Below are 57,671 nucleotides of genomic sequence, written 5' to 3'. Positions count from 1 at the left end.
CGACAAAGACCGTTATGTTTCCTATGAGGACAACGTGCGTTTTCCGATGCTGCGCATGACCTATGCCGCCCCAGAAACAGGGCACAAAGACGAGCCGGCGCTGGATGTGCTGGCAGAAGTACTTGGGCAGGGCAAGAACTCGATTTTTTACAAGAACTTCGTAAAGGCACAGAAAGCGCTGTCGGCCTCTACCTATAACTCCAGTTCTGAGTTGGCCGGCGAGTTTGCCATCACCATCATGACGTACCCGACTGCTAACCTGGCGGATATGGAAACGTTGGTGCGCAGCTCTGTTGCTGAGTTTGAGCAGCGGGGTATCACCGAAGACGACCTGACACGCTTCAAGGCGTCCGCCGAGAGCAACCTGATCAACCGAATGGCCAGCGTAAGCGGGAAAGTGTCGCAGCTTGCGTCTTATGAGACGTTCCGTAACAACCCGAACTACATCCAGGAAGAGCTGAAGCGCATTAACAGCGTGACGAAAGAGGATGTGATGCGGGTATACAACCAGTACATCAAAGGCAAGCACGCCGTGATCCTGAGCGTGGTGCCAAAAGGCAAGCAGGACATGGTGGCCAGGGCAGATAATTACACCATCTCGAAGGAGGGGTATGGAGCCAGTGCAGATACCTATGGCAACCTGAAGTACACCAAGGCCATCGACACGTTCGACCGTACCAAGCGGCCGGAGATTGGGGCAAACCCGGTGGTGCAGGTGCCAGCCTATTATACCAAGAAGTTTAAGAATGGCCTGAAGGTGATCGGCACCAAGTCTGATGAGATCCCGACGGTAACCATGCAGTTAACCATCAAAGGCGGCCACCGCCTCTCGGCCAGTGATATGAGCAAGGCGGGCATCAGCTCGATCACAGCGGCTATGCTGAACGAGGACACCGAAAACTATACCTCCGAGGAGTTCAGCAACGAGCTGGACAAACTGGGTAGCGCTATCCGCGTGTACTCCGGCACCGATGAAACCGTCGTGTCGGTGCAATCGCTTAAAAAGAACCTCGACAAGACTTTGGCGCTGGTGGAGGAGAAACTCTTCCGGCCGAAGTTTAACCAGGATGACTTTGACCGTTTGAAGAAGCAGCAGCTGGAGGGTATAGCCAACCAGGCCACGCAGCCCACGGCCATCGCCAACCAGGTATACAGCAAACTGCTTTACGGCGAGGGAAGCATCGGGGCAATGCCAGCATCCGGCACCGCAGAGACAGTGGAAAACATCTCGCTGGAAGACGTGAAGCAGTTCTACTCCAGAAACTACTCTCCATCTGTGGCCAACCTGGTGGTGGTAGGCTACATAACCGAGAAGGAGATATTGGGCAAGCTGAAGTTCCTGAAAAACTGGAAGAAGAAAGACGTGCAACTGCTTGCGGACGCTAAGGCGCCAGCCATCGAGAAAACGCGCATTTACTTTGTCGATAAGCCCGATGCCGCGCAGTCAGAGATCCGGATTGGGTATGTAGCCCTGCCGTTTGACGCGACAGGACAGTTTTACAAACTTGGCCTGATGAACTATGTGCTTGGTGGCGCCTTTAACAGCCGTATCAACCTGAACCTGCGCGAGGACAAAGGCTATACCTACGGTGCCCGCTCCGGCTTTAGCGGCAGCGACTACGCCGGTCCGTTCACGGCTTCTGCCGGTGTGCGCGCCGATGCTTCTGCGGAGTCGGTGGTGGAGTTCATGAAAGAGCTCACAGCCTTTAGCCAGACAGGTATAACCGAGGACGAGGTGAAGTTCATGAAGAGCTCAGTGGGCCAGGCCGATGCCCGCAAGTATGAAACGCCGGGCCAGAAAGCCGGTTTCCTGGGTCGCATCATCGATTATGACCTGAAGAAGGACTATGTGAAGCAGCAGACTGAGATTCTGAACAACCTCACCAAAAAGGACATTGACGCCCTGGCAGCTGAAAACCTGCCGGTGCAGAACATGCATATCGTGGTGGTGGGCGACAAGAAAGCAGTGCTTGCTAAGTTGCAAAACCTGCCTTACGAAGTAGTGGAGCTCGACCTGAACGGCAACCCGGTAGGGAGTTCGTCTGCGAAGTAAACATTAGCGCAATAAGCCAAAAAGAGTCCCTGGGTAATTCCAGGACTCTTTTTCTATTTCTATACCTGCTTATCTCAGTTCAAGTTGTGGTACATTGCCAATGCCACTTTTGAGGGAAGGGCCGCTTACTATGGCTGCCTATTGCAAAGGCGGTATAGACTGGTATGATGATTTACAAGTAACAACTCTTGAGCAAATCCGATCCAGGCAACCCCGGCCTGCCGCTCCGGGTGAACGGGGAGGCGGTGCTCAGGCCCAACAAGACAGGCAAGCTCATCGCGCTTTTTTTTCGCCTTAAGGCCAAGGGCTGCAAGCTCAACCGCAACGCCGAGAAACTGCACGGCCTCTACGAGTGGTTTCTAAGCGAGCTGGAGGTGGCCCGCACTACCTTCCCAAATTGGCCGAAATCATGGAGGAGACCTGCCATCAGCTTAATTAGGAGACTAAGGGAGAGGGGAAACGGCTGCAAAAAAAGTTGAAGGAACTCAAAAAGAAGTGCGAGCGGAGGTACGCCTACGGGGAAATAGAGTGGGAGCTCTTCCAAAAGTTCATCGCAGAATTTAAGGCCTAGATGCGGGAAACTGAGGTGAATCTGGGAAAACTCTCCGGTCTTTTATCGAACCACAAAGTGCTGCTGGAAAATGGTCTGAAAATGGAAGTAAGTGTCTCACAGTAATGATCTAACGCGGATGTGCAGGGCAGGAAGGCGCTGCAGGCGATGGTGTTTCCAGAAGGGGTGTGGTATGAGCGAGAAAATGAGGTTCATCGAACCCCGCGGCTGAACGGCTTATTCGCCCTTTCCAGCGAGATACAGCGGTTTTTGGGGGAAAAAGAAAAAGGGAAAAGCGATCAAAAAATCACTTTTCCCTTTCAGTAGCCCGTAGGGGACTAAAACGATATAGTATTAACTATATTCAATTAATCTGAAATTTACTCTTAATAGGCCTTTAGGCTTGTTTTAACTGGGTTATTTGTAAAGCTGGTTTTAGGGAAAATAGGTTAAATTAAATATTAGTGTCCGAAATGTGTCCGCATTTCCGGACAATCCGTATCTTTGCCATACTCGGTGTTTAAACTCTAAGCAAAGACAATCCATGACCCTCAACTACTACCTCGACAAGCCTAGCCTCGATGCCGAAACCTCCATCTACCTCTTCGCCCGCCTAGGCAAGCAGACCATCAAGGTGAAGACCGGCAGGCAGATTCACCCCGCCTACTGGAACACCAAGCCCAACCGGCAGGGCAACCATGTGAAGGGCAACTACAGGGGAGCCCCCGAGCTCAACGACAGCCTCGAGGAGGTGAGGGGCAAGGTACGAAAGGCCTACAACAGGCGCATGGAGGAGAACCCCTCGTTCCGCTTCATGGACTTCAAGCAGGACATTCTCGCCGTGCTTTTCCCATCCGAGCCGGAGGAGGAGCAGGGCTTTGTCGAGTGCTTCGAGGAGTACATCCGAGTGCACGGCGCCCACCGCAGCCACTCCACGCTGCTAAAGTACCGCGGCATCCTGAACCACCTGCTCAGCTTCAGCGGGAAGACGGGCTACGTGCTCTCCTTCCAGGGCATGGACCTGCGCTTCTTTGAGGACCTGCGCGACTACCTGGTGACGGACTTAAGGCACAGGGACAACACCGTCTGGAAGACCTTCGCCACATTGAAGGCCTTCCTGGGCTGGGCGTTGGAGAGGGGCTACCACAAGAGCCTGGCCTTTAGGAAGTTCAGGGCCCCGCAGAAGGACGTGGACATCATCTACCTCACAAGAGCAGAGCTGGACAAGCTGTGTGACGCTGACTTGTCCAAGCACCCGCGACTGGACAGGGTCAGAGACGTGTTCTGCTTCGCCTGCGCCACGGGGCAGCGCTACTCAGACGTGGCCGCCCTGCGCCGCCCCGACATCAAGGGCAGCAGATGGGTGCTGCGCCAGGTGAAGACCGACAGCGCCAACAGCGTCCCGCTCTCCCCCAGGGCACTTGCGATACTGGAGAAATACAAAGAGGAGCCGCTGCCGTTGCCGGTGCTCTCCAACCAGAAGACCAACGACTACCTAAAGGAGCTGGGGGAACTGGTGGGCATCGACGAGCCGACGAGCATGACCACTCGTAGGGGAGGGGAGCGCCTGGTGGACACAAAACCCAAGTTCGAGTTCATCACCATGCACACGGCACGCAGGACGTTCATCACCCTCTCGCTGGAGGGGGGCATGCGGGCAGAGGTGGTGATGAAAGTCTCCGGCCACACCAATTACCAGACCTTCAAAAAGTACATCAAGATCACTGACAACATCAAGGAACTGGAGATGGAGCGGGTGTGGGGTTAGCTCAAACAAATGGAACAAAAGAGATATCTAACACCTATCTGGTTAAGACATAAATCAACACATATCCTCTAGTTCTTGTCTTCTATTTTCAGGAGATATTCCCCCTAGTGTTTTCTGAGGAGTGAGGTTGTATGCCTTGAGCCATTGCTGGGTTATATCATGTGCCTCTTTGATACTGAGGGCATACATATGATCCAGAATATCGCGCTTGTAAGGGGCATGAAGGTTTTCAATGAATGAGGCCTGCGTCTCTTCTCCCCCCTGTGTAAGCAGAACTTTTACTTGATTGTTAACTCCCCATGCCTTCACATGTGGTACTTTTATTTCTTGGTCAAGCGTAATCTCAATCAAGTGGGGCTTTCCCCTGTCTTTCATCAGGCTCTCGAGGATGCCCGTTACGCTTTCACTGCTTAACTGAAAACACACCTCCATATGAAGCGCTTCGCGGCTGCACGCATCCATGATGTGGAAGGAGCGGAAATGGGGTTGGCCCCTCACATAGCCTCGTCCGAAGTCAACCGTCCAGGTGTCGTTCAGCCTTAGGGGAAGCATGCCCAAATCCTGTCTGCGAAGCACGCCTCTGCCCTTGGCCTTTCCCGTGATCTCCAGCCCCAGCGCCTTGTAGACGCGATAGACTTTCTTGTGGTTCCATGGGTGGCCCTCGATCCGCAGGCGTTTATAGATGCCCCAAAAGCCATCCATGGGAAACCTGCTAACTGTCTCCTGAAGAGCGTCTTTCACTGCTGTGTCTTCCTTTTTGGAAGTATAATGGAAAACGGATTTATGCAATCCCACTATGCTGCACGCCCTGCTGATGCTGATTTTTCCGTCTCGGCACAGCTCCTGTGCCATGGCCTTTTTCTGGCAGGGCTTTAAGGCTTTTTTGCAATGATCTCCTTGGCTAGCTCCAGTTCCTGTGCTAGCTGAGCGTTCTTCGCTTTGAGTTTCAGAATTTCCCGCTTCAGCTCATGAACCCCCTCCCTATGCATGAGGGAGTTGGCAGTGCCCTGTCTCTGCCAACTGTAAACAGCCGACTGACTGACGCCATGCTCGCGGCTTATCTCAGCCACACTTTTGCCGCCTTCAAGCTCCTTGAGTATTGCGGCGATTTGCTCTTTGGGTAATCTTTTCCTTTCCATCGGGTGAGGGTAAATATAATACAGCTTTACACTAATTCACAATCCTAAATTTGGGGGATAAAACTTGTTTTAAAACACCTTAACACACCTTAACGCGCCCGAACCGTCTCCAAAGCGCCCGAACAGGATTTCGATAAAAACGGGGTAATTACATTTGCTCTATAACCAATAAAACAAAGAGCACATGAAGAACGATCTTCTGATTTACAAGACAGCGCCTGAGTTCATCGAGGCTGTAGCCCAGCGCACGGCGGAGCTTCTGAGGGAAGGTGCCTCGACACAACCCACTGTTAACCCAGAGGCTGAGGAGCCCATCTCCATCCAGGAGGTGTGCTCGCTGCTGCGCGTTTCCCGACCCACGCTGCACAGCTGGATGGCGCAGGGTAAGATCCCATTCCACCGCAAGGGGCGCCGCGTGTACCTGTTCAAAACCGAGGTGCTTCAGTCGCTGGAGGCGCCCAGGCGGCTGGGGAGGAAGGCGGCATGAGGGAGATAGTCACACGGCCTAGCTGTCGCAACAGGGGGAGCAAGGCTCCCCCTCTGCCGCAAACCCAGAGTGCAACTAGCTTAAGCATTATCGGCATTTACCAGCTTGAGGGGGAAAGGAGGGGTTGCCATGCCGATTGAGAGAAAATACCCGCCCGAGTTCTACGAGGCCGGCTCACTGGCGTCCTGGGAGACATCGCAGTCCATGGCGCTCCTGGCCAAGAGGCTCGCCGAGGTGGTGCCCCGGGAGGAACTTTTCCTGGTCAAGCCGGCTAGTGTGTGGAGCGAGGAGGCCCGCGTTAAGCCCACCCCCAGGATGCTCTTGGATGTCTTCTGGCACGAGGGGGAGGTATGCATCCTGTTTGCCGACACCAACCTGGGAAAGTCGATCCTGGCCGTGCAGATCGCCGTGAGCGTGGCCCTGGGCCGTTGCGTGCCGGGCTTCGCACTGGAGGCTACGGCCCAGCAGGTGCTCTACTTTGACTTCGAGCTCACCGACAAGCAGTTCGAGGCCCGCTACTCCGACAACTACCGGGACCATTTCTTTGCCCCAGGGGTATGCGACAACCTGCTGCGTGCCGAGATCAACCCTGAGGCGGACTTGCCCCCGGAGTATCCCGACTTTGAGAGCTACCTGTGCGCCTCGATGGAGCGGGAGATAGAGCGAACCGGGGCCCGGGTGCTCATCGTCGACAACATCACCTACCTGGGCACCGATACGGAAAAGGCAAAGGGGGCGCTGCCGCTGATGAAGCACCTGCAGCGGCTCAAGAAGCAATACGGCCTCTCGATCCTGGTGCTGGCCCACACGCCAAAGCGGGACATGGCAAAGCCCCTGACCAAGAACGACATCCAGGGCTCGAAGATGCTCTCCAATTTCTGCGACAGCTCCTTTGCCATCGGGGCCAGCGCCCAGGACGCGCAGGTGCGCTACCTCAAGCAGGTCAAGCAGCGTCAGACTGAGGAGCGCTACGGCGCGGAGAACGTGGTGATATGCCAGATCAGCAAGCCGCACAACTTCCTGCAGTTCGAGTTCATTGGCCTTGGCACCGAGCGAGAGCACCTGCGCCAGCCCACGGAGGGGGACCGGGAGGAGCGGGTGCGGAAGGCGCTGGAGCTGCGCGGGCAGGGCAAATCCAACGTGGCCATCGCCGCGCAGCTGGGCGTCTCGGAGGCGGCGGTGCGCAAGTGGCTGCGCAAGGCAGAGGATAAGGGGGCGCCCTTCTAGCCTCGAACCGCTCGAACCTCTCGAACCTGGTACGAGGGGTTCGAATGGTTCGAGACCTCGCACTAATGTCTAACACTAAACCAAAACATATGAACTTACAGTTGCCGAGCATTGCGGCAGGCATGTTGCGCCGCCGTTGCGCTCCGTTGTGCCGTGGCTCACCCAGGCGGAAAAGCCATACTCAGAAACTTTAACTCGGGCAAGGGAGGTCAAGAAGGTGCTTAAGCGGCATTCCCATAGGCATAACCATCTTCAAACACCTCCCTAATGCTATATTCGCTGCTGTCCGAGGGGCATTGCAACTGTTGCGCAACAGCTGCGGCTTTTGTTGCAACACAGCCCGTGCGCCATAAGGGCACACATATCCAATCAAATCATTCAACAATTAACAATCAACACCCTAATTATAATGAGTTTATATAATGTGGACGCGTCGCTGACGCCAATTTTTGAGAGAAACGGGTTCCTGAACCTGACTGAGACATACTTCCCCGGGCATGGGGTAAAGCCTGATGGCAAGCGCCTCTTCAAGGCATCCCCGAAGGCAAGACGCAGCATCGTGCTGGACTACCACACGCTCAAGTCAGACCTTCTTCCCCATCGGGAGCACAAAATATCTGAGCAGGACCTGGAGGCCTATATCCTTTACTTCCGGCTTGTCTCGCGCTTGAGAAGCTATAATTTGCAGCGAGGGACTCGGGAGAGTAGGTTGGCGATGATGCGGGACACGCTTAGTCGCCTCAAAGCAGGCGATACTCGCATTTGGTGGGTGAATCCCGAGAGTGATAACATCCTGCAAGAGGTGTTCGCCTCGATCGTCATGTAATCCTCCGTTTATCATTTAAACGGGAGTTAAAATTAACCCATTCACCGTGTTGCAACAGTTGCAACACGGTGATGTTGCCCCCTTTGCAACGAGTCAGCCCCATCTTTATTCCTTATAAGGAAAAAGAGTGGGGCTTAGGGTACTGGTCATAGTTGCCATAGCCAAAGCTGAATGCAGTTACCAGAAGTTTCATTTGGTTTTTGTTGTTTTAACCAGGTACATCCTTCTGCCAAGCTTCTTGCTGGAGAGCTTATCTGGGCACATGCATAAATTATTGCCTAGAATAGCCAGGTCATTTTTAGAGGCCGTACTTGGAGGATGTAACTTACTTTGATGAACTAACAAGTGCTCGTTTCGTTTCATGAAATAACTAAGTATTTGCCCTCTTTCCTCTGTAGATAGGTTTATTAAATGTTTAAGGCTAAGTTTATCAACGATGCCCTTGGCTTGGCCTGCGCTTGGATTGCCGTCAGGATGAATAATAGCTTTATACGTAATGGTTTTTTCGTTTGGCTGCTCAGGAGCTTTCCAACTTTTTGAATTTGCGTTGAGCGTTGAGCGCTTGGGTTGTGCCTCTTCTACCCATTCCCATCTATTTTCTTTCAGTTCAGAGGGGTGTTTCAGCTTAACCCCGCTTAGAAGTCCCTCTACCGAAATACTGGCCCAATAGGCAAATTGCTTTAGGTTCTCAGGCTTTATCTGCTTAAAATTACTGCTGTGAAACGGGAAAAAGTTATCCGTCCGAATGGCGTAAAACTGGGAGCTAAACTCCAGGGAGTAGGAACTGGGGTTGCTTTTCACAATTTTGCCCGTGTTTAATACGGAGGCTTTTAACCATATCTTTTTCTTCTCGTTTTTTTCCAAGTCAAAGGCTTGTATAATTATCTTTCGGTTTACCTTGCCTAATCCCAAGTTCTGCAAATCGTCCACGTCATCACCCAGTAGTATGAGGGTTTTTTTGCGGAGCTGCTCTGTATCTATACCAATGATTGGGATGAGATAGGTGGCTTCATCATCTATTCTATTGCAGTCATCCTGAATTGAGCGGTAAATCTCTAACAATTTGGGATCATAAGGACTACAGTTCTTTTTTATATCTTTTAGATATGCATTCACTTGGTTATAGAAGTCAGAGTGCTTTGCGCATTTAATCACTGTGCTTGCTTCGTGATTGATTCCGTTGAGGGCGCGCTTCGTGAGGTTGTGGCTGCCTATCCAAATTTCAGCCTGTCCGCCCGGCAGGTCAAACAGCATGATCTTCGCATGCAGCAAGTGCTTTGGGAGTTTAAGCTCCTCCTTGGTTCTGCCGGCCTTGCGCAAATGCAGGAACAGTTTTTTAGCTCCCAACTTGTGAAAAGCATCGATGTTGTCAATGTTAGTTGGGTAGTGTATGTCGATGCAGTAGAAGGATTCTTTCCTACTAAGCAAGTCCGTGAAATCTGCGCCCAGATAATCAGGTTTTATCACCCAAAAGGCCACGCACCCCCGAAGTGCATCTGCCTCCTGTATTGTCTTTTGAAGTCTATGCCTCACGCAGGCATCATTTAATGTGCCCGGCACTAAGCTTATTTCCATGTATGGTTAGTTGAAATCTGTATAGATGAATATTGAACAGCTTAAATATATATTAATTATAATATATTAAGCAAGGTGCTTACTTATGGACATAGGAATGTTCAATTCAGAGTGGTTGCAACAATTGTTTATACAGTTATTAATATGTTTTTCAGAATAAAAGCGCGGTTGCTAGGGAATTAGGTAGTTATGGCGAAGTAATCAAGAATGCTGCATTTTTGTTTGCAGATACATTACTACATAACTATATTGTTATGTGATATGGACTAAGCTAGGACATTGCTAGATAAGACTAACTTATTTACCTATCAGCATAACTTCTCTGTTGTGAGACGCAATAAACCAAAATTCTAAAGCTGATACATCGCTACAAAAATGGTAAGCTTTGGTTTCGAAGTGTTCTGAGGTTAAAGCTGGTTAACGGGGGAAGTTTAGAGAAATAGAAATCGCTGCAACATAGTTAGAGGAGTCTTTTTGGCTCTGGTATTCCTAATTTGACATTCGCTTTATAATAACACATAACTAAATACTATTATATGAAACCAAACATTTTTAATGTGGCGACCAAAGAGCTATCTCAGGACGCCTTTTTTACCTGGCTGCTGCAATGGGCTGATGACTCTAACTTAGTCCATGATAATGAACTCAACTTAGCGGCCCAAAATTTTGTCAGCCTGTTGATTTCAAAGCAACTTGATTACAGCAAAGATGTGATGAAAGTCATAGCAGGAAGGCAGTGGAATAATATAGATATTTGGGCTAAAGTGAATGATGAAGTGCTCATCATCATTGAAGATAAGACATTCACGGGAGCTAGTTCAAAGCAATTAGAAACTTATAAAAAGTTTGCCTCTGAGTGGTGCGCTAAAAACAACTATCAGTTAGTTTGTGTCTACCTAAAGACAGGGAGTGAGGCCATCGTTTCGTTGGATGAAATTGAAAAGAGAGGCTATGCAGTTGTTACAAGGACAGAACTTGAGAAATTTTTCAACGACCATTGTTCGGTAAAAAGCGATATCTTCAATGATTTCAAAGAAAGAGTAACCGCTTTGGAAAAGCTCAATAACTCCTTCGAAACTTTACCGATTAATGATTGGAGCTGGAACAGTTGGGAAGGTTTTTACCAGTACCTACAATCGCAGATAAATGTGAACGGCTGGCGATATGTGGCAAACCCCTCTGGTGGGTTTCTAGGGCTTTGGTGGCACTTTAAAAATTGGAAAGAGCACAGCGTTTACTTACAAATTGAGCAGGGAAATCTATGCTTTAAAATCGGCGAGGTGTTTGAAAAAAGAAACGTTGCCCGCAATGAGTGGTACTCCAAGATCATGGCTCATGCAAAACAAAATGGGAGGCATGAGATAGTTAGGCCTAAGCGTTTCGGAAGTGGCACTTACATGACTGTAGCGGTGATTGAAAGGAAAAATTGGCTAGGCAATGATGACAGTGTAATTGAATTGACAGAAGTGGTTAAAACATTGAAGGGATATGAGTTATTCTTGGATAACCTGTTAGTTCAGGAAAGTACAACTGCTCAGCCTATGCAATAGAATAATTTAAGAAGGTGTCTGTGTAAGGCATCTTCTTTGTTCTTTCTTCATACGTACGATGTATAATTATGTGCTTTATTTTTCCTCGCAGTTATAAGTCAGGAATAAAGTATAGATTAGAAATTATAATGAAAAAGTATTCTAAAGTAGCATTACGCCGTTTCAACAAAAAAACTGTTGCCGGTATGTATGGTATTACCTTGAAAGTTCTAAATGCTTGGCTTGATGATGATAAGCTTTTAGAGGAGTTAGGCCCATATGAAGGAAGGGTGTTTACACCTAGTCAGCTGCATATAATTGAAAAATACATCGGGAAGTTTCCTAACTATGAAAGCTGATAAATAAATAGCGAATCGTTCCTGATATTATTACCTTAGTATTAACTCTAAATGTGAAATGTTTTTGATTTAATATACCGTTGTTATCAAAACTACCTACCTTTTAATTCAGAATTTATCATATAAGTAAATTGTGCTATTTCCTTTATTAAATTGGGCGTCTACTAAGTGTTTTATTTCTCCATAGGGATCACGCGTAATAAAACATCCTGCAATTGAAATTCTATAGCAGACATCCCTAACTCTGAATAACTAGCTATTTTGAAAATAAAATCCTTTCGCATTTATTAAGTCCTACGCCCAGTTCTTATTTAGTATTTAATCAATATTGATTGAGAGTAATGTACCGCCCATTTTAAAGTTTGTTGGAGATTAGTTTTAAAGAGTTTTTATGGTGTCGACAGTTAATGTTTTAAGATTATCGATGCTCCTAAATTCATTTATTTGTAGGTCATACCTTTTGGTTCTAGAAGGACATTTCTTTCTCATATCTCTTCCTGCTTCAACAAAAGCCAGCTTTTCGGCATAGTCAGATACCTGACAATATAAAACTTCTTTAAGGTCTAAAATTGCGGTAAGGACTGATATCGCAATGATAACAACATCTTGGTTTTTAGGTGCACAGGGATCAAAACCAGGGAGCATTTTAGTTTTATTTCCTTCAACAAAGGTTTTAATTTAAATAAGGTCTCCTTGGGCATTCCTTGCGTCTGTACCTTTATGGTTAACAGTAGTTGCCAATTCCCAGCCCATAAAATGGCAAGCTTCTACTTCGCCTAGGTTTCTTGTGCTTATGATCTTCTTGCTTAAATAGGGAGGTAATAGTAAAGATGATTTTTTGATTTCTTGAACCTGATCGTATAACTCTGGAGATATTTTCTCAAACATAAGATTTGTTTTACAGCTTAAAGGGTAGTGGCCGAATACGTATCAAATACTAGCTTCCTCTCTTTTCTCAGATGTTACCCATTCAAAGTATAGCCTTATAAATTTCTTTACTTTTTCTTCTCTTACTGCTTCTGGCAGGTCATAGAAATTTAGAACAGTAGCGAAGTGTGGTTCGTCTATGAACCATTCGTAACCAGTTGGGCTATCAAAGTGATCAACAACTCTTTTAATAGCATTACTATAGCCTTTGCCTTTAGAGGTAGTTAGATAAACTCCTTTAAAGTATACTTTTTCCTGCTTAAGCTTATCAAAAATATATCTTCCTGGCATACCTATTTCTTTGCTACAGTCACCGGGGTTTACATAGTCTGTACATATGCGAACTTCAAGTTTTGTATTTGAGAGTTCATCTGGCTCTGAAGGCAGAGGCTGTGCTTTTTTTAAGGAATATCTCTTTCTCTGACCAGGAGTAAGCTCAGAAATATAAAGAGTATCATAATTGTCAAGGTACTCTCTTCCTATAGCGTCTACTATAGCTTTAATTTGTTTTAGCTTCACAATAACACTTGTTGTTTTAGGATGTAAGTTGATTTGATGAGAAATGGCTATATAAGTTGGCATATTATGATGTGTCTGTATCATTGCGTCTATCAATGCTGTGACAGGCACTATGTTTCAAAATCAATTAATCTACCACAGAACTAAATTCTTGTTTAAGAAGGATATGCCATATCTATTTATCACTATAATAGCTTCACATTTCGGGGATCAAAACCACCCGCATACTTATAACTTATCACATGGCTACTCTATACTTTTATCAAAGTATAGAGTAGCCATGTGGTCCCTATGTGATGCGTATAGCACACTATTTTTTTGAGTACTATAATCATAGCTATCTACCAAATATGAAGTCCAAGATTTATAAACCTCATTGCTTACCTTTAAATGAATATATAATGGTATGAACTCTGCAGGATCCTCATCTACATTACGACAACGGAAGTTTATATTTTCGTAAAATAAAATGTAGCCTCGTATTGCTAATCCAGGATGATAAATAGAAACAACTATGTCTGTTGCATCTGGAACTACCTGTGCTAGTATACCTTTCTTATTTAAATAGTTTATTGCCTCATTGACGCCCATCTCTTTGTACACAGGCTTTATAAATGACTTACTTAACTTCTTATAGAAATCTTCAAATGTTCTATGGGATGAGTTCATTGGTTAGGGTGAAATTATTCTAAGATTAGTTTTTCATGATCAGGTAGGTATTTTACTAGTATACCATGGTGTGCTTAATTAAATTGAGCGTCTGCTAAGTACTCGATTTCTCCATAGGGCTTTCCTGTAATGAAAACATCCTTTAATTGAAATTCTTTAGTAGACATTCCTAACTCTGAATAAACAGTTACTTTGACAGTTGAATTAAGTGCTTTGTGGTAATTGTGACTGGTTACTTTTATAGTAAATCTGTCGGTATGTTTTGTCTGATTAGAAAAGAATTTGCTTGACGAATCGGTTATAATAGTGCAGAACTCTCCATCGTTTACAAATTCATATGGATTTTCAACTAAATAGCAGGGAAATATTATCTCAACGCTGAAACCATCTGTTGTTTTACCGCTAATATTTCGTATTTCTATAGAACACTCATTTTCAACAGCATCATATTTACTTGCACTTAGACTTGCATTGCCTGGTGTGGCAATAAACTTTACAATCTCGAAAGGATTACTTGGTGTAACTGATAGAGAAAATTCTGCAGGTTTTATTGACTCTAATATAGGTAAATTTGGTGCTACTTCTTCAAAGTCATATAGTGGCTTATCTAGCAACTTATGAAAAAGGTCTTGTTGTTTTTCCACCTTCGTTAAGTCTATAATTTCTCTTCCTTTGATGCCAATTGGTGTGATGTTATTTGATACACCTTCAAAGGAAACTAAAATGTACTTCTTAGGGCTATCATTTATATCATTAATAAGCATAGTATACTCATTACCTACCCCTCCTTTGAAGTGGTCGGCCTTCTGTTTATATCCTGTCGAAAGAATAATAATAACCTTGTCATAGTCTGTGAAGGCTTGATGCATCATTTTGCCGAAATTAATTGCAGACTGCTCTTGGATAAGCTTTTTATCAAGTTCAGCATCAAAACCCTTAGTTCGTAGAAAATTAGTAAAATCAAAAACCTTTTTCTCGTGTTCTGGTCCATCCCATGAGTAAGTAACGAACACTCTTGGAGGTGGTACTTTTGCTGATCCTTTAAAATCGCTATCGGATGTAATATTAGTTGCTAATTCGGTTGTAGTTCCTACTGAAAGACTTGATTCTTTAAGATTCACCTCTTGTTCCTGCTGAGTATTCGCTTCAACAGGTGAGATGGTTCCATTATCATACACCAAGCCATCTTTTCTAAGGTTTTTAATCAATAGCTCAATTTGCTTAGCGTAGGGGTTGTCAAAGGACCCAAACCCATAGGTCTGGCTTTTCTTCTCAAGATCTTCAATGATATCTGCGAAAACCTGAAGCATATTTTTTAAATCAGTTGAATTATTCCAGTCTATGCTTCTGTAATACTGCTTCGTAAGCGCTCTTCTGACACCTCCTACAGGCAACTCCTCTTCGATGACATTTTCAATGTCATTGTTTTCAAACAAGTTTTCGATCTCCCTTACAGTAAAATTTTGTGAAAGAGTATCTTCAATGCTGTTCTTCAGCCTTTTACTTATTTTCATGTGTTATTAAGAGTGCTAAATATCTTTGTAATGTTTACTTTATCTGCCTTACTGCTATCTCTTCAGAAACATCTTCTACTTTCATGTAATAGGTACCTCTTTTCTTATAGATCATAACCCTTGGCATATAGGTGTAATGATAGGTATAACTGTAGGATGCTTGTTGCCAAATGGTGCCATTCATCATTTTAAAAATGGTTTCTCCTTCCCATCCTTCAAATTCACCATCTATTGTGGTCTCAATAACGGAACCTGTAAATGATACACTATTTGAATTTTGGTTAGGTACACCGACTCCTGGATTCAAATCTTCACCGTAATGCTCTACTTGCGAAAGCTGGTATTCTAAATCAGACTTCGCACTTGACAAATCAGCATTTTCAGACTTTAATTGAGCCAGCTCAGACCTAAGATTAACATTTTCAGATGCTAACTCTTCACATTGGTTCTGAAAAACCTGATCGGATTGGGACTCGCAACTAACTAGCGTAAGGGCTGCAATAAGTAATTGATAAAAGTTTATTCTCATTTAACTGTGTTGAGGGTTAGACTACAATTATTACCAATGTTTTACAACACCAACTCTCCCTGCTTACCACCCTCGGCCTTTTTGCCTTTAGCTGGCTTAAGTGCTGCAGCCTTCGCGGCTTTTATCTTCTCCAGCAGCACGGTGGCGGGTTCGTCGGTGGGGCTTTGGGGCACTAGCTCGCCTCGGAAGGCTTTGGCAAGTATGGCCTGCGATAATACAGCTAATGATGGTTCGATAGTTTTGCGCCACTTGCTTAAGGCAGATGAGTACCAAGCGAGAACTTGTTCAGCCTGTTCCTGGATGCGTAGCGGAGCTATAGGGTAGTTGATGTTAACTAAATTTTTGAAGTAAAGTCTAGAACGCACACTTCCTTTTGTGTTTGCATTGATCTCCAAAAATCCCATTTCTGATTTTAAGAAGCCCAATAGCAGTTTTGGAGACAAGTCTTTTTTTACTCTGAAAACTATGTAATCAGGACTAGTTATACCTATTTCATCTCCCTCGTAGATAGCAATAGATCCGATATTAACCCTCATTGCATTATACACAAAGCCCCCAGGACGAACTATCTTATACTTTTCGAAAGTCTCCTTTTGGCCTGTTTCTAACTCTATGATGCCTTTCTGTGCAGACACACCTACTTTAGTTTTATTTTGCCAATCTACGCCGATCCTCTCTGTACTTTCCTCTAAATATTCGGCTAGCTTTTCTCTAGCATAAAAGGCATCTTCTTCTTTATCGACTAAGCAAGCTTTTATGTATTTAGAATGAAGAGAGATAATTCCTTCCCACCTACTCTTGATGCTATCGAGGTGCTGAAAGGCTTCATCCAGTTTGGCTACAATGCGCTTTTGCTCGGCAAGGGGTGGGAGGGGGAATTCATGTAGTTTTATTACCTTTTGAGAAATATTGGGTTGTGCTCCTCCTTTACCTTTTTCTATAAACTTATCCTTTTCTGATTTAAGGAAGTAATGTAGAAACTTGTTAACTATTCCCTCATGTGCTTGTGCGACTGCACAAGCCTGATTAGTTGCTGCCTCTATACCTAATATAGCTGTTTTACCAATTGTGGCCCCATACATTGCTATACATATAGAACCTTTTGGGAATAATTTAGCGCTTGATTTTTGTAAACCTAGTTCTGTTATAAATTCACTTGCTTCTTTAATTACTCCGTCATTTAAATCTCCGGTTTTAATCCATGGTATATCACCCTCATAATATGAAGCAATTGCTCTATTAGGTGTGCCACCCGAACCCCAGTTTGCTATTTCATCTAGTGTAACTAATTCCCAATCCTCTGGTAATTCTCTCTCCATTATCCCAACAATTCAATTATCTGGTTCAACTCTGCTTGTATGGCTTTCAGCTCGTCGGCGGCCTGGCGAGCGAGGTCTATCGGCTCGTCGGTGTGGGCGCTGCTGCTATAGTTGGCATCAGCAATCAGGCCGAGGTCCAGGGAGTCATTCTTCTTGGCGATCTCTTCGCGTGTCAGGCAGCTCCAGCGCTCGTCCTGCACTTCGGCGCGGAGGGCGTAGTTTATACTTCCGTTGTAGCTTTCCTTTAGCTCGCTAAGGGCAATGCCTCCGGTATAGGCTTTCACAAAATCGGAGAAGGCGTTGCGGGTAAAGGGCGTGCGCTTGCCGTAGCTGGGGGCGTTGGTGCGCATGTCGTAAAACCATACCTTGTTAGTGTTGCCGGTCTCGGTTTGGCCGCGCTCAAAAAACAGCACGTTGGTTTTAACACCTGCCGCATAAAATATACCTGTTGGCAATCGCAAAATGGTGTGCAGCTTGCATTTGTCCATCAGGTCTTGGCGTATTTTGCGTCCGTCGCCGTCCTCGAACAGCACGTTGTCGGGCAGCACCACGGCAGCCCGAGCCCCACCACGCTTGTGCAGCGAGCGGTAAATGTGCTGCAAAAAGTTAAGCTGCTTGTTACCCGACAGGTATACCAGATCGTCGCGGGTAGGCCGCTCGCCACCCTGCTTCGTACCGAAAGGCGGGTTAGCCAGCACGCCGTCAAATCCTTTAAATGTTTTGCCCAGCTCCGATAGCGTATCACCCATCTCGATGCGGCTCTCCAGGCCATGCAGTTTGGCGTTCATGAGGGCCAGGCGATGGGCATCTTGCACCAGCTCGCAACCGCTAAAAGCCTCGTTTACCTGAAATGCGCGGTCTTCGGCGTTCAATTCGTAGTAGTTGTCGGATTTGTCGCGCAGGTACTGGTCGGCAGCAATCATAAACCCAAAAGTGCCAGCTGCAGGGTCATTCCAGCGCTCTTTCAGTTTCGGGGCCATCAGCTCCACCATGATATTGATGAGTGGGCGAGGGGTAAAGTACTGGCCTGCACCGCTTTTCTTCTCACCGGCGTTGCGTTCCAGCAGTTCCTCGTAAATGGTAGCAATCTTGTCCTGCTCCACATCGTCGTACCAATCGATGGCATCAATGCTCGTAATCAGCGTTTTCAGGTTTACGGGCTTGCGCAGCGTAGTGCTGGCATTGGTATAAATCTCCTTTACCGCAGCATTCTCAGACTTAGTGCTGATGGTAGCCAGCAGCTCGCGGTAAGTATCGAACAGGTCTTTGTTATCAGTTATGCTTTTGAGTTTGCCCCAGCGGTAATCTTCCGGTATAGCCTCCTCAAAATCCTTCACCTCCGATAGTCTCAGGAAAAGTATATAGGTAAGTTCGTTCAGGTACTGGTGGTAAGTAACTCCGTCGTCGCGCAACACATTACACAGGTTCCAGAGTTTATTCGCTATTTCTTCGGCACTCATATTGGTGGTTGGTAAGCTATAATAGTAAAGTTTTCGATTGTCTTTTTAAGTCCCCCTTTAAAGGGGGTAGGGGGATGACTTACATCTGCGAAGTACATCCCATTTATATTCTATTTTTGCAATAATTCCATTTGGTTAAGCTACAGTTAATCTATGTGTTTTGTAATCCCCCCTTATCACCTTTAAAGCGGGCCTTTTTTCATCCCACCTATTATTAGAAGGAGGTGTATTAAGCTGATTGGATGTACAGATTGTCGTTTATGGTTTCTATGACTTCTGCCAGGTGGTTTTCGAATACCTTGTCGAGCCTCGTAAATCCGCCAGCATCTTTAAAAGGATCTTTATTTAGGTCTTCTACCTGTAGTACTGTTTCAGCCATTAGCTGGCTTTCAAAGCGGTCTAGCCAGTTGAGCTGCGTTTTATTCCATTGGCGCATGTCCCGCACTTTGTCCACGGCACGCTTAATGCGCTCGTCGCGGTTTTCCAGCGTGCTGCCTATGGCCATTGCCCTGATAAAGGAAACGATATCTGCTGCAATATCCTGCTTTTTCGCCTCTTTCCATGCCTCTTTCAGCGAGCTTGTAAAGAAGTTGTTCAGGCTCAGTTCAATATAAAGATCCTTCAACGACTGGCGGTTAAGTTCCTTTGGATTGGTGCAGATAATGTTGAGGGCTGCAATCTTGTTCTGGTTCTCTTTGATAAAGCGCCCAAAGCTTTCTAGGTAATCCTCTGGCTTCTGACTCTTGCCATACCCCCGGTTGGTTTTGATAAACTTGTCCTGGTGCTCCGAAACATACTGGGCCGTAGGGTCGGGCTTTAGCTCATCCAAAAACATCCACAACCCGGACAGCTGAATAATATCGTATATGCTCTGCTGCAACGGCTGGTTAAGCAGCTTTGTGATCAGTTCATCAGGATCGGTGCCGCCAGCTTTATACTTAAACTGCTCTTCGTGGTGGCTGTTCATTTTCTGTTTTTTTCGCTGCAGCTTGGCCACCATCTCTTCCAGTTGTTTCTGCGCGCGCTCGTTCGTGTCGATGTCGTGCAACTCCTCAGCAAGCTGCAGGAAGGTAGCGGAGGGGTTAGCCACCACCGGTTTCATTTGGGTATAGTCCTGGAGTGTTTCATATAGCCTGACGGCATCAAATATCCGGAAGCTCTCTTTCTTTATCTCATCGCAACGGCGGGTGGCACGGCCCATCATCTGCTCATACAAAATCCGGGACTTTACCTTTCGCAGAAACACGATATTGCAGATCGCAGGCACGTCTATTCCGGTTGTGAGCAGATCAACGGTAACGGCAATGTTCGGGTATTTCTCGTTCTTGTATTTCTTTACCTGCTCCGCCGGGTCATACGATTTGCCGGTTATCTTCTCAATGGCGTTATCCGGAACCTCTATGCCCGCTTTGTTAAATTCTTCCTTCAGAAGGGCTACCACCGTATCGGCGTGGCTATCTGTGGCGGCAAAAACAAGTGTTTTCTCCTCGCTGTCCGGGTCCAGGTTTCTAACCAGTTGTTGAATCACGGTGCGGTTAAAGCTCTCGTTCAGCACCAATTTGTTAAAACCGGCTACATCAATTTTCAGCTCGTCCTCCAGTTCTTCCAACTCCACAATCGCGTTGTTCTCCTTGTTGTAAGCTTTCGGTTTTTCTCCTTTTTGCCAGATAATACCCTGCTTGTTAAGCTCCGTCTCGAATAGGTAGGGCGGATCATAGTCGATGAGGAAGCCGTCTATAACCGCCTCTCTGTAGGAGTAGGTATAAACAGCAGGCCCAAATATTTCTTTTGTGTGCAGGGCAGGGGTGGCCGTAAGTCCAATTGCATAGGCATCAAAGTAATCAAGCACCATCCGGTACTTACTGATATAATCGCGTTGGTCCTTGAAAACCAAATCTTCCTCATTCAATTGCTTATCCAGCAGATAACCACGGTGTGCTTCGTCTATGATAATGCAGTCATATTGGTCTACAGAGGGTAATTTCTCATCTGATTCGTTGTAGAACAGCCGTTTTACCATACCCTGCACCGTTGCAAAATGCAGGCGGGTATTAATATCTGGGGCTATGTGTTTCAGCTCCTTTACCTCGTAAATCTCAGCAAAGGTATTCAGGTCCACTACCTTGTTATCCTTAAAAGAATTAATAGCCTGCGTGCCCAGCAGCGTGCGGTCTACGAGAAAAAGAATCCTTTTAAAGCGGTTAGTCTGTATGAGGTGGTAACTTAGGCCAATAACGGTTCTTGTTTTGCCTGTGCCTGTGGCCATGGCAATCAAAGCCCTGCGGTCATCGGGTTGCTCCATCAGCTTTTTCTCAACCGCTTGTATGGCCTTGATCTGGTACTCGCGCAAACCCAAACCGCTCTTGTTTTCCAGAAAGTCGAGTGGGGTAGTGCTTAGCTTCTGGTTTGCTGCGGCAATATCCCTTTCGCGTAGGTCTACTAACCCTTCAGGAGAGTACCATCCCTGCAGGGGTTTGGCATTGTTGTGCTGCTCGCGTACATCCAGAAACCACACGCCGCTTTTAGTTTTGATCTGCTCCAGGTAAGGCCTGCCATTGGTAGAGAACAGGAAAGGCACTTTATACTTGTCCCATTGTCCCAGCAACACCGCCTCGTTTTTGGCCTCTACAAGTTCGGCATATGCTTTAGACTGGCCCAGGTCCGTCGAGATATCCTGTGCATATTTTTTGGCCTCCACAATGGCATAAAGGTCTAACCCGATGAAGAGTGCATAATCTGCCCATTTAGGACCACAAGGCCATTCAGCAATCGCTAAGTTTTTGCCGCGTTGTGGCAGGGTTTTATGTTTCTTGAAATTAAGTGTAGGGGTATTGGCATCCCATCCGGCCTTGCGCAGCTGTGTATCTATCAGCTCCCGTGTCTCAGCCTCCGACATTTCTATTTTGCTGGCTGCCTTCTCAGAGCGCTGCTGTATAGCCTGCTGTTTCTCTTCTGGCAGGCCTTGGGTACTTCTTTCGTCAAGCAGTTTTTGGAAACGCGCTTCCAGCTCTTTGTACTCATCTTCCAGCAGTTTCAACGCGTGCCGGGCATCCAGGTTAGCCGGAACCTGAAACCTTATTCCTGTAATATCATGGGGCTGGCTGCTGTACGTTTCATAGTACCACTTTGCAAGCTTAAAAGCTAAAAGTAGGTTATGCTTCGCCTCGTCGGTTTCGGTCTCACCTGTATGGGAGGCTGTATTACCTGATTTTCGGATTTGGTGCAGTATATCCCTGATACTGTAAGGCAGAACGTGCTCGTACTCCAGGGTTTTGAGACGCTGAAACTGCGAGTTCTCCCCCGGAAACTCCAATGCGTGTTCTTCAAACAGCTTTACCGTCAGGCGTTCGGCAAATAGTCTGAGTTTCATTAGGCTGGCTGCAGGGTCCGTGTGCAAATGATATTCCGCAGAATGACCTATATTGAACAGAATAGGGAATTCCTCTTCTAGGAAGGAGAAGTTAGATGCAGCCATATCAAGTTTGTTTTCAGAAAGTAGACCTAGTAGAATATTTTGTATAAATATAGTACATTAAGTAACAATAGTGAATCCGGTATATAAAATTCACTTTCATTACAGAGATTTGCCTTACCTGTGAATAAGCAGGCAGCTTATATACTTTTCATGTTTTGTAGCTCTATTTCATAAGCTATTGCTGTGGGGTATTGAGGGTTTGTTGTTGATAATAGATTATAGTGAGGTATAGAAGCTTTGAGAGGAGGAGCAGGCTATGAAGCTATATTCGGTTCCTAACACATCTTCTTAGAGTATGAGGAGTACATATTTTGACGTATAGTTGAAGCTGAAAGTGAAACTAAATACTTGATTCATTGAAATTTATCCACAAGGATTTAGCGGCTTTAGAGGAGTTTCTGAATTTGAAGCACCTATTCTTGCCTGATCTGTTGAACATAACGAGTGTTAAGTGACAAGGATTAGCAGTGGTGCTAATGTATCAAGTACAGAGGCCTATGCTGCGCCTTACGCTTTCTTGTCCAGAAGGTACGGTAATTCCTCAACGAGCCGGCTCCACTCTGTATCATTGTCATTTATCTGGACCAATAGCCTATCCCTGTTGGCTCGCTGATGGCTTATAGGTTATTCCTTGCATATTTTACACATGCAAATTTTAAGTTAAACCCATGTAACCCTACGACCAGCTCACGCCCCACTAGCAAAGGAACCGTAAGAATGCCTCCAGGGTGTTATCCTATGCTGTGTTCGGCTGAGTGTCGCTATGGTCACTGTGGCAGGCCCCCAGCTTCAGGAGGAGGCTAACGCCGATATCAGAAAAGTAGAGAACGCTATCTTAGAGTACTAATGAACTCCTCTCTCGGGCCAATAAGACTGGAGTAAAACAGTTCTATTATTATTTCACTCGGCTCTCTGTACAAAACAAGAGGGACACTACTCTGGCTAAAAAATCATGTGTAGTTGCTTATCTCTTAACTTGTATTAAGCAAAGGGAAAAAAGTGGACGGAAAAGTATATGTACCCCCTACAGGCGACCGTAAAGGCAATTTCCTCTATTGCGCGTAGTTGTATATTTTAAGTTGCTCCTGTCTATCATGAATGGGCTTATAGGTTATAAACAAGAAGGGCTCCTCATCACAAGGTGCCCTTCTTGTTCTATAACGAAAGTTATGTTCTATAGAGGTTGCCGCATACTCACCATGACCTGTTCTATAACAAGGGGTGGCCGAGAGGCTGACTAGGGAATCCTAAAATTAGAAGATGGCTCTTAAGTCTTTAGCAGCTTAAAGTGGCTACTCAATAGTTTTTATTATTCACCTTAATATTAATAGCTTCTAAACCTTTTTGTAAAGGTAATGTATAATTTAATAGACACATAATTATATATAAAGCGTAAACTAAGAGTCTAATTTCTTTACTCTTACCTTTATGAGCCGATATATAAAAACTCTGCGCATTTCAGTACTTGTTATGGTAGCCTTATTTAGCATACCAGCTTGTGAATTCTTTGAAGAAATAGACAAAAATCCGCCACCTAAACCTGTAAAATATAAAGGAGCAATCTTCACCAATGCAAATGATCCAAGATTTGCCGAAGTTGTAACAGATGATGGACAAAAAACAACTTTCTTCGGAACAAGGAATCCCGACGGTTCCCCAAAAAGCTTAATAGGGTACAGAATACAGGCTTTAAATGAACCAGACCCTGAGAAAGCTGATGTTGTGACTTTCGACTCTGAAGGCAGATATTCTAACATCATCCTAAAAACAGGTGAAGCCTTACACTTAGATTATCTGCCGAATGATTCTATTGCTCTTACTCTTTCTGGTCCTGAAGGATTAAGTGATATAATCATGGTGAAAGGTGCCAAAATAAATGATAAACAAGAACCAAGCTTAGGCGATGGTGGAAGATTAGCAGGAGTTACAGGTGCTGATGGCTACATCAACATAAAAGTAATGTCAAGAAATAAGTTTACTCAATCAGAGAAGAATGTAAAGGATGGAGAGACTACCGTAATGGTACGCATATTTGCTAACTCTCAAGACTATATGGTTCCGGCACATTATGACAAAGAAAAGCAATTATATTCTGTAAACTATAGATGGCTAGGTATAGTTGGGGAGCCAGAAGTTCCAAATCAGACCTTTGAAGATGCAAATGCAATAAGGAAAATAATTATGGAGGCAATTGCGAAAGCTTGCTCCTACACTGAAACACCTGGTAAAGAGATATCAATTCCGCAGCTTATCGCAGAGGCTACTTGCCCCCTTGCACCTTACAATCCATATGCCGCCGCATTTTGCTCTATTGGAATTGGAGGAGTTTTCTTTTGTGCAACCCCTGACGCAGCAAAGCTTGGAGAATTATTAGGTGGAATTATAGATAAAGTCAACTCAAAACTTAACCCACCACTCCCTACAGATGCGGCTGTATCTATCTCTTCACAGCATAAAAAATATGGAACAGAAAACGCCAAACAACTTACTATTGGTCAAATTAGGAGTAATGAGAATAGACCAGATGCTACAATCATTCATGAATACACTCCTAAGTTAAAGTTAACAAAGGTTTCAGGAGATAATCAGCCAGGTGAACCAAATGAAGAATTAGCCAGTCCACTGGTAGTAAAAATTGAAGACGAAGACAATCAACCGGTAGAGGGAATAGATGTCCAGTGGACTGCTACATCAGGATCCGGTAGTGTGTCACCTACGACTTCTAAGACAGGCGAAAATGGCGAGGCACGAGCAAGTTGGACTCTTGGAGAAAAAGAAGAAGGTCAAACTGTACTAGCGAGAGCTTTTGATACTCCGGAGAAGGAAGTCACAGGAAGTCCCATTGAGTTCAAAGCAATTATACAGAGAATAATTTTTATAGAGGTTACACCTTCAAGTACTACAGTTCCACTTGGGGGGACATATCAACTTAAGGCAAGAGCGATTGGAGTTGATGGTACAGATTTGACAGACAATAGTAACATACAGTGGGCATCTAGCAATGAATCTATTGCAACAGTTTCTCAATCGGGAATAGTGTCTGGTATAACTGGTGGAAATGTAGACATTACTGCTGCTACTCAAGGAGTGGTAGGTAGAGCACGAGTACAGATTATTCCACCTTGCGACAACCAAGAAGAAATCACTATAACTTATGATGTTATTGGAACACTCTATAAATTCAAAGCTCACGGTGGGTTCCCGCCATTTAAGTTAGTTAGAGTAATAATACAGCCAGAGTATGATGTGAATAGCATATCTACAGATGACGATCTTGGGTGTAATTTTGAATGGGAACTTGCAACTATCCCCAAGGAAAACGATCCTAAAGCTGGAGGAACAATTAAATCAACTGTAACAGATGCTACTGGTAAATCTGCTACTCTTACGGTTAGCTTTCCGCCTGAATAAGTTAAATTATTATGGATTATGTAGAATAAGCAGCTATAGCTGTTTCTACCTTAAAGTAACTGAGCCCGCAGGCTCTAAGCAATATTTGATTCCGAAGGTTGTGGCGATAGCGTCTTAATTTGTCTTTGACAATGCGGCATACTTTCACTTGCCCGATAGCATACTCGGCGACTACCCGCACCGAGGCCTTTGCTGGTTTTCCTGCTTTTCTTCCTGGCTAAGCTCCTTTCCCATCGGCTTCTTCAGAGGCTGCACCACAGTCTTCTCCTGTCTAGTCCTGAAATAGGTTAACAAAAGTTATCCCTTAAAACGCCCGTTTTCTGGATATGAAAAGAGGCGCTTTGTCTGTATCGGATAAGCCTATATTATGTCTAGTCCTGAAATAGGTTGATAAAAGTCATCCCGTAAAACGCCGGAATAATGAAATGAGGAAGTAGATTAAGCAAATGGTACCTTGGGTGTACCGAATTGCCGTCTCACTAATCATAAGGAAGATCTGATTCTTGAGATGAGTTAGTGAGAAGAGGAGAATCAATGATTGGAGATGATATGGCTATAGCTATCTACACATTTGGACATGAAGATTAGGGAGGGGTGGCTACCGCCAAAGCTATACTGTTACTGCTGCTTAAATCTACTAAAGCAGCCTAAGTAAAAACTGGAGCCAGCATGGAGTAAATCGATGATGAACTTATTTAGTGTCCGAATAGTGTCCGAAGCATAATAAAAAAGGCCTTCAGCGTTAACTGAAGGCCTTTCATGTAGCCCGTAGGGGAATCGAACCCCTGTTACTAGAATGAAAATCTAGCGTCCTAACCCCTAGACGAACGGGCCGTTCTGTCTAATTGTGGTGCAAATATACGGCTCTTTATCAACCTGCAAAACTTACCACGAAAATTTTTTCTGCAGGATCCGTAAAGTATTATAAATCAGTTTATAAAAAAATATTGGTTTTACAATATGGTATATTGTAACTTCGCATCCATCAAAAACTCTCAAAAAACTAGATACTATGTCTAAGATTAAAGTTGCAATCAACGGCTTTGGCCGTATCGGCAGACTTACATTCCGAGCTCTGCTTGAGAAAGACAACGTAGAGGTAGTTGCTATCAACGACCTGACAGATACTAAAACACTGGCACACCTGCTGAAATATGATTCCGTGCACGGACGTTTCAATGGCACTGTGGAAGCTACTGCCTCGGGCATCGTAGTGAATGGCCAGGAAATCCAGATCACAGCAGAGCGCGAGCCGAAAAACCTGCCTTGGGGCAAGTTGGGTGTAGACGTTGTGCTGGAGTCTACAGGTCGTTTCGTGGATGACGTAAGCGCAGGTGGCCATATCGAGGCTGGCGCACGCAAAGTGGTTATCTCGGCTCCTGCCAAAGGTGATATCAAAACCGTGGTATTAGGTGTGAATGATGATGTGCTGACAGGCGATGAGAAGATCGTTTCTAACGCATCTTGTACGACAAACTGCCTTGCGCCTATGGCCAAGGTATTGGACGACAAGTTCGGTATCGAAAAAGGCTACATCACAACGGTACACGCTTACACTGCTGACCAGAGCCTGCAGGATGGACCTCACAAAGACCTGCGCAGAGCCCGTGCTGCTGCCCTTTCTATCGTGCCAACCTCTACGGGGGCTGCGAAGGCGGTAGGACTTGTGCTGCCACACCTGAAAGGTAAACTGGATGGCGTAGCCATGCGCGTTCCTATTCCGGATGGCTCCCTGACTGACCTGACAGTTGTTCTGAAGAAGGCTGTTACAAAAGAAGAAATCAACGCTGCCATGAAAGAGGCTGCAGAAGGTGCGATGAAAGGTATTCTGGAGTATACAGAGGATCCGATCGTGTCTATCGATATCGTAGGCAACACGCACTCTTGTATCTTCGATGCTGAGATGACGTCTGCAAACGAGACGCTGGTGAAAGTTGTTGGCTGGTACGACAACGAAGCTGGTTACTCTAACCGCGCGGCCGACCTGATCGCTAAAATTGGCTAAGCTCTAGCTAAAAGCTACTTTTCTGAAGGCCTCTCCAGCTAAATGGGAGAGGCCTTTTTTTGTAATGAGCGTGCTTGTTTTGTGCAAATAAATCATTGTAACTCATCATTTATAGGTAAAAAACAGTATACGTAGGGTATACTATACTCCCAACCCATAAATACTCTTTTATTATGCTGAGAAGAATATTAGTACCGACCGATTTTTCTGAAGAGGCGCACCATGCTTTTGAGGTAGCTGTTGTGCTGGCCCGCAAAACGGGAGCGGGCATTAAGTTGCTGCACGTTTTAGAGGCTCCTTATATGACCGACTTCCGGACAACAGGCGAAATAGTGGCCCCAGACGGTATGCAGCAGATGTATGTGATGCAGATGTTGGGGGCAACGAAAGAACGAATGAGGAAACTACTGCACGCGGTTCCACACCAGGGGATTGATGTAGTAGAGGAAGTCGACGTAAGTAGGGTGATCAGCAAAATAAAGCGCACGATACAGGAAGACAACGTGGACCTGGTGGTGATGGGGTCGAAGGGAAGCAGTGGGTTGGATGAATTTCTGGTGGGGTCAAACACAGAGAAAGTAGTGCGCTCTGCCGATTGCCCTGTGCTCACGATTAAGGACCGCAACCCGCATTTCAATGTGAAGAACATTGTGCTGGCCTCCGACTTCAAACGCGAAGTCAGTCAGGCGATGGAGCACTTTAAAAATTTTCAGAGGCTGTTTGAGGCGAAGCTGCACTTGGTGTACATCAACACCCCGGGTGCTTTTGAGTCGAGTGGCAACCTGCGCCGCAAATTGGAGGAAACGGCACAGCGATATGGCCTGCAGCATTATACCGTGAATGTATACAACGACACGCTGGAAGAGGACGGTATCCTGCATTTTGCCCAGGATATCCGCGCAGACCTGATCATGATGGCAACGCACGGGCGCACCGGTTTGTCGCACCTGCTCAGCGGCAGTATTGCCGAGGACCTGGTAAACCATACTACCATCCCTGTCCTGACGATGCACCTGAAATAAGGCTGCTTATACTATTGGAGCGGGAGACTGAAGTGCCTGAACAGGTATGGCTTTCCAGCTGGCGCGATGGCATTGTAGCCTATCAGTTACCAAAAAAATGGCGAAAGCCCGTGGCAGAGATGTCAGGGGCTTTTTCGTATTTAAGTAGGAAAAGGGTAATTTTGCACAAAGCCCTAACCTGTACATATGAGCAAACGCCCCCACATCCGGTTTATCATCAATCCTAAATCAGGACCGAAGCGAAAGGCGGATGTGGCCGAGCAGATTAACCTGCACCTGGACTATGCAAAGTTTGCCCACGACATCGTGTATACCCAACATGCCGGCCATGCCCCGGAGCTTGCGCGGGAAGCAGCCGATGCAGGGTGCGCGGTGGTGGTGGCAGTGGGCGGAGACGGTACCGTGAACGAGGTTGCCCGGGGGCTGTTCCAGACGAATACGGCACTGGGCATTTTGCCGAGGGGGTCAGGCAATGGCCTGGCACGCCACCTGCAGGTGCCCCTGACGGCCGCTGGTTCTTTGGCTGTGCTGAACACGGGTACCGTAGATGCCATCGATAGCGGGAGCATTAACGGCCACCCTTTCTTTACCACGGCCGGTATCGGATTCGATGCCTACATCAGCTCGGTGTTTGCTGGGAGCAAAAAGCGCGGGCTGCAAAGCTATGTGGAGCTGGTGATGAAAGAAGTGCGCAATTACCGCCACCTGCCCGTAAAAGCGAGTATAAACGGCAATGTGATCGACACAGACTGCTTTGTGATGGCTTTTGCCAATGCTGCCCAGTATGGAAACAACGCCTATATTGCCCCGCAAGCCGACATACAAGATGGCTTGCTGGATGTTTGTCTGGTGCGTAAACTGGATATCATCCGGGCACTGAATATAAGCTATTGCATGCTGACCAACCAGTTGGCCCACGCCGACAGTGCCGAGTACTTTAAAACCGAACACATTAAAGTAGAAACCGAGGAGCCCATGATGTTTCATGCGGATGGCGAATACTTGGGCAAGACAACGGATTTTGATGTAAAGCTGAACCCGCTGTCGTTAAAGGTAATGATGCCAAAAAAATAGACAATCATGAAAGACAAAAATAAGAAGGGCCGCCAGGGCGTGGTGTACTCCACCAACTCTGATTTCAGCTACGATTACGAATCTGACCAAACCGAGGACACGCTGCCACCGCAGCAGCAAAACCTAAAGGTAATGATCGATAAAAAGTCCAGAGGGGGCAAGCAGGTCACGTTAGTGGCCGGCTTTGTGGGAACGGATGATGATCTGAAAGAGCTCGGCAAAATGCTGAAAAGCAAGTGTGGCGTAGGCGGCACAGCCAAAGATGGCGAGATCCTGATCCAGGGCGACTTCCGTGACAAGATTGTGCAGGTACTCCAGGCGGCTAACTACAAAGCCAAGAAGGCAGGGGGCTGAGGTAGTTCCGAGTTCCGAATGATGAGTTCCGAGTTTAAAACATAGCATTCGTCAAATCTTAACTCGTAATTCGGAACTACAGAAGGTGCGGCAGCACCTTCTGCAAGTCTTCGGGGGTATCGATGCCGATGGTTTCGAACTTGGTGAGGGCGGTGCTGATGCGGAAGCCGTTTTCGAGCCAACGCAGCTGCTCCAGCGATTCGGCTAGTTCCAGGGAAGAGGGCGGCAGCTGAGTGATTTGCTCCAGTATGTCGGCGCGGTAGCCGTAAATCCCGATATGCTTGAAATAGGTATGCTGCAGGTGCCAGATATCCTGGGGCACGTTCCGGCAATAGGGGATGGGCTGCCTGCTGAAATAAAGGGCTTCTTTTGCCTGGTTCAGCACGACCTTGGGCGCGTTCGCGTTAAATAACTCCTCTTCTGATTCCACCTTCTTAACAAGGGTTGCCAACTGTGTCTGCGGCTGCCGGAAACAAGCCGCTACCAGGTTTATCTGCTCGGGTTTGATAAAAGGCTCGTCGCCCTGTATGTTGATGATGTACTCGTAAGGCTTGTCGAGTAACGTATAGGCTTCAAAACAACGGTCTGTGCCGCTTTGGTGGTGAGAGGCAGTCATCACCACATTCCCCCCAAAAGCAGTTACATGCTCCCGTATCCGCTCATCGTCCGTGGCAACCACCACTTCGGCCAGGTCAGCTTGCTGCGCTTGCTCGTAAACCCTTCGGATCATGCTCTTACCATGGATGTCGACAAGGGGTTTGCCCGGGAAACGCGTACTGGCAAAACGGGCAGGAATGATTCCGAGGATGTCCATGCTATAAGTCTTTGAAAGGATAAAGCTTGATCAAGGGGCTAATTTACACAAGAGAAAATTGTTTTTAGCACGTCAGCGCAGCATAATTCTTAAAGCCTGCGCAATTCCACCACTTTAATGCTCTTCATCTCCTCACCAGCCTGACATGTCCGAACTGTTGTATTGTAATCTATGATCTTTGCCTCTACAGCTGTGGGAGGGTAGGTTTTATAACTGTCCGGGATATCGTCTTCATTTTCGGGCTTATGGTCTACATCACCGATTTTAAGGATATAACCGCATCCGTCTATGGCATAATCACCGGTCCAGTGGAGCGTGGCTTCAACTGTTCTTAGATCTAATTCACAGCCTTCCTCATCATCGCAAGAGGTAAGCGAGAGCAGGGCGGCTAAAAGTGCGAGGCTATAGAGGTATAACTTTCTCATGGCTACTTTTTGATGTATATAAGGGGGAGCCATCTGAGCAGGAAAGGGTTGCAAGCCAGGGGAAAGTTTTATGGGCGCTCTATTGAAATTATTCTGATGGCCTCCATGACCCTGGGTTGTGGCAACATACCGCAGCGGCGGTCGATTGGCTCATGCAAGGGCGCATACGTCAACTGCACGGTAGTGTTGGGGCTTTCCTTATACATGGCTGCAATAGCTTCCTCGTTCTCGGGGAGGTACTTTTTTCCGTCTATCAATACCTCAAACCCGCAGCCGTCGGCGGCAATCTCACCAGTCCATAAAAGTGTGGCTGTAGTAGTTTTAGTAGGAAATTCGTTTTCGTTGCGCTGCTGACAGCCGAGCAGCAGCAAGAAAAATAAACTACAGCAGGAGAAGATTCGCTTGCTCATAGGATCATGGAATTTGCGTTGGGTTATAACCAATTATAAGAAATCGCTCAGGCACCTAAATCTATTCCTGATGGGTATGCTTAACACGCAGGCAAGGCGTATGCTGTGACCTTATTTTTTTGCAGATTACCAAAAACGCTCAAGAAGGAGACGAACCCACTTTTTTCACCCGAAGCGAGAAGGTACTCTGGTCTACCACCTGCACAGCATCGCCCTTTTCAATAAACCCGTCACGGGCCTGGGCGTCATATAGTATATTGTCAATTAAAATGCGCCCTGTAGGGGTCATGCGGGTATGGGCCATACCGGTCTTGCCTACCAGGTGTATGGCGGTGTTGGCCGAGCGGTAGCCCTCCTTGCTATCAAAGGTATTGCGCAGCACTACCCGGTCCATGGCTTTACTGCTGACCAGGCGGTTCCAGGTGAGGGCAATTAATGCGCCGGCACCCACCATCCCCACCACGACCGAGATCAGGCTTTTCATCAGGTTTTCAGAAGGCACGAAAGTAAAGTCCAGGTTGTCGTTGTTGACCATGATCAGGACAAGGGAACTCACCACCAGCAGGATGCCGCTGATGCCGGTAATGCCAAAGCCCGGGATAACAAACACTTCCAGCAGAATCAGGATAAACCCAGCCAGGAACAGCAGGATTTCCCAGTTCTCGGCCAGGCCGGTCAGGTAATAAGGAACCAGGTAAAAGATGCCAGCCACCACTGCGGCCAGCAAGGGGAAGCCAATGCCCGGTGTCTGCAGTTCAAAGTACAGGCCCCCGATAATCAGCAACAGCAGGATACCGCTGATAAATGGGTTTAGGAAGAAATTAATGACGTTATCGGTTGTGCCGGGCTGGTAGCGGATAATTTCGGCCTGCTGCAAGTGCAGTTGCGCGAGCACGCCCTCCACATTCTCTGCCACGCCGTCGCAAAAGCCGTACTTCACAGCCTCGGTAGTCGTCAGGGTTAAAACCTGTCCAGCGGAGAGGGTGCTGTCTACGCTGGCCTCCACCATGGCTTCAGCCAAATGGGGATTGCGGCCGTTCGCCTCAGCGGTAGAGCGCATGATGGAGCGCATATAACTTTGGTATTTTCCGGGGGCGGCTTCACCCGTAGCCCCCACCACTGTGGCGGCCCCAATGTTAGACCCCGGCGACATGTAGATGCTGTCGCAGGCCAGTGAGATGAGGGCACCGGCAGACGCGGCGTTGTTATCGATGAACACATACACCGGCTTGGGGTAGTTTAGAAGCCGCTTCCGGATCTCGTCGGCATCGTTCAGCGCACCGCCGAAGGTATCCAGCACGAGCAGTATATGATCGGCTTCCGCCTCCGTGGCGGCATCCAGGGCCACCTTGGTATAGCGGTTGGTGCGCGGGTCTATCTCCGACTTTATTTCCATGATAAAAACCTTTGGCTTGTTTTGTGCTACGGAAACGAAGGGAAGCAGCAGGGCGAGCAGCAGATAGATCGCCTGCACATACTGTTGCTTTGGATAGGTTTTCATAAATTTGTGCGCTGGTTATGCGTTTTAACTGGCAATAAGATACTAAAATTTAGCAGCATATACTCCCGTTAATCTATACATACGATTTTGGTGCCCCCGTGTGGCGCATCTGCCTGGACACTTCCGCCAGAAGACTGGCCCTGGAGGTGCGTGACGGCGACCTGCTGCTGGCACATTTCTATACCTACGCCGCTGAAACCAGAAACTTACGCCAGCTAACCCTGCCGCAAAAGCAGGCCTGGTGGCTGGGGCTGGAGGATGCCCAGGACGGCAACGTATACCTGCACGGCTACGGCGACCGTAAACTGGGCCAGCATAAAGGCGTTTATGCGCTGGAGGCAAGCACTGACACCCTGGTATGGCAGCAGGAGGAGCAGGCTTTTTACGGGATAACTGCGGAAGGCATCATAACATATGACGTCGCAGCCCCGGAAGCTGATTTCCGGGTACTGGAGCCTGGGAGTGGGGCAGTGCTTCCTGCAGGTGTGTCGCAGCAGCAGGCCGCCAGGCAAATGGCCACGTACAGTGCGCACCGTTACAGTCAAACGGTCTACCCAACCTTGTACCTGGAAGGCGAGGCCTACTTTAATCAGGTACAGAGGTTTCTGGAGACACTGGGTATACGTGACACTACGCAGGCCATCGAGTACGCCGAGACCGAAACCCATATCGTGATTGGCTGCTATGTCCGCGAACCAGGCGCCAAACTCAAACAAACGCTACTGGTGCTAGACTTGAATGGTGCAATTTGCCTGAAAGAACCCATGGCACACAGTTTAACTGGGGTTGGTTCAGATAGTTTTTTTATCTTTATGAATGATCTATACTATATACAGGATAAACGCATCCTGCAGGTATATCAACTTTTAGCTTCGTAAATATTATAAGCCATGCTTAAACCCTTTCTCCTCACGCTTGTTGTAGTCCCCGCGCTTTCACTCACTGCCCACGCTGCTGACTTTTCGGCTGCGCGCGACTCGGTGGGTGTGGAGCGAAAGAATGGGAAGCTTTTTGTACAGCACAAAGTGGATCCGAAAGAGACTTTATACGCCCTGTCCAGAAAGTACAGTGTGCCGGTTGCACAAATCGTAGAGGCTAATCCATCGGTCGAAACCACCATCAAAATAGGGGAGATTGTGCTGATACCGCGCAAGGGCTCCGCCTCCGGTGCCATCGCGTCTACAGCCAAAACGGTTGCCGTCCGCCCTGCAGCCAGCACCCGCACCTACACCATCAGCGCGTCCGGTGAGAAATTCCATACTGTTGAGCCCCGCCAAACGCTTTATGCCATCTCCAACATGTATGGCGTAGCGGTGGACGAGCTTCGGCGCTGGAATAACCTGCCGGATAATAGCATCAGCATCGGCTCTACCCTGATTGTAGGGAAAGGGGCAGCGCAGCCAACCAAGAAGCCTGTCTACGTGCCGGAGGCGGACGATGAGATGGCAAAGCCGCGGGAAAGCGTGGCTACGGCATCGGGCACTGCTCCTGTAGAGGCTGCCCCCGTAGAAACGCCGACCACTACCGTTTCTTCGGAGAGCAGCAGCGAAAGCGCGGGCAAGATATTAGAAAGCGGAATAGCCGAAATGATCGACCCGAAGGCAGATACCAATAAATACCTGGCCCTGCACCGCTCGGCTCCGGTTGGCACTATCATGCAGGTGAGAAACAGCATGAACGGCCAGATTGTGTATGTGCGGGTAATTGGCAAGCTTCCGGCCACCGGCGATAACGAGAAGGTAATTGTCCGGATATCCAAAAAAGCCTGCCAGAAGTTGGGCGCCGTAGATCAGAAATTCAGGGTGGATCTTTCCTATATGCCTTAAGCATCAGGTATAAACCACAGTAAACAACAAGGCCTCCTGTTCATGTAAGTGGGAGGCCTTGTTGTTTTTGCTTGTATGAAAAAAAGGCAGCCTTCGCAAGGCTGCCTTTCGGTATTTATGTTTTGTTGCTGCGGCTATTTCGGATCGTAAGCCCACTTCAGGTAGATAGAGCCCCACGTAAAGCCACCGCCGAAAGCAGCCAGAATCACGTTGTCGCCTTTCTTCAGCTGGTCTTCATACTCCCACAGGCAAAGCGGAATGGTGCCGCTGGTGGTGTTGCCGTACTTGTGGATGTTGAGCATCACCTTGTCGTTGCTTAGGCCCATGCGGTTCGCGGTTGCCTCGATGATACGCTTGTTCGCCTGGTGGGGCACCAGCCAGGCAATGTCCTCGCCCTTCAGGTTGTTGCGCTCCATCACCTCCGCCGACACGTCAGCCATACCCTTCACGGCGAACTTAAACACTTGCTGCCCCTCCTGAAAGGCATAATGCTCACGTGCCTGTACAGTTTCGATGGTCGCGGGTCTGCGGCTGCCGCCTGCTTTCATGTGCAGGAAAGGAGCGCCGGTACCATCAGACTTTAGTACCTGGTCCTGGATGCCAAGGCCCTCAGTGTTGGGCTCCAGCATAACGGCTCCGCCGCCATCCCCGAAAATGATGCACGTCGCACGGTCGGTATAATCAACGATAGAGGACATTTTGTCGGCCCCAACAATGATCACTTTTTTGTACTGACCAGACTCCACAAACTTAGCACCAGTTGCCAGGGCGAACAGAAAGCCTGAGCAGGCAGCCTGCAAATCATACCCAAACGCATTCACGGCGCCTACTTCCGCGGTGATCAGGTTGGCTGTGGCCGGAAACACCATGTCCGGGGTAGTAGTGGCGCAAATTAGCATGTCCACCTCTTCAGGCTTGGTGTTTGTTTTTCTTAGAAGCTCCTTTACTGCTGGGATAGCGATCTGAGAAGTACCCATGTTCTCGCCTTTTAAGATACGCCTTTCCTTAATGCCGGTGCGAGAGGTAATCCATTCGTCATTCGTTTCAACCATGGTCTCCAGCTCCTTGTTCGTCATCACGTATTCCGGAACATAGCCACTCACGCCTGTTATGGCAGCAGTAATTTTACTCATCTTGATACTTCTTAGATTGGTTAGTTTTGTGGTGGGCAATTTAATAAAAAAAACTTGGCATAACCTGTCCGGCTTCTAAAAAGAATAGCCTATACAGATTATGCCAAGAATTATTGATGCAATTTGAGCGGGCTTATTGTAACCCCCTAAGCGCTATAGTTTTTCTTAAAGCGCTCTGAAAGGTTAGAGGCTGCCATCTTCTGGGCCTGCAGCACCATGTTGCATACTGCCCGTGGGCTGGATACACCGTGGCCGATCACGGCATTGCCGTTAATGCCCAGGATCGGGCTGCCGCCTGCCGCCTCGTAATTGAATTTGTCGAAAAAAGGATCCTTGATGTTTTTTTCGTTTAGGATATCATAGAGCGATTCAGCGAGCTTCAGAATGATGTTGCCGGTATAACCGTCGCACACAATCACATCGGCTTTGTCGTTGAAGAGATCGCGCCCTTCGATGTTGCCGATAAAGTTGATGTGCTTGTTCACTTTTAGCCGCTGATGGGCCGCCTGCGTATGCATTGTTCCTTTGCCCTCTTCCTCGCCCAGGTTCATCAGGCCTACCTTCGGGTTCTGGATGCCCAGCACGTTTTCCGCATAAATAGAGCCTAGTTCACCAAACTGCTCCAGCACTTCAGGCTTGCAGTCGGCGTTGGCGCCTACATCCAGGATCACACCGAAGCCTCCACTGAGTTTGGGCACAAAGCTGGCAATAGAAGGGCGCAAAACGCCTTCTACCGCTTTAATGCTAAACATAGCGCCTACCAGCATCGCACCAGTGTTGCCGGCGCTGCAAAAAGCATCGGCTTTCTGAGCCTTCAGCAAACCATAGCCAACGGCAATGGTCGAATCAGGCTTTTGGGTGAGCGCCTTTGTGGGGTGCTCACCCATTTCAATTACCTGGGAGGCATGCATCACAGCAATGTTCTTGCCAGTGAAGCCGTACTCTTTGAGCAGCGAATGAATGACGTCCTCCTTGCCGATCAGCAGGATTTCTTCATCATTGTTGAGCTCCTGAGCAGCCAGCACAGCACCCTTCACAATAGCCTCAGGTGCAAAATCGCCGCCCATGGCGTCTAAAGCGATTCTCATTTACAGGGGGTGTTTTGGGATATACAGAACTAAAACTATAGCAGGCTAAGCCTTACTGCGCGTTAGCTGTATAATTTTTGATTGCGAGTTTGCCTTTGTGGAACAGGTCACCTTCTACCACATATGCATGGTGATACAGGTGAGGGGTGTCTGTAGTAGGGCAAAGAGCAATGGCTTTCTCAGAGAGTTTCTGGTGAGTTCTTCTCTTATCTCTTCTGGTCTTCGAAATCTTACGTTTAGGATGTGCCATTTTTAGTTAGAAATTTACTTTGGTTTATGCTTTATTAATTTCTTGATTCACTAATTCAAATTGCGGAGCGCGTCCCACCGGGGATCCACCTCATCGTCATCGTCGTCATCATTCCCCTCGTCGTCGTCCGCTTTAATACGGGAAGAGTAGATCAGGATATCCTTGTCGTTGTCTTCCGCTTCTTCGTCCTCGCTTACAAAACGCGGATGAAGCTTTTTCATGGGTACTGCCAACCCAATGTAATCATACAGGTGCTGGGCAATGTTAATGGACTGCGTGTTGGCTGTTATCTGCCACAGATCGTCGTCTAGTTCAGTGTTCTCATCGCCATACTTGATCCGGAACGCGCCTTCTGTCTCGATCGGGTAGTCAAACTCGTCCAGACTTCTATCGCACACCAGGCGAACATGGCCGTTGATGGCTAGCTCAAATGTTAACAGCGCCTCTGTTTTATCCAGCTTCACTTGTGCAACAAGGTTACCGCCTAAGATGAACTCTTTCCCGAACAGGTCAAAGAAAGAATCATCCAGTTCGAACTCGTACAAGTGCTCCTTGTTAGCGAGTTTCGCGATGCCGATTTCATAGTCTCTTAACTTCTTCACAACCGACTTTTTATTGCAAGATGCAAAATTAGAATATATTTCTGATAAATAAAATATTCTGTCCTAATTAAACCGTGGGCATAGCCGCCTCCTGGCGCTTCCGGACCACATCACAGGCCAGGAACAAAGCCTCGCGGAAAGAGGTTTCGCTGGCTATGTGTTTGGCTGCTATGTCATAAGCCGTGCCATGGTCTGGTGAGGTGCGCACCACTGGTAGGCCCGCGGTATAATTCACGCCGTTCTCGAAGGCCAATGTTTTAAACGGAATCAGGCCCTGGTCATGGTACATGGCTAAAACGGCGTCCACCTGCTGGAACTGGCGCATCCCGAAAAAGCCATCGGCAGGGTATGGCCCAAACACCAGGTGCCCGCGCTCTTTCATCTGTACCACGGCAGGGCGGATGATCTCCACTTCCTCTTTGCCTAACAATCCTTTCTCACCGGCGTGCGGGTTAAGGCCCAGCACCGCGATGCGTGGCTTCAGGATACCGAAGTCGTTGTGGAGCGTGTCCAGCAGAATGGTCATCTTCCGGATCAAGAGTTCCTCTGTTATGCGGGATGACACCTCCTTCAGGGGCATATGGCCCGTTACGGTGGCCACCCGTAACCCGCCGCTCACTAACAGCATCAGGCTCTCGGCAGCGTCGAAGTACGAAGTCAGGAACTCGGTATGGCCCGGAAAACGGAAGTCCTCTGCCTGTATGTTGTCTTTGTCAATGGGGGCTGTCACGAGTCCGTCGAGTAAACCCGCTTTCAGGTCGCGGCTGGCAGCCAGCAGCGAGTCGAGCGATGCTTTGCCTGAGGCAGGTGTCGGGTGGCCCGGGTTCGATTCAAGCTCATCGTCCCAGCAGGTAATGACGTTGATCTTCCGGTGCGTCAGCGCCTGCGCCGAGGCGGATTCCTGGAAATTGAAGTGTTCGGCGTTCAACGCTTTTTTAACCTGCTTTAGCAAGCTGGCCGAGGCGTATATAACCGGGGTGCAGAAATTAAGGATGCGCTGATCCGAAAGCGTTTTGACCACTACCTCCGGCCCGATGCCGTTGGTGTCGCCGATGCTGATACCGAGTCTCGGTTTTATCTTTTTGTCCATGTTAGATTATCGTGCCAATGCGCTAAAGTAGTTATATACTAGCCGAACCCCGGAGCCGGTGGCCATCTTGCCGCGGTAGCTGTCTTCGCTATGGAGGTAGGCGGTGCCTGCAATATCAAAGTGCACCCAAGGGTAATCGGTAAAAGCCTCCAGGAACTTGCCAGCCGTGATGTGCCCGGCATTGGCGCCGCCTAAGTTTTTCAGGTCGGCGATGTCAGACTCGAGTTGCTTTTTGTACTCATCCCAGAGCGGAAACTCCACCGTGCGCTCGTGCACGTTGTCTCCTGCCTGCTTTAACCCGGCCATTACCTCTTCGCCAGCAGTGCCCATCACCACCAGGCCTTCCTGGCCTACGGCACGCATGGCGGAGCCGGTCAGGGTGGCAAAGTCGATCACCAGCTCCGGGTTGTACTTTTTAGCAAAGCTCAGCGCATCTGCCAGGATCAGGCGGCCTTCCGCGTCTGTGTTCAGCACCTCCACCGTCAGGCCGCTGTACATGGTGATCACATCACCTGGTGCAACAGCATTAGGGCCTGGGCGATTATCGGTGGCCGGAATAAGGGCGATGATATGCAGCGGCAGCTTGTTTTTGGCAGCGGCATACACAATCCCCGTCACCGCGGCAGCCCCAGCCATATCCGATTTCATGTAGTCCATCGACTGCGGCGTAGGCTTGAGGCTCAGTCCGCCGGTATCGTACACCACGCCTTTGCCCACCAGCACATAAGGCTTCTGGTTTTTAGCGTTCTCCGGTTTCCACTCTAATATATTAAAGGTAGCAGGCTCTGCACTACCCTGGTTTACGGCCACCAGGCCCCCCATCTTTAAAGACTGTATCTTGATCAGGTCTAGCACTTCGGTCTTGAAGCCCGCCTGCTGACCCAACTCAACCAGTTGCTCGCTGAGTTGCTCGGCCGTCTGGTGGCTGTGGGGCTCATTCACTAAGTCACGCACCTGGTATACCGCCTCCAACACGTTAGCCAGTTCCTCTACTGCTTCGCCGCTAACCTGCTCGTCGGCAACCGTGATGGTTTGCAGGGGGCTGGGCTTGGCGTCTTTGGTCTTGTGCTTCTGGTATTGGTAGTTGCTCAGGTAAAGGCCTTCCGCCACGTATAAACCCGCCTGAGCGCCGGTCTGGTCCAGTACCGTGATGTTGGCCACCTTATCGGCTTTTAGCTGCTTCAGTAAGGTATGGCCCGCCTGGCGCAAGGCTTCCTGCTTCAGGGCCTCCGTCTTTGCTTCCGGCGATACCAGCAGGTAGAGGTGGTGCGAGTACCGGTTCAGCGAGATAAGCTTGGCTTCCTGCTTCACTTGCTGGGCCACATAGGACTGTTCTTCCGGCTGCAGTTCCGGCGCCTGGGCCGCTTTGTCGGCGGCGACTACCAGCACGAGGTCTGCATTTTTCGTTAAGCTTGTATTGTATTTAAGTTGCGTTGGCATTTGTCGTTCGTATCTTTGGTGCTGCAATATAGTAAGTATAAAATGGAATGCGAAAAGCGAGTGGCAGCGAATGCCAGGCCGCTTCAGCGCTTAAACATATAACGGGTTTGCGCCAGAAAGTATACCTTTTTGCCCGGAAACCATAAAAAGCACCGTGTGAGCAACGTAAAACCAAAAAAGCACCTGGGCCAGCACTTCCTGACGGACCAGAACATTGCCCGGAAGATTGTGGACCAACTGACGCTGCCCGATGGGGTAAGCGACGTGCTGGAGATAGGGCCGGGCATGGGCGTGCTGACCAAGTACCTGTTGCAGCACCATGCCTACCGCACCACCGTAGTGGATATTGACCGTGAGTCGATTGCTTTCCTGAAAGAGCATTTCCCGGAACTGGGCGATCGCATCATCTCCGCGGACTTTCTGAAAACGGACCTGACCACGCTGTTCCCGGGCAAGTTCGCCATCATCGGGAACTTCCCTTACAACATTTCGAGCCAGATCTTCTTTAAGGTGCTGGAGCAGCGGGACGCGGTGCCGGAGGTTGTCTGTATGATCCAGAAAGAGGTGGCCGAGCGCCTGGCATCGCCGCCGGGGTCTAAGGCTTACGGTATCCTGAGTGTGCTGCTGCAGGCGTTTTATACCATCGACTACAAGTTCACAGTGCACGAAAACGTGTTCAACCCGCCGCCAAAGGTTAAATCTGCCGTTATCAGCCTGGTGCGTAACAAGGTGGAGCGGCTGGAGTGCAACGAGGTGCTGTTCAAGCAGGTGGTAAAGCTGAGCTTTGGCACGCGCCGCAAAACGCTGCGCAACTCGCTGCGTAGTTTTAACCTGCCTCCGGAAGTTACCACGCAGCCTGTGTTCGACAAGCGCGCCGAGCAGCTTTCGGTGCAGGATTTCGTGGCCCTGACCAACATGGTGGCGCAGAACATTTGATAAGACAAGGATGCAGCAGGTAGAGATAACCCGGGAGTACATTGAGCAGGTAGAGGAAGCCATCGAGCGGAAGGATAACGCCTTTATACTGGAGACCATGGCCGACATGCACCCGGCCGATGTGACGACCGTGCTCTACGAGCTGGATACCAACGAGTCGAAGTACGTGATGGACCTGTTGCCCCCCGACACAGGTGCGCAGATCCTCAGCGACCTGGACTACGACATCCGCAACGACTTCCTGGACTATTTTACCAGCGCTGAGATTGCCCGCTACGTCAACCTGATGGATTCAGACGACGCGGTGGACATCCTAAACGAGCTGTCGGTGCAGACGCGTGAGGAAGTGATTGCCCTGCTCGATAACGAGGAGAAGGCCGCCCACATCCTGGACCTGCTCCATTACGAGGAGGACTGCGCCGGCGGTTTGATGGGGAAAGAGCTTATCAAGGTGAACCTGAACTGGCGGGTGCGGCACTGCATCGAGGAGATCCGTCGGCAGGCTGAGGACGTGGAACGGATTTATACCGTGTACGTGACCGATAACAAGGATATTCTGGTGGGCCGCGTCAGCGTGAAGAAACTGCTGCTCTCCCGCGACGATACGCCGGTAAAGGAGATATATAACCCCGATGTGATCGCGATTGAGTCGTTTCGGGATGAAAACGAGGTCGTGAGTGTGATGCAGCGCTATGACTTGGAAGCCATACCCGTTGTGAACATACAGGGGCGCCTGCTTGGCCGGATCACCATCGATGACGTGGTAGACGTGATGCAGGAGCAGGCCGAGTTAAGCCGGCAGCTCATGACCGGTATTACTGAGAATGTGGAGGAGGATGACAGCGTGTTCCGGATCTCGCGTTCCCGTTTGCCCTGGCTCATCATCGGGATGGTGGGTGGCTTGTTGGCTGCCCAGTTTATGGGTTTGTTTGAGGCCGATATCGCGATGTTACCGGCGGTGGCGCTTTTTGTGCCGCTCATTACGGCAACGGGCGGGAACGTAGGCATCCAGTCTTCCTCCATCATCATCCAGACGCTTTCGTCCAACTCGGTGATGTTTGATAATTTTGCCCAGCGTATTCTCAAACTGATCATGGTGGCTTTGCTGAATGCCCTCATCATATCCATTCTGGTGTTTGCATTCACCTACCTCTTCCGGCACGAGTTGAAGCTCTCGGTGGTGGTGTCGGTAGCGCTTTTCTCAGTTGTTATCCTGGCTTCGCTCATGGGCACCATCACCCCCATGATCCTGGATAAGTTCGGCATCAACCCCGCTGTGGCGGCCGGGCCCTTCATCACCACAGCCAACGACCTGCTCGGCTTAGCCATTTACTTTGGTATAGCACACATGCTGTATAACCTGTAATTACGCAGCAAACCTAGCTTATAAAGCATGCCTCATTCACCCAATAAACCAAACCTCATACCCGTATGCGCATCCTGATTATCGACGAAATTTACCCAAGCATTTTCCCGATGCTCGCGCGTATCGGGGCCACTGCAGACTACCGACCGGACATCAAGCCGGAGGAGGTACGGGAAGCTTTGGCGGGCTTTGACGGCCTGATCGTGCGGAGCAAGATGCGCATCACCGCTGACACGCTGGCATTTGCCAACCAACTCAAGTTTGTGGCCCGGGCAGGAGCCGGCGTGGATAACATCGACGCGGAGGCCCTGAAGGCTCGCGGCATTGCATTGCTGGGGGCCAATGAGGGCAACCGGCAGGCGGTAGGGGAGTTTACCCTCGGGTTGCTGGTGTCGTTGGTGCGCAACATCAACCGAAGCGACAAGCAGGTGCGCGGCAAGGTATGGCTGCGGGAGGAGAACAGGGGAGAGGAGATCGGTAACCAGACCATCGGCATCATTGGGTATGGCAACATGGGGCAGAGTTTTGCCCGCGTATTGCAGGGCTTCGGGTGCCGCATCCTGGCTTACGACCGTTTTGCCCCGGAAAAGATAACGTCCCCGGCAGAGCGCGTATCGTTGGAGGAGTTGCAGGCCCGGGCGGATGTCGTGAGCTTCCACATTCCATACATCCCCGAAAACCTGGGCATGGCGGACAGCGCGTTCTTTGAGGCTTTCCGGAAGCCTATATGGTTCTTGAACACTTCGCGCGGCGATGTGGTGGACCAAACAGCCCTGGTGCAGCAACTTAAAGCCGGCAAGGTAAAGGGCGCTGCGCTGGATGTGCTGGAAAACGAAAAACTGAAGACCCTGACCGCCCCTCAGCAGGAAAATTTTGACTACCTGGCTACTGCAGATAATGTGATCCTGACCCCGCACATTGCCGGCTGGACGCACGAATCTTACGTAAAGATAAATGAGGTATTGGTAGACAAGATACAGCTGTTAAGGCAGGTATAAAGAGGCTGAACAGCGGCCCATAGTGGCACGCAACATTTATAGTGGCCTGTTGTTACTTGTAATGCAAAATTTGTATATTTGTTCCATAGCGAGGGCGCTTAAGGGCTTTGCTATGGGGTGTAAACAAACGAAAGCGTATGCCATACGCCTGTGCCAGGCACCGCAGCAAGAATTAAAATTAAATGTACATATTTGGCAAAAAGAACGGTTATGCGAGCCATAACCGTTCTTTTTGTTTTTGTGTTTTAAACGTGAGAACTATACTATGAGCAACATTTCTTATTACACAGCCGAAGGTTTGCAGAAACTGAAAGACGATCTGGCTGAGCTCAAGACAAAAGGCCGCGCAGAAGTGGCCCGCCAACTGGCTGAAGCACGCGACAAAGGCGACTTGAGCGAGAATGCCGAATACGACGCTGCCAAAGACGCCCAGGGCCACCTGGAGCTGAAGATCGCTAAGATGGAGGAGGTGGTAGGCAATGCCCGCCTGATTGATGAAACGCACCTGGACACCAGTAAGGCGCTCATCCTGTCTAAGGTGAAGCTGAAGAACCTGAAGAACAACATGGTCGTGGATTATACCCTGGTGGCAGAGGAGGAAGCAAACCTGGCAGCAGGTAAAATATCAGTAAAGTCGCCGATCGGCAAAGGCCTGTTGGGTAAATCTGTCGGGGATGTAGCCGAGATCACGGTGCCTGCCGGTAAGATAGAGTTCGAGATTCTGGAAATTAGCCGTTAAGCCCATGGAAGCGACCATATTCACAAAGATTGTAAACGGAGAGATACCAGCCTATAAAGTGGCGGAAGACGATCGTTACCTGGCCTTTCTGGATGTGTTCCCGACTACCAAAGGCCATACCCTGGTTATACCCAAGCAACAGATCGACTACCTTTTTGACCTGGACGATGAGCTATACCTCGGGCTAATGGCTTTCGCCAAAAAAGTAGCTCTGGCCGTGGAAAAGGCTGTGCCTTGCAAACGCGTGGGGGTGGCCGTTGTAGGCTTGGAAGTGCCGCATGCCCACGTGCACCTGATTCCGCTGAACAGCATGCAGGACATGAACTTTGCCAATAAGCAGCAGTTCAGCCAAGAGGTGTTTGAAGCGGTAGCCCAGAAAATAAAGGCCGCTTACGAGGGATAGGCGTTAAAACCCTAACCCACAAAAAAGGGGGGGAGAACCTGAACAAACGTTCTGGTTCTCCCCCCCTTTTTTATGCGCGGATGGGGGCTTTACTGCTTCTTCCCAGAAGTTCCTCCAGGCAAGGTGGTGTCTTGCTTTTGCTGTTCTAATTTTTGCAGTTCCTCGAGTTGCTTTGCCTCCTCCTTCTCCTGCCTTCTGAAAAAGCCCCTGAACAGAATGTTGCTTTGGAGGGCTTCCATGTTGGCATCAAACTTTTCAGAACTCGTTTCCAGGTTCTGCATCGTGCTTTTCAGGTTACGGGCAAATTCCTCGTCGCTCAGCAGCACGCCTACAGCATTGTTCTCATTGTTCAGGCGGGTACTGGTTGCTTTCAGGTTTTGCGTAAGGGCGGCGGCGGCGGTTGTCGCTTCCTCTAACTGTGCCATCGAGCGCTGCAGTTGGCTATACACCGTGGTATCCGTTAAGGCCTTGTTCACGAGACCGCCCGGCCTGTTGAGGGTAGCAGTAAACCTGTTCAGCGACTGCGAGGCCTGCACAGTGTTCTGAGAGGTGCGTTGCAGGTTGGCCACCATACTTTCGAAGTCGTTTGCCAACGTCGAGTCCTTCATCAGCTTGCCAATCGTGCCCTGTCCCTTCACCAGGCCGGAAGTGAGCTGCTTGATGTCGTTGGTGATGGCTACCAGGTTGTTATTGTTCTTCTGAAGCGTTTCGATCAGCTCGTCGGTGTCCAGCGGGTTGGCGGCTTTTATCCGGGCACCGTCGTTAACCGGCGGGGCCTGCGGGCTGCCGCCCTCCAGTACAATATTCTTGTTGCCAATAAAGCTCTCGGAGCTGATGCGGGCAACCGCATCCTTGCGGATATACTGCTGGGCGCTCTCTTCCACGCTCATCGTCACCTTCACCTGCGACTTGCCCACGAACTCGATCTTTTTGATGGTGCCTACCTTCACGCCGGAGAACCATACGTTGTTGCCCGATTTCAGGCCTGCCACGTCATCAAACACGGCATGCAGTGAGATGGTGCTGATGAAGCGTTTTTGCTGTCCGGCCAGGGTAAAGATGCCAGCCACCAGTATGATGATCGCCAGCAACACAAAAATGCCGACGATGACGGAACGTTTATTATCTGCAGTGCTCATTTAGTCTATAAAGTTGTAATTATAAAAAGCTTGTACGCGCTTGTCGTCTGTGGCAAACACTTCCTCAAAGGTGCCCTCCCGCTTAAACTCGCCATCGAGCAGCATCACCACCCTGTCGCCCACAGCGCGCGCGCAGGTCAGGTCGTGGGTGATGATGATGGAGGAGGTGTTAAAGCGCCGCTGCACCTCATTGATCAGGTTGTTAATCTCGATGCAGGTGATCGGGTCTAGTCCGGCTGTCGGCTCATCATAAAGCATGATCTCGGGGCGTAGAATCAGCGTGCGCGCGATACCGATGCGCTTGCGCTGCCCACCGGACAACTCCGAGGGCATCTGGTGCATGGCCTGCGACAGTCCAACAGCCTCCAGCACAATGTCAATAACCCGGTTACGGTCACGCTGCGTCATGTCCTTGGAATGGCGCTCCAACGGGAATTCCAGGTTCTCCTTCACGGTCATGCTATCGTAAAGGGCGCTGTTCTGAAAGGAAAAACCGATCTTCAGGCGCAGCGCATCTAGTTCCTTGGGTGTTAGGTGGCCCACTTCCTTGCCCAACACGTTCACATCGCCCGTGTCGGCGCGCAGCAGGCCCGAAATGATCTTGATCAGAACGGACTTACCGGTGCCCGAACGGCCCAGCACGACCAGGTTCTCGCCTTTGTACAGGTCCAGGTCAACACATTTGAGTACCTCAAAATCGTCGAAGGCCTTTTGTAGCCCCTTGATCTCAATAACCTTATGGTTCCTGTCTATATTTGGGTTGATTTTTTTCATGTCAAGTAGCGGCTATATGCCTCTGATCGCATTAATAACCTGCATCACTAGTAGTTCCTCGATAAACACGAGGAACATTGCCGTCACCACCGACGTGTTTGCCGCCTTGCCCACGCCCTCGGTGCCCTTGGAAGAATGATAGCCTTTGTAGCAGCCCACCATCCCGATGGTGAAGCCGAACAGCACTGATTTTACGGAAGAAGAGATGATGTCGAGAAAAGTGATGGCATCAAAAACCTGGGTGAAGAAGGTGGTAATGGTCGTCAGTTCGTTTTGGTGCACATTCAGATACCCTCCCATTAGCGCCACAAGTGTAGTATACATGGTCAGGGCCGGAATCATGAAAGTGGTGGCGAGCACGCGGGTTACTACCAGAAACTTAAATGGATTCGTGGCGGAAACCTCCATCGCATCGATCTGCTCCGTTACCCGCATAGAACCTAATTCCGCGCCGATGCTGGACCCCACCCGGCCAGAAGCTATGATAGCCGTAACCAAAGGGCCCATGGCGCGCACAATGGCCACAGAAATCAAAGCGGGGAGCAGGGACGTAGCCCCAAAATCGCGCAGGGAAGGCCTAGACTGGTTGGTAAATACGATGCCGATGATGAAACCCGTGACAGACATCAGCGGCAGTGACCGCACGCCTACCTCATAGCACTGCTTGATGATTTCCTTAAACTCATATGGCGGGAAAAGCACCTCCCTGAAAAAACGGGCGATGAAGCTATATATCCGGTATAGCTCCAGGAAAAGACGGTCAGCTCTTCTGGAAAGGACATATTTACGTGAACTGGTAGCGGGTGTCTTCTTATTGTTGTTTGAATCCATTCGTTGTCAGATGAAATCCGGCTGGCTCCGCATAAGTGCGCCGGCAAAAAAAGGTGTGTCTTCCCAAAGACTTCTTTGCTTCTACGGTCGGATGGAAGCACAAGGTTATCCAAGCGTATCCCAATGTTTCACAGTCAAGCGGCTATACCCTGGTTTGTCCACTTTCCGGAGCCCGGACAGCTATTTGTCCAGAAACCAGTGGGCTTGCTTTCCTCGTCCGTGCTTTAAAAAGACCAATCGTGCACGGTTTTCAAACCAAGCCGAATCTACAAAAGCACTAACTTGAAGCGCTTGCAGGGATAAAGATAAGGATGAAATAACACTAAACGAGAAAAACGGTATAAAGCTACAACTGCCGGGGGAATGGTCCAAGAATTATCGGGTAGGTGATGATGATAACGCTGCCAGCGGGCGGCTTATACTAAAGACGCTATTGCTACGAGGAAGTAGCGCCTGCCGTTTATTAAACCGAGAGTAAAATAGCTGTACTATTTCGCAGCCAGGCGGTCGGGGTTGTCCTGCACAAAACTCTTCCAGGACTTGCCACCCTGCTTGGCGTTGTTGCCTTTCTGGTAATGGTGGCACAGCGCCACGCCAAGGGCATCGGTCGCATCGTGTAGTTTGGGGTCTGGCTGTATCTTCAGGATTTGCACCAGCATGCTGGCTACCTGCTCCTTCGAGGCATTTCCGTTACCGGTTACAGACTGCTTTACTTTTTTGGGGGCATACTCCACATAGGGGATGTCGCGGGAGAGGGCGGCGGCGATGGCAACCCCCTGCGCCCGGCCCAGTTTCAGCATACTCTGCACGTTCACGCCAAAGAAGGGCGACTCAATGGCCAGTTCATCGGGCAGGTACTCGTCGATGAGCTGTATCATACGGTCGAAAATTTTCTTTAGCTTTATAGCGTGGTTGCTGTAGCTTTTCAAGTGGATTACGCCGTACTGCACCACACGCACCTTTGCCCCTGTAACCTCAATCAGGCCATACCCCATCACCTGCGTGCCGGGGTCGATGCCAAGGATGAATTTGTTGGGGGGGAGTGCGGGAAGGGAAGCCATAGCTGCAAAAATAGCGATATTATCTTGAACATAAATCTCCATCGGAAATTCCTTTTGCTAACAGGGAAAGCGATTGTGGTGGCGCTGACGCTTTTGCTGCTGTACCAGGCAGTCTTCACGGCCCCTGACATGCTGCTGACCTGGCAGCGCATATTGCGGCAGGCCTGGGGTAACCCCCAAGGCTACGCGCTGCTTTTGTGCGCCGTGGTGCTTATACCTGTTAATTGGGGCTTTGAGGCGGGAAAGTGGCAACTGTTGGGGCAGAGGGTGGAGCCGATGGCATTTTGGCAGGCATACCGTGCCGTGATGGTTGGACTGACCCTCGGCTTTATTACCCCGAACCGCCTCGGCGACTATGCCGGGCGTGTACTGGAGCTGAAAAGTCAGCAGAGGCTGGAGGCGATCGGCGCCATCTTTATGGGGCGGTTTTGCCAGTTGGTGGCTACGGTGCTGGCGGGTACTTTGGGGCTGACTTACTTTGTCTATAACTTTTACTGGCAGCAGTATCCGGCTGTTTTTATGAGTGTTATGGTGTTGTTTATCGCTTTCGTTGCAATCACCCTGTCGCTGCTTTATAATGCCCGCGCCATGGTGGCCTTGGTTAGTGCGGTGCGCCCCCTCAAGCGGTTTGTGCCCTATATCGCCATCATGTCTGCCTATACGCGTCCCGAACTAAACAAGCTGCTTGTGCTTTCACTGGGTCGATACTTCGTGTTTCTGATCCAGTTCGTGCTGCTGTTGATGTTTTTTGGAGTGAAGCTTAGTCTGTTGGCTTACTTCTGCGGGGTTTCCGGTACGTTTTTCTTAAAATCAGTAGTGCCTTCTGTCAGCCTGATCTCAGACCTGGGGGTGAGGGAGCTGTCAGCTATGTTCTTGTTTGGGATGCTGGGGCAGGGGCGCTTAGAGGTGCTTAGTGCCAGCCTCACGCTCTGGCTCCTGAACATAGCAGTGCCAAGTGCCTTTGGGCTGTACTTTGTGCTGCGGCTGCGCTTTGCCCGTAAGGAGGTGCTCGCTTGATCTGGCTGCTTACCTTTTCGCTGCTGGCCTATGCCTGGATCATTCTGCAACGCAGGGTGGCCTGGCATGAGCTGCCTGTCTCAGACGCGCCACTGTCATATCATCCCGATGTACGGCTTTCCATCATCATACCTGTGCGCAACGAGGCAGCAAACATTAGGCTGCTGCTGCAGGACCTAGAGCAGCAGCTATACCCCAAGGAACTCATCGAGGTGCTGATAGTAGACGACCATTCTGAGGATATTACGCTTCAGGTAGTACATGAGTACATGGTTGGTTCCCATCTGAATATAAGGGTGTTAAAGTTGCAGGATTACCCCGCCATGCAGTTGAAAAAGGCAGCCGTACAGAAAGGGGTAGAGATGGCGCAGGGAGAACTGTTGGTATTTACGGATGGTGACTGCCGGGTGGGTCCCGAATGGCTGCGGCAGTATGCCTACCTGTTCCGCTTGCACAAGCCCTACTTCATCTCTGGCCCCGTTAGCTTTCATCATACCCGGACAGCCTTTGAGCGGATGCAGCTGGTGGAATTCGCCAGCCTGATTGGAATCGGAGGGGCCTCCATCGGTATGAATCAGCCGAACATGTGCAACGGAGCGAACCTGGCTTACCGCAAGGATATCTTTGACAGCGTGGCAGGGTTTACCGGAAACGAGCATATAGCCAGCGGCGATGATGAGTTCCTGTTACACAAGGTGCATGAGCAGTACCCGGGCAAAGTGCTCTTCATTAAGAATGATAAAGCGATTGTTTATACAGATGCTCGTAAAACGCTGATTTCCTTTGTGCAGCAACGCGTTAGATGGGCAAGTAAATGGAAATCATACCAGAGCCTTGCGGTGCAGTTAATAGCAGTGACGGTGTTCATGGTGAATTTCCTGTTGTTCCTGGCGATCGCGCTGGTCATCACGGGCAGTATGCCGCTGTGGATATTTATTACGGCATATCTTGCGAAATTTACCGTGGATTTCTTATTTTTAAAATCAGTGTTGGGCTTCCTCGGAAAAAGGAAGTACCTCTGGTATATGTTGCCACTGCAACTGGTTTACGTGCCGTACGTGGTGTTCACAGGCTCCTGCGGCTTGCTGGGGCGCTACCGCTGGAAGGGAAGAATAATACGCAATACATGAGCGAAAACGAATTTGATTTATTGGACGAACTTTACTTCGTGACCTCTTATGCAGACTTGCGGAGCACGCTCTCGCTCAGCGATGAGGAAATGTGTGCCGGGCTTCAGGCGCTTATCCGCCAAGGGTACGTCAAGATTCTGTATCCAGACCAGGACACTGACCATACCTACGACGAAGCCAGTTTTAGCAGGCAGTGCCAGGAGTATTACTACCTGGCCACCAAGGCCGGGCTGGTAGTGCACAACTCTATCTAAATGGCACTACACGCCAGCGTCGCCCCACCTCCATCCCGACCCCCATCTTACTATATCCGGCAGCGGCTGTTGCAGAACAAGCCGGCCATGTTCGGTTTAGGGGTAATCCTGTTGGCTGTGTTGGTGGCACTCGCTGGGTATGCCATCATGCCAGATTCCACGCCGCATGCCAACAACGGGCTGGTACAGCTTCAGAAGAAATCCCCCGGTTACACTACCCAAGTATTACTGCTGCCGAAGCCTCTCCGGATCGGGGAAGATGTCGGCTTTTTGGAGGCTGTCCTATCTGGTACACCTTCTGCGTACCGCCAACTGCCTATCGCGCGTTATGCCATGCAGGGCGATAGCCTGTGGGTGCAGCCTGTGCGGAGCAACAATGCGTTGGCGGATGCCCCGCAAGTATTTGCTTTACGCGATGTTTTAGGTGATCAGTATAAACCATCTGACTATGAGCGCACTAAGGCGGTGCTGGAGCTGGAGTATGTGCAGAAGAAAACATTTTGGCTCGGCACCGACAAAGCCGGGCGGGATGTACTGAGCCGCTTAATTCTGGGGACGCGTATTTCGCTGGGCATTGGCTTTGTGGCGGTGCTCATCTCCCTGCTGATCGGGGTAACGGTGGGGGCAACCGGCGGCTACTTTGGCGGCTGGGTAGATAAGCTGATGTTGTTTTTAATGACCGTGGTTTGGTCGGTGCCGGGCATTATGCTGGTCATCGCTATTAGCCTGGCCCTCGACAGCAAAGGGGTATGGGTGGCTTTTGTGGCGGTGGGCCTGACCATGTGGGTGGAGGTGGCCCGGGTGGTGCGCGGGCAGGTGCTCAGCCTCAAAGAAAAGAATTATGTAGAGGCCGCCCAAGTGCTGGGAATACCCCAGTACCGGATTGTTTTTAGGCATATCCTTCCAAACATTCTCGGGCCGCTTATAGTTATTGCCACAGCAAACTTTGCCGCAGCCATCCTGATTGAGGCGGGTTTGAGTTTCCTGGGCCTGGGTGTACAACCGCCGGCACCATCATGGGGGATGATGGTGAATGAAGGTTTTCAGCTGATTGGTGCTCAGGCTGGTCTTTTTTTAGTAGTTTTGCCGAGTATATGCATCAGCGTCCTTGTGCTGGCCTTCAACCTGTTAGGCAACGGCCTCCGCGACGCTTATGACCCCAAAATACAACTTAATAATGTCTGAAATCATCACACCGAATACACAGCAGGAGCTCAATTTGAAGAAGCTGGAACTCTCGGCATTGCTGGAGATCACGAAGGCTATCAACGACAACCTGCCGGAAGCGGCCCTCTTTAAGATATACCGTTTCACGTTGCTGGCGCAGCTCCAGATCAGCCGTTTGGTGCTTTTTGTGCGCGACGAGGACTGGGAATGCAAAGTGTGTTTCGGCACAGAGCAGGATTTTACGAAGCACCCGCTGCCCGACGGCATCATGGGCATTACAGAGATCTCCAAAACCTCTAAGCTTGGGGTTGATAAAAAGTGGCGTGCCTTTGATATCGTGATCCCGATCCTGCACAACGGCAAAGTGCTGGCCTTCGTGATGATTGGCAAGATTCAGCCTTATTACCAGAACCTGGGAGCCCTGGGCTTTGTGCAGACAGTCAGCAACATCATGCTGGTGGCGATTGAAAACCACAAGATGGCCCGGCAGCGGTTAGTGCAGGAGTCCATCCGAAAGGAAATCGAGATTGCCCGCGAAGTGCAGTCGATGCTTTTCCCGAAGTCGCTGCCCAACGACAAGGACGTTACCATCTTCGCCAGTTACATACCCCATTCTTCTATCGGGGGCGATTACTACGACTTTATCGAGATTGACCAGGACCAGTTCCTGTTCTGCGTGGCCGATGTGTCCGGGAAAGGGGTGCCGGCCTCGCTGCTGATGTCCAATTTCCAGGCAGGGCTCCGGACCTTGCTCCGGCAGACTCCGGACCTGGGGAAAGTAGTGGAGGAGTTAAACAACCTCATTTACCGAAACGCGATCGCCGAGAAGTTCATAACTACTTTCGTGGCGACCTACAACCGCAAGACCCGGGAGTTGTGTTATGTGAACGCAGGCCACAATGCCCCAATCCTCTTGTATGAAAACGACACGCATGCGCTACTCAACGATGGCTGTACCATGCTAGGCGTTTTCGATGTGTTGCCGTTCATGACGGTGGCGAAGGTGCAGGTGCCGGAGAAGGCCGTGCTGCTTTGCTATACCGACGGCCTGACCGAGGTGTTCGACAAGAATGAGGAGGAGTTCGGGATCGAGGGAACCGTGAGTTTCCTGAAGCGCAGTCGCTTCATGAGTTCGAAGACCATGCACCGCCAGCTGCTCGATGAGATCAAAATGTTTAATGATGAGATAAGCTTCAGCGACGACATTACGCTGCTATCTTGCCGCTTTAAGTAACAGCTACCTGCAAAATGCGGTTGCTGTATCAGCCAGCCGCACTTTATCTGTTTCACGCTTACTCAGCCTTTTGTTCCGCCTCTACAAAACTCCCTCCCTGCTTAAGAAGCTAATGCCGGGTTATACCTGGCATCGTCCGGTCGCAGCCGCTACCTTATACCTCACGTTTGATGATGGCCCCGTGCCGGAAGTAACTCCCTGGGTATTGGATCAACTGCGCACCTATGGGGCAAAAGCGACTTTCTTCTGTGTAGGCGATAACCTGGTGAAATACCCGGAGTTAGCCCGGCGGGCTCTGGCAGAAGGCCACTTGCTCGCCAACCATACCCATAACCACCTGAAAGGCTGGCAAACAGCGCTGGATGATTACGTGCAAAACATTGCCTTATGCCAACAGCAACTGGAGGTTTTGCAGCCACATCAGGCAAAGCGTTTATTTCGGCCACCCTATGGCCGGATCACGGGCAGGCAAGCCAGCGTGCTGCGACCGGGGTATGAATTGGTCATGTGGGATATCCTCACCAACGACTATGACGCCACGCTCTCACCAGAGAAATGCCTGCAGCAATCCCTGCGGTATACCCAAAAAGGGAGTATCATCGTATTCCACGACAGTCTGAAGGCGCAGCGAAACATGCAATATGTCCTGCCGCGCTTCCTTGAGCATTTTTCCGGGCTCGGCTATTCGTTTGAGACGCTATGATCATTTCGGTTGCCTACTTTATAGTATACTTTACCTTTTTTCTGATTTTGCTGGCCCTGTTGGTTTTTCACCGCAGCCCCCTCCATGCGTGTGCCCTGCCAGTGCAGGGTTTGCCGCGCGTAAGCATTCTAATAGCCGCCCGTAACGAGGAGCACACGATCCTGCGCTGTCTGCAATCCATCGAAGCCCTGAATTACCCTCCTGAAAAGCTGGAAGTATTAATAGGGGACGATGCCTCCACGGATGCTACCCGCGCCGTGATAGAAGAATTTATCCGAAATCGTCCGAATCATACTTGCTTCTCCATTCAGCAGCAGGGTAAAACACAGGGGAAAGCCAATGTGCTGGCACAGTTGGCGCGGCATGCCACCACCGATTACTTTCTTTTCACGGATGCCGACATCACTGTGCCGCCGGAATGGGTGAACAGCATGCTGGCTAGCCTCAAGCCGGGTATTGGGGTTGTAACGGGTATCACGGTAGTAAGCGGACCTGGCTTTTGGGCCAAGTTGCAGGCTATGGACTGGCTTTATGCCCTCGGCCTGATGCAGGTCGTGTCGGAGTTGAGTTTGCCGGTTTCCACGATGGGCAACAACATGCTGCTGCGGCGGGAAGCTTACGAGTCGGTAGGAGGGTATGAGGGCATTGCGTTCTCAGTCACCGAAGACATTGCCATGTTTAACGCGCTTACACGGAAGGGGTGGGGCTTCAAGAACTTATATATTCCGGAGGTGCTTGCCCTGTCGGAGCCTGCACCCAACGTCGGGCAACTGCTGCACCAGCGCAAACGCTGGATGCGGGGTTCCATGCATTTGCCCCTCTATATGGCGGTGATTTTTATCCTGCACGCGGCCTATTATCCGGTGCTGCTTCCTTTTTTTGCCTATACCTCCGTAGGATCTGCCTTGGCCGTCTTTGCCTTCAAACTGCTGCTGCAAAGCCTTTTCATACATATCTGCCTGCGTCGCCTGGGCATGTCTGCCTCCTGGTGGTTCTATGTGTTTTTTGAGCTCTATCTGGTTGTCTTGTCGGTGGCCTTGATCATTTACTTTTTTCTGCCGGTCCGCATTTCCTGGAAAGGGCGGCACTACAATTAATTTTTTTTTTTGGCGTTTCACCGGGAAAATTTTCGCTCAGCAGCCAAGTTAGCTGTTACAACGGATATCAATGGTTCATGCAACAGATCGTTCCTGTCGTTGCCGACTTTGCAAGCACATCCGCCTTACCTTTAGAAACTCTTTATCTGAATAAAAATCAGGCTCTGAGCGTTATCCGAATGTGTTCGAGTTGGCCTCTCTAAATTGCAGCTTCAGGTTGCATGGCACTCAATGCCGTATTACCTTTCCATTTTAAATGTAGGTATATGATTTTGATTGACTCGCACGCGCACATATATTCTGAGAAATTTGATGAGGACAGGGCCGAAACTATAGAACGGTCGAGGCAGGCGGGCGTGAGCAGAATCTACATGCCCAACATCGACCATACCTCCATAGACGCCATGCTGGAGGCGGCCGAGAAATACCCCGCGCAGTGTATCCCGATGATGGGTTTGCACCCCACTTCGGTAGACAAGCACTTCGAGAAAGAACTCTACCTGGTGGAGGAGTGGCTGGGCAAGCGCGAATTCGCGGCCATCGGGGAGTGCGGCACCGATCTGTACTGGGATAAAACACTGCTCGCAGAACAGCAGGAGGCCTTAAGGATTCAGGTGGCTTTGGCAAAAAGATACCGGTTGCCGATTGTGCTGCATACCCGCGATTCTTTTGACGAGACTTACGAGATATTGGCCGAGGCCCAGGATGGTAGCTTAAGAGGTGTTTTCCACTGTTTCTCAGGCACGCCGGAGGAGGCGCAGAGAGTAAAGGAGCTGGGCTTTCTGATGGGTATTGGCGGCGTGGCTACCTTTAAGAATGGCGGATTAGACAAGGTGCTGCCATACCTCGAGCTGGACGACCTGGTGCTGGAAACCGATTGCCCTTACCTGGCACCCACTCCGCACCGTGGCAAGCGGAACGAACCCGTCTACCTGCCCCTTATTGCGGGCAGGGTGGCCGCACTGATGCAACAGCCCCTCGAAACAGTGGCTGAGAAGACAACCGCTAACGCGCTTAATCTCTTTAAACTTTAAGATGAAAGTAGTCAAGATTGACATAGACACCGCTACCCCGAAAGATCCGGAGGCATCCATCCTGATCATTTATACCGGCGGCACTATCGGAATGGTGTTCGATGAAGAGCACAAACACTTGGTCCCTTTCAACTTCAGCCAGATTATACAGAAAGTGCCGGAGTTGCGGCAGTTCCATTACCTGCTGACGGTGATGAGCATTGAGCCGGCCATCGATTCATCGAACGTGACTATTGCCGATTGGATGATGATGGCCCGCCTGGTGGAGGAGAATTACGGGAAATACGATGGCTTTGTGATTTTGCATGGAACCGATACGATGGCCTACAGTGCCTCAGCGCTAAGCTATATGCTCGAAAACCTACAGAAGCCCGTTATCTTTACCGGGGCCCAGGTTCCTATCGGGCGGGTACGGACTGATGCGCGTGAAAACCTGATCTCCGCGCTGCAAATTGCAGCCACGAAGATTGAGGATAAGAGTGCGGTGCCTGAGGTGTGTATATATTTCCATAACCTTTTGCTGCGCGGCAACCGGGCCAAGAAGGTGGAAAGCATGCAGTTCAGCGCTTTTAAGTCGGAGAACCATCCGATTCTGGCTAAGGCCGGTATCAACATCGACTATTACTGGAGCGCGATCCGGCCGCACGCGGCGAAAGCCTTTCAGGCGCATTATGACATGGAGTACCGGGTGGCGATCCTGAAGCTATTCCCCGGCATTACGCCGTACGTGGTGCGGAGTGTGCTGGAGTCGCCGGAGTTGCGCGGTGTGGTGCTGGAAACCTACGGGTCCGGCAATGCGCCCACCACCCCCTGGCTGCTGGACTGCCTCAGCAATGCCATCGACCGTGGCATCCTGATCCTAAATGTGTCGCAGTGCGACGAGGGCCGGGTAGACCAGGGCCATTACGAAACCAGCCGTTACCTGCTGGAAATGGGCGTGATCGGGGGAGCGGACATCACAACGGAAGCGGCTATCACAAAGATGATGTTTGTGTTGGGGCAGCAATTGCCTCTCTCTGAGATGAAACAGTTGCTGATGGATGATCTCCGCGGCGAAATAACCTTATAGATCGTGCCCGAAGCTTGCAAGTATGCGGACAATTGCTGTATATTTGCAGGAGAAACAGAGAGGTGTCCGAGTGGTTGAAGGAGCACGCCTGGAAAGTGTGTATACCTCAAAAGGGTATCGCGGGTTCGAATCCCGCTCTCTCTGCAAACACCTTAAAAAAACGGCCTTAGAGATATTCTAGGGCCGTTTTTCGTTTACCTCCTGCAACATTACTGAAACTTTTCATCAGAAATCGTCAAACACCTAAATCCCAAAACCCTCCCTTTTCATTTTGTCAGCATCTATGGCTACAGGGCATCAAAACGGGGGAATGATTAACCGCCCAAACTTTTTGGTTTTACCTTCTACC

54 protein-coding genes and 2 tRNA genes (1 of these 56 cut by a window edge) are annotated in these 57,671 nt (G+C 49.4%); 30 read left to right on the top strand and 26 right to left on the bottom strand.

What is annotated here, in order from left to right; translation table 11 throughout:
• The 3 genes from ACXYMU_RS09660 to ACXYMU_RS09650 all read left to right on the top strand — a co-directional run.
• On the top strand, positions 1–2,053 hold the 3' portion of the coding sequence (locus ACXYMU_RS09660) for a M16 family metallopeptidase (protein WP_458986174.1). Its footprint begins 797 nt before the window's first position; the window shows 2,053 of its 2,850 coding nt (coding positions 798–2,850); its start codon lies beyond the left edge, outside the window; it ends in the stop codon at positions 2,051–2,053.
• A 188-nt stretch (positions 2,054–2,241) separates the two neighbouring features.
• Positions 2,242–2,532: a hypothetical protein gene (locus ACXYMU_RS09655; RefSeq protein ID WP_458986173.1), complete on the top strand. Its 291-nt coding sequence runs from the start codon at positions 2,242–2,244 to the stop codon at positions 2,530–2,532.
• 912 nt (positions 2,533–3,444) lie between these two features.
• The gene (locus ACXYMU_RS09650; RefSeq protein WP_458986172.1) at positions 3,445–4,371 is read left to right on the top strand and encodes a site-specific integrase; all 927 of its coding nucleotides are present in this window, start codon (positions 3,445–3,447) and stop codon (positions 4,369–4,371) included.
• 54 nt (positions 4,372–4,425) lie between these two features.
• Here ACXYMU_RS09650 and ACXYMU_RS09645 read toward each other — a convergent pair whose 3' ends face one another.
• On the bottom strand, positions 4,426–5,160 hold the full coding sequence (locus ACXYMU_RS09645; RefSeq protein ID WP_458986171.1) for a transposase family protein: 735 nt from the start codon (positions 5,158–5,160) through the stop codon (positions 4,426–4,428).
• A gap of 83 nt (positions 5,161–5,243) precedes the next feature.
• Positions 5,244–5,510 (bottom strand): transposase, encoded by a 267-nt coding sequence (locus ACXYMU_RS09640; protein ID WP_458986170.1) that lies wholly within the window; start codon positions 5,508–5,510, stop codon positions 5,244–5,246.
• 184 nt (positions 5,511–5,694) lie between these two features.
• On the opposite strand from ACXYMU_RS09640, the gene ACXYMU_RS09635 reads away from it, so the two are divergent.
• From ACXYMU_RS09635 to ACXYMU_RS09625, 3 genes are all read left to right on the top strand, one after another.
• Complete coding sequence (locus tag ACXYMU_RS09635) at positions 5,695–5,997, top strand: helix-turn-helix domain-containing protein (protein ID WP_458986169.1); 303 nt, start codon at positions 5,695–5,697, stop codon at positions 5,995–5,997.
• A 129-nt stretch (positions 5,998–6,126) separates the two neighbouring features.
• Entirely contained in the window at positions 6,127–7,224 is a 1,098-nt protein-coding gene (locus tag ACXYMU_RS09630) for an AAA family ATPase (protein ID WP_458986168.1), read from the top strand.
• Positions 7,225–7,633: 409 nt separating this feature from the next.
• On the top strand, positions 7,634–8,050 hold the full coding sequence (locus ACXYMU_RS09625; protein WP_458986167.1) for a hypothetical protein: 417 nt from the start codon (positions 7,634–7,636) through the stop codon (positions 8,048–8,050).
• A 189-nt stretch (positions 8,051–8,239) separates the two neighbouring features.
• Here the strand turns inward: ACXYMU_RS09625 and ACXYMU_RS09620 are convergent, their stop codons facing one another.
• Positions 8,240–9,625: a phospholipase D family protein gene (locus ACXYMU_RS09620; RefSeq protein ID WP_458986166.1), complete on the bottom strand. Its 1,386-nt coding sequence runs from the start codon at positions 9,623–9,625 to the stop codon at positions 8,240–8,242.
• Between the two features lie 536 nt (positions 9,626–10,161).
• On the opposite strand from ACXYMU_RS09620, the gene ACXYMU_RS09615 reads away from it, so the two are divergent.
• Both ACXYMU_RS09615 and ACXYMU_RS09610 read left to right on the top strand, forming a co-directional pair.
• Positions 10,162–11,175, top strand: a complete 1,014-nt coding sequence (locus tag ACXYMU_RS09615) for a PD-(D/E)XK nuclease family protein (RefSeq protein ID WP_458986165.1) — start codon at positions 10,162–10,164, stop codon at positions 11,173–11,175.
• Between the two features lie 128 nt (positions 11,176–11,303).
• Positions 11,304–11,513: a hypothetical protein gene (locus ACXYMU_RS09610; protein WP_458986164.1), complete on the top strand. Its 210-nt coding sequence runs from the start codon at positions 11,304–11,306 to the stop codon at positions 11,511–11,513.
• A gap of 678 nt (positions 11,514–12,191) precedes the next feature.
• On the opposite strand, the gene ACXYMU_RS09605 is transcribed toward ACXYMU_RS09610, so the two are convergent.
• From ACXYMU_RS09605 to hsdR, 8 genes are all read right to left on the bottom strand, one after another.
• A complete protein-coding gene (locus tag ACXYMU_RS09605) occupies positions 12,192–12,401 on the bottom strand; it encodes a hypothetical protein (protein ID WP_458986163.1) in 210 nt (69 codons plus the stop codon).
• A gap of 42 nt (positions 12,402–12,443) precedes the next feature.
• Positions 12,444–13,022: a hypothetical protein gene (locus tag ACXYMU_RS09600; RefSeq protein WP_458986162.1), complete on the bottom strand. Its 579-nt coding sequence runs from the start codon at positions 13,020–13,022 to the stop codon at positions 12,444–12,446.
• Positions 13,023–13,205: 183 nt separating this feature from the next.
• On the bottom strand, positions 13,206–13,628 hold the full coding sequence (locus ACXYMU_RS09595; RefSeq protein WP_458986161.1) for a hypothetical protein: 423 nt from the start codon (positions 13,626–13,628) through the stop codon (positions 13,206–13,208).
• Positions 13,629–13,702: 74 nt separating this feature from the next.
• A complete protein-coding gene (locus ACXYMU_RS09590) occupies positions 13,703–15,142 on the bottom strand; it encodes an SEFIR domain-containing protein (protein WP_458986160.1) in 1,440 nt (479 codons plus the stop codon).
• 34 nt (positions 15,143–15,176) lie between these two features.
• Positions 15,177–15,671, bottom strand: coding sequence for a hypothetical protein (locus ACXYMU_RS09585; RefSeq protein ID WP_458986159.1), 495 nt, complete (start codon positions 15,669–15,671; stop codon positions 15,177–15,179).
• Positions 15,672–15,712: 41 nt separating this feature from the next.
• Positions 15,713–16,990 carry a restriction endonuclease subunit S gene (locus tag ACXYMU_RS09580; RefSeq protein WP_458986158.1) on the bottom strand — a complete coding sequence of 426 codons (1,278 nt, stop codon included), beginning with the start codon at positions 16,988–16,990 and terminating at the stop codon, positions 15,713–15,715.
• Positions 16,990–18,450 (bottom strand): type I restriction-modification system subunit M, encoded by a 1,461-nt coding sequence (locus ACXYMU_RS09575; protein WP_458986157.1) that lies wholly within the window; start codon positions 18,448–18,450, stop codon positions 16,990–16,992. Before ACXYMU_RS09575 ends, ACXYMU_RS09580 begins: the two co-directional genes overlap by 1 nt.
• A 229-nt stretch (positions 18,451–18,679) precedes the next feature.
• Positions 18,680–21,925, bottom strand: coding sequence for a type I restriction-modification system endonuclease (hsdR, locus tag ACXYMU_RS09570; RefSeq protein ID WP_458986156.1), 3,246 nt, complete (start codon positions 21,923–21,925; stop codon positions 18,680–18,682).
• A 1,428-nt stretch (positions 21,926–23,353) separates the two neighbouring features.
• Between hsdR and ACXYMU_RS09565 the strand changes: the two genes are divergently transcribed.
• A complete protein-coding gene (locus ACXYMU_RS09565; protein ID WP_458986155.1) occupies positions 23,354–25,336 on the top strand; it encodes an Ig-like domain-containing protein in 1,983 nt (660 codons plus the stop codon).
• Between the two features lie 762 nt (positions 25,337–26,098).
• Here the strand turns inward: ACXYMU_RS09565 and ACXYMU_RS09560 are convergent.
• Positions 26,099–26,170: transfer RNA gene (locus ACXYMU_RS09560), tRNA-Glu, on the bottom strand.
• Between the two features lie 178 nt (positions 26,171–26,348).
• On the opposite strand from ACXYMU_RS09560, the gene gap reads away from it, so the two are divergent.
• The 4 genes from gap to ACXYMU_RS09540 all read left to right on the top strand — a co-directional run bounded on the left by gap (position 26,349) and on the right by ACXYMU_RS09540 (position 29,791).
• The gene (gene gap, locus ACXYMU_RS09555; RefSeq protein ID WP_458986154.1) at positions 26,349–27,341 is read left to right on the top strand and encodes a type I glyceraldehyde-3-phosphate dehydrogenase; all 993 of its coding nucleotides are present in this window, start codon (positions 26,349–26,351) and stop codon (positions 27,339–27,341) included.
• 173 nt (positions 27,342–27,514) lie between these two features.
• The gene (locus ACXYMU_RS09550; RefSeq protein ID WP_458986153.1) at positions 27,515–28,363 is read left to right on the top strand and encodes a universal stress protein; all 849 of its coding nucleotides are present in this window, start codon (positions 27,515–27,517) and stop codon (positions 28,361–28,363) included.
• A gap of 186 nt (positions 28,364–28,549) precedes the next feature.
• The gene (locus tag ACXYMU_RS09545) at positions 28,550–29,437 is read left to right on the top strand and encodes a diacylglycerol/lipid kinase family protein (protein ID WP_458986152.1); all 888 of its coding nucleotides are present in this window, start codon (positions 28,550–28,552) and stop codon (positions 29,435–29,437) included.
• Positions 29,438–29,443: 6 nt separating this feature from the next.
• Entirely contained in the window at positions 29,444–29,791 is a 348-nt protein-coding gene (locus tag ACXYMU_RS09540; protein ID WP_458986151.1) for a translation initiation factor, read from the top strand.
• A 76-nt stretch (positions 29,792–29,867) separates the two neighbouring features.
• Here ACXYMU_RS09540 and kdsB read toward each other — a convergent pair whose 3' ends face one another.
• The 4 genes from kdsB to ACXYMU_RS09520 form a co-directional block, all read right to left on the bottom strand.
• Positions 29,868–30,605: a 3-deoxy-manno-octulosonate cytidylyltransferase gene (gene kdsB, locus ACXYMU_RS09535; protein ID WP_458986150.1), complete on the bottom strand. Its 738-nt coding sequence runs from the start codon at positions 30,603–30,605 to the stop codon at positions 29,868–29,870.
• Between the two features lie 89 nt (positions 30,606–30,694).
• Positions 30,695–31,030 (bottom strand): hypothetical protein, encoded by a 336-nt coding sequence (locus ACXYMU_RS09530; RefSeq protein ID WP_458986149.1) that lies wholly within the window; start codon positions 31,028–31,030, stop codon positions 30,695–30,697.
• Between the two features lie 68 nt (positions 31,031–31,098).
• Entirely contained in the window at positions 31,099–31,440 is a 342-nt protein-coding gene (locus tag ACXYMU_RS09525) for a hypothetical protein (protein WP_458986148.1), read from the bottom strand.
• A gap of 139 nt (positions 31,441–31,579) precedes the next feature.
• A complete protein-coding gene (locus tag ACXYMU_RS09520; RefSeq protein ID WP_458986147.1) occupies positions 31,580–32,941 on the bottom strand; it encodes an NfeD family protein in 1,362 nt (453 codons plus the stop codon).
• Between the two features lie 98 nt (positions 32,942–33,039).
• On the opposite strand from ACXYMU_RS09520, the gene ACXYMU_RS09515 reads away from it, so the two are divergent.
• Positions 33,040–33,819, top strand: coding sequence for a DUF4905 domain-containing protein (locus ACXYMU_RS09515; RefSeq protein ID WP_458986146.1), 780 nt, complete (start codon positions 33,040–33,042; stop codon positions 33,817–33,819).
• A gap of 12 nt (positions 33,820–33,831) precedes the next feature.
• Positions 33,832–34,767, top strand: a complete 936-nt coding sequence (locus ACXYMU_RS09510; protein WP_458986145.1) for a LysM peptidoglycan-binding domain-containing protein — start codon at positions 33,832–33,834, stop codon at positions 34,765–34,767.
• Positions 34,768–34,901: 134 nt separating this feature from the next.
• On the opposite strand, the gene ACXYMU_RS09505 is transcribed toward ACXYMU_RS09510, so the two are convergent.
• The 6 genes from ACXYMU_RS09505 to ACXYMU_RS09480 form a co-directional block, all read right to left on the bottom strand.
• The gene (locus tag ACXYMU_RS09505) at positions 34,902–35,900 is read right to left on the bottom strand and encodes a beta-ketoacyl-ACP synthase III (RefSeq protein ID WP_458986144.1); all 999 of its coding nucleotides are present in this window, start codon (positions 35,898–35,900) and stop codon (positions 34,902–34,904) included.
• Positions 35,901–36,046: 146 nt separating this feature from the next.
• Positions 36,047–36,988 (bottom strand): phosphate acyltransferase PlsX, encoded by a 942-nt coding sequence (gene plsX, locus ACXYMU_RS09500; protein ID WP_458986143.1) that lies wholly within the window; start codon positions 36,986–36,988, stop codon positions 36,047–36,049.
• Between the two features lie 52 nt (positions 36,989–37,040).
• Positions 37,041–37,238, bottom strand: coding sequence for a 50S ribosomal protein L32 (rpmF, locus tag ACXYMU_RS09495; RefSeq protein ID WP_458986142.1), 198 nt, complete (start codon positions 37,236–37,238; stop codon positions 37,041–37,043).
• Positions 37,239–37,288: 50 nt separating this feature from the next.
• On the bottom strand, positions 37,289–37,840 hold the full coding sequence (locus ACXYMU_RS09490; RefSeq protein ID WP_458986141.1) for a YceD family protein: 552 nt from the start codon (positions 37,838–37,840) through the stop codon (positions 37,289–37,291).
• A gap of 67 nt (positions 37,841–37,907) precedes the next feature.
• Positions 37,908–38,930, bottom strand: coding sequence for a 4-hydroxythreonine-4-phosphate dehydrogenase PdxA (pdxA, locus tag ACXYMU_RS09485; RefSeq protein ID WP_458986140.1), 1,023 nt, complete (start codon positions 38,928–38,930; stop codon positions 37,908–37,910).
• Positions 38,931–38,936: 6 nt separating this feature from the next.
• The gene (locus tag ACXYMU_RS09480; RefSeq protein WP_458986139.1) at positions 38,937–40,370 is read right to left on the bottom strand and encodes a leucyl aminopeptidase family protein; all 1,434 of its coding nucleotides are present in this window, start codon (positions 40,368–40,370) and stop codon (positions 38,937–38,939) included.
• Positions 40,371–40,526: 156 nt separating this feature from the next.
• Here ACXYMU_RS09480 and rsmA point away from each other — a divergent pair, with 156 nt between their 5' ends.
• The 5 genes from rsmA (at position 40,527) to ACXYMU_RS09455 (ending at position 44,812) form a co-directional block, all read left to right on the top strand.
• On the top strand, positions 40,527–41,306 hold the full coding sequence (gene rsmA, locus ACXYMU_RS09475) for a 16S rRNA (adenine(1518)-N(6)/adenine(1519)-N(6))-dimethyltransferase RsmA (RefSeq protein ID WP_458986138.1): 780 nt from the start codon (positions 40,527–40,529) through the stop codon (positions 41,304–41,306).
• A 10-nt stretch (positions 41,307–41,316) separates the two neighbouring features.
• On the top strand, positions 41,317–42,672 hold the full coding sequence (gene mgtE / locus ACXYMU_RS09470; protein ID WP_458986137.1) for a magnesium transporter: 1,356 nt from the start codon (positions 41,317–41,319) through the stop codon (positions 42,670–42,672).
• Between the two features lie 65 nt (positions 42,673–42,737).
• Positions 42,738–43,670: an NAD(P)-dependent oxidoreductase gene (locus ACXYMU_RS09465; RefSeq protein ID WP_458986136.1), complete on the top strand. Its 933-nt coding sequence runs from the start codon at positions 42,738–42,740 to the stop codon at positions 43,668–43,670.
• 265 nt (positions 43,671–43,935) lie between these two features.
• A complete protein-coding gene (gene greA / locus ACXYMU_RS09460; protein WP_458986135.1) occupies positions 43,936–44,409 on the top strand; it encodes a transcription elongation factor GreA in 474 nt (157 codons plus the stop codon).
• 4 nt (positions 44,410–44,413) lie between these two features.
• The gene (locus ACXYMU_RS09455; protein WP_458986134.1) at positions 44,414–44,812 is read left to right on the top strand and encodes an HIT family protein; all 399 of its coding nucleotides are present in this window, start codon (positions 44,414–44,416) and stop codon (positions 44,810–44,812) included.
• Positions 44,813–44,901: 89 nt separating this feature from the next.
• On the opposite strand, the gene ACXYMU_RS09450 is transcribed toward ACXYMU_RS09455, so the two are convergent.
• The 4 genes from ACXYMU_RS09450 to ruvC all read right to left on the bottom strand — a co-directional run bounded on the left by ACXYMU_RS09450 (position 44,902) and on the right by ruvC (position 48,617).
• Entirely contained in the window at positions 44,902–45,951 is a 1,050-nt protein-coding gene (locus ACXYMU_RS09450) for an MlaD family protein (RefSeq protein ID WP_458986133.1), read from the bottom strand.
• Positions 45,952–46,725, bottom strand: coding sequence for an ABC transporter ATP-binding protein (locus ACXYMU_RS09445; protein WP_458986132.1), 774 nt, complete (start codon positions 46,723–46,725; stop codon positions 45,952–45,954).
• A gap of 12 nt (positions 46,726–46,737) precedes the next feature.
• Complete coding sequence (locus tag ACXYMU_RS09440) at positions 46,738–47,556, bottom strand: MlaE family ABC transporter permease (protein ID WP_458986131.1); 819 nt, start codon at positions 47,554–47,556, stop codon at positions 46,738–46,740.
• A gap of 488 nt (positions 47,557–48,044) precedes the next feature.
• On the bottom strand, positions 48,045–48,617 hold the full coding sequence (ruvC, locus tag ACXYMU_RS09435) for a crossover junction endodeoxyribonuclease RuvC (protein WP_458986130.1): 573 nt from the start codon (positions 48,615–48,617) through the stop codon (positions 48,045–48,047).
• Between the two features lie 24 nt (positions 48,618–48,641).
• Here ruvC and ACXYMU_RS09430 point away from each other — a divergent pair, with 24 nt between their 5' ends.
• The 10 genes from ACXYMU_RS09430 to ACXYMU_RS09385 all read left to right on the top strand — a co-directional run bounded on the left by ACXYMU_RS09430 (position 48,642) and on the right by ACXYMU_RS09385 (position 57,466).
• Positions 48,642–49,634, top strand: a complete 993-nt coding sequence (locus ACXYMU_RS09430) for a lysylphosphatidylglycerol synthase domain-containing protein (protein ID WP_458986129.1) — start codon at positions 48,642–48,644, stop codon at positions 49,632–49,634.
• Complete coding sequence (locus tag ACXYMU_RS09425; RefSeq protein ID WP_458986128.1) at positions 49,631–50,764, top strand: glycosyltransferase; 1,134 nt, start codon at positions 49,631–49,633, stop codon at positions 50,762–50,764. Before ACXYMU_RS09430 ends, ACXYMU_RS09425 begins: the two co-directional genes overlap by 4 nt.
• Positions 50,761–51,018, top strand: coding sequence for a hypothetical protein (locus ACXYMU_RS09420; protein WP_458986127.1), 258 nt, complete (start codon positions 50,761–50,763; stop codon positions 51,016–51,018). The genes ACXYMU_RS09425 and ACXYMU_RS09420 overlap by 4 nt, the downstream gene beginning before the upstream one ends.
• Positions 51,019–52,203 carry an ABC transporter permease gene (locus ACXYMU_RS09415; protein ID WP_458986126.1) on the top strand — a complete coding sequence of 395 codons (1,185 nt, stop codon included), beginning with the start codon at positions 51,019–51,021 and terminating at the stop codon, positions 52,201–52,203.
• Positions 52,196–53,419 carry a PP2C family protein-serine/threonine phosphatase gene (locus tag ACXYMU_RS09410; RefSeq protein WP_458986125.1) on the top strand — a complete coding sequence of 408 codons (1,224 nt, stop codon included), beginning with the start codon at positions 52,196–52,198 and terminating at the stop codon, positions 53,417–53,419. Before ACXYMU_RS09415 ends, ACXYMU_RS09410 begins: the two co-directional genes overlap by 8 nt.
• A 70-nt stretch (positions 53,420–53,489) precedes the next feature.
• On the top strand, positions 53,490–54,122 hold the full coding sequence (locus tag ACXYMU_RS09405) for a polysaccharide deacetylase family protein (protein WP_458986124.1): 633 nt from the start codon (positions 53,490–53,492) through the stop codon (positions 54,120–54,122).
• Positions 54,119–55,219, top strand: coding sequence for a glycosyltransferase (locus ACXYMU_RS09400; RefSeq protein WP_458986123.1), 1,101 nt, complete (start codon positions 54,119–54,121; stop codon positions 55,217–55,219). The genes ACXYMU_RS09405 and ACXYMU_RS09400 overlap by 4 nt, the downstream gene beginning before the upstream one ends.
• Before the next feature lie 266 nt (positions 55,220–55,485).
• Positions 55,486–56,253 (top strand): TatD family hydrolase, encoded by a 768-nt coding sequence (locus ACXYMU_RS09395; RefSeq protein WP_458986122.1) that lies wholly within the window; start codon positions 55,486–55,488, stop codon positions 56,251–56,253.
• Position 56,254: 1 nt separating this feature from the next.
• Positions 56,255–57,322, top strand: a complete 1,068-nt coding sequence (locus ACXYMU_RS09390) for an asparaginase (RefSeq protein ID WP_458986121.1) — start codon at positions 56,255–56,257, stop codon at positions 57,320–57,322.
• Positions 57,323–57,378: 56 nt separating this feature from the next.
• Positions 57,379–57,466 (top strand) — tRNA-Ser (locus ACXYMU_RS09385).
• Positions 57,467–57,671 lie beyond the last annotated feature (205 nt).

Source organism: Pontibacter sp. CAU 1760 (genome assembly GCF_054482735.1).
This window is presented reverse-complemented; position numbering and strand designations above follow the sequence as displayed.

Excerpts from the sequence above, each read along its gene's own strand:
- ACXYMU_RS09640 (WP_458986170.1), bottom strand. The coding sequence starts at position 5,510 with ATGGAAAGGAAAAGATTACCCAAAGAGCAAATCGCCGCAATACTCAAG.
- ACXYMU_RS09635 (WP_458986169.1), top strand. The coding sequence starts at position 5,695 with ATGAAGAACGATCTTCTGATTTACAAGACAGCGCCTGAGTTCATCGAG.
- ACXYMU_RS09630 (WP_458986168.1), top strand. The coding sequence starts at position 6,127 with ATGCCGATTGAGAGAAAATACCCGCCCGAGTTCTACGAGGCCGGCTCA.
- ACXYMU_RS09625 (WP_458986167.1), top strand. The coding sequence starts at position 7,634 with ATGAGTTTATATAATGTGGACGCGTCGCTGACGCCAATTTTTGAGAGA.
- ACXYMU_RS09620 (WP_458986166.1), bottom strand. The coding sequence starts at position 9,625 with ATGGAAATAAGCTTAGTGCCGGGCACATTAAATGATGCCTGCGTGAGG.
- ACXYMU_RS09615 (WP_458986165.1), top strand. The coding sequence starts at position 10,162 with ATGAAACCAAACATTTTTAATGTGGCGACCAAAGAGCTATCTCAGGAC.
- ACXYMU_RS09610 (WP_458986164.1), top strand. The coding sequence starts at position 11,304 with ATGAAAAAGTATTCTAAAGTAGCATTACGCCGTTTCAACAAAAAAACT.
- ACXYMU_RS09605 (WP_458986163.1), bottom strand. The coding sequence starts at position 12,401 with ATGTTTGAGAAAATATCTCCAGAGTTATACGATCAGGTTCAAGAAATC.
- ACXYMU_RS09600 (WP_458986162.1), bottom strand. The coding sequence starts at position 13,022 with ATGCCAACTTATATAGCCATTTCTCATCAAATCAACTTACATCCTAAA.
- ACXYMU_RS09595 (WP_458986161.1), bottom strand. The coding sequence starts at position 13,628 with ATGAACTCATCCCATAGAACATTTGAAGATTTCTATAAGAAGTTAAGT.
- ACXYMU_RS09590 (WP_458986160.1), bottom strand. The coding sequence starts at position 15,142 with ATGAAAATAAGTAAAAGGCTGAAGAACAGCATTGAAGATACTCTTTCA.
- ACXYMU_RS09585 (WP_458986159.1), bottom strand. The coding sequence starts at position 15,671 with ATGAGAATAAACTTTTATCAATTACTTATTGCAGCCCTTACGCTAGTT.
- ACXYMU_RS09580 (WP_458986158.1), bottom strand. The coding sequence starts at position 16,990 with ATGGAGAGAGAATTACCAGAGGATTGGGAATTAGTTACACTAGATGAA.
- ACXYMU_RS09575 (WP_458986157.1), bottom strand. The coding sequence starts at position 18,450 with ATGAGTGCCGAAGAAATAGCGAATAAACTCTGGAACCTGTGTAATGTG.
- hsdR (WP_458986156.1), bottom strand. The coding sequence starts at position 21,925 with ATGGCTGCATCTAACTTCTCCTTCCTAGAAGAGGAATTCCCTATTCTG.
- ACXYMU_RS09565 (WP_458986155.1), top strand. The coding sequence starts at position 23,354 with ATGAGCCGATATATAAAAACTCTGCGCATTTCAGTACTTGTTATGGTA.
- gap (WP_458986154.1), top strand. The coding sequence starts at position 26,349 with ATGTCTAAGATTAAAGTTGCAATCAACGGCTTTGGCCGTATCGGCAGA.
- ACXYMU_RS09550 (WP_458986153.1), top strand. The coding sequence starts at position 27,515 with ATGCTGAGAAGAATATTAGTACCGACCGATTTTTCTGAAGAGGCGCAC.
- ACXYMU_RS09545 (WP_458986152.1), top strand. The coding sequence starts at position 28,550 with ATGAGCAAACGCCCCCACATCCGGTTTATCATCAATCCTAAATCAGGA.
- ACXYMU_RS09540 (WP_458986151.1), top strand. The coding sequence starts at position 29,444 with ATGAAAGACAAAAATAAGAAGGGCCGCCAGGGCGTGGTGTACTCCACC.
- kdsB (WP_458986150.1), bottom strand. The coding sequence starts at position 30,605 with ATGGACATCCTCGGAATCATTCCTGCCCGTTTTGCCAGTACGCGTTTC.
- ACXYMU_RS09530 (WP_458986149.1), bottom strand. The coding sequence starts at position 31,030 with ATGAGAAAGTTATACCTCTATAGCCTCGCACTTTTAGCCGCCCTGCTC.
- ACXYMU_RS09525 (WP_458986148.1), bottom strand. The coding sequence starts at position 31,440 with ATGAGCAAGCGAATCTTCTCCTGCTGTAGTTTATTTTTCTTGCTGCTG.
- ACXYMU_RS09520 (WP_458986147.1), bottom strand. The coding sequence starts at position 32,941 with ATGAAAACCTATCCAAAGCAACAGTATGTGCAGGCGATCTATCTGCTG.
- ACXYMU_RS09510 (WP_458986145.1), top strand. The coding sequence starts at position 33,832 with ATGCTTAAACCCTTTCTCCTCACGCTTGTTGTAGTCCCCGCGCTTTCA.
- ACXYMU_RS09505 (WP_458986144.1), bottom strand. The coding sequence starts at position 35,900 with ATGAGTAAAATTACTGCTGCCATAACAGGCGTGAGTGGCTATGTTCCG.
- plsX (WP_458986143.1), bottom strand. The coding sequence starts at position 36,988 with ATGAGAATCGCTTTAGACGCCATGGGCGGCGATTTTGCACCTGAGGCT.
- rpmF (WP_458986142.1), bottom strand. The coding sequence starts at position 37,238 with ATGGCACATCCTAAACGTAAGATTTCGAAGACCAGAAGAGATAAGAGA.
- pdxA (WP_458986140.1), bottom strand. The coding sequence starts at position 38,930 with ATGGACAAAAAGATAAAACCGAGACTCGGTATCAGCATCGGCGACACC.
- ACXYMU_RS09480 (WP_458986139.1), bottom strand. The coding sequence starts at position 40,370 with ATGCCAACGCAACTTAAATACAATACAAGCTTAACGAAAAATGCAGAC.
- mgtE (WP_458986137.1), top strand. The coding sequence starts at position 41,317 with ATGCAGCAGGTAGAGATAACCCGGGAGTACATTGAGCAGGTAGAGGAA.
- ACXYMU_RS09465 (WP_458986136.1), top strand. The coding sequence starts at position 42,738 with ATGCGCATCCTGATTATCGACGAAATTTACCCAAGCATTTTCCCGATG.
- greA (WP_458986135.1), top strand. The coding sequence starts at position 43,936 with ATGAGCAACATTTCTTATTACACAGCCGAAGGTTTGCAGAAACTGAAA.
- ACXYMU_RS09455 (WP_458986134.1), top strand. The coding sequence starts at position 44,414 with ATGGAAGCGACCATATTCACAAAGATTGTAAACGGAGAGATACCAGCC.
- ACXYMU_RS09450 (WP_458986133.1), bottom strand. The coding sequence starts at position 45,951 with ATGAGCACTGCAGATAATAAACGTTCCGTCATCGTCGGCATTTTTGTG.
- ACXYMU_RS09445 (WP_458986132.1), bottom strand. The coding sequence starts at position 46,725 with ATGAAAAAAATCAACCCAAATATAGACAGGAACCATAAGGTTATTGAG.
- ACXYMU_RS09440 (WP_458986131.1), bottom strand. The coding sequence starts at position 47,556 with ATGGATTCAAACAACAATAAGAAGACACCCGCTACCAGTTCACGTAAA.
- ruvC (WP_458986130.1), bottom strand. The coding sequence starts at position 48,617 with ATGGCTTCCCTTCCCGCACTCCCCCCCAACAAATTCATCCTTGGCATC.
- ACXYMU_RS09420 (WP_458986127.1), top strand. The coding sequence starts at position 50,761 with ATGAGCGAAAACGAATTTGATTTATTGGACGAACTTTACTTCGTGACC.
- ACXYMU_RS09415 (WP_458986126.1), top strand. The coding sequence starts at position 51,019 with ATGGCACTACACGCCAGCGTCGCCCCACCTCCATCCCGACCCCCATCT.
- ACXYMU_RS09410 (WP_458986125.1), top strand. The coding sequence starts at position 52,196 with ATGTCTGAAATCATCACACCGAATACACAGCAGGAGCTCAATTTGAAG.
- ACXYMU_RS09400 (WP_458986123.1), top strand. The coding sequence starts at position 54,119 with ATGATCATTTCGGTTGCCTACTTTATAGTATACTTTACCTTTTTTCTG.
- ACXYMU_RS09395 (WP_458986122.1), top strand. The coding sequence starts at position 55,486 with ATGATTTTGATTGACTCGCACGCGCACATATATTCTGAGAAATTTGAT.
- ACXYMU_RS09390 (WP_458986121.1), top strand. The coding sequence starts at position 56,255 with ATGAAAGTAGTCAAGATTGACATAGACACCGCTACCCCGAAAGATCCG.